Below are 57671 nucleotides of genomic sequence, written 5' to 3'. Positions count from 1 at the left end.
AAATAATCGATAACATTATTTGTAAGATGCTTAAATACATACCAATACTACTGCTCATATTATCCCCTTTCAGTCTATCATACGGGCAAAAGGCTGCTAATTTAATGAAAAACTATGTTCCCTCACCCGAAGCCTACGCTCTCATGCAGTATGAGGCAATTCCCGTATCGAAACACACAGGAGTCCCATCTGTCAATATTCCGATTTATACCATTCAAGTAGGTAATTACTCTCTTCCTATTTCTTTGAATTATCATGCTTCCGGAATCAAGGTAGCACAAGAAGCCAGTTGGGTAGGACTTGGTTGGAGCCTGTCTGCCGGTGGGGCAATATCCCGATCTATTTGTGGAAATGATGACGAGTTTTATTACGCAAATCATGCCAACCCGGTTCCTATAGTAAAGTATTTATCGAATGATCCCGCAGATATAGAAATAGAAGGTGATATTTATGAGGGAAGTAGCATCGCCCAAAACATAGAACCGGATATCTTTCAATATAACTTTGATGGGTATTCCGGGAAATTCTATTTCCGCAGGGGTGCCTTAAAGAACAAGCTGAAAGACAAATTCATCGTGTCGAACCCCGAACAGAACCTCCGCATCGAAATAGGGAATTCATTATCGAACGGATTTACAATAACCACATCCGAAAATATCAAATACATTTTTAGTGCCACAGAATACATAAGAAAATACTCGGAAACTTATTCTGGAAATACAAGTCCCGACCTGGATCCGAACAAAGACAGGACACCCAGCTTCACAGAACCGGGGATTATAAGTTCCTGGTATCTCAGCCGTATTGAATACCCGACCAAAGATACCATCTACCTTGACTATACCATTGAGCAGAATACTTACTTAAGCCCTTTATATCTGACGGAACAACATATTGATATCAAAGATTCCAAGTGTTTTTTTGCAAATAACACCAATGCTTATAATCAATACATGAATGCAATGCCCATTGATAAAAATGTAACCGTCAGTATGCAATATACTGACAGATACCCCCGTATACAAACTATACGTTGGAAGAACGGGTATTTGAAATTCTTGCCGGCTGCCCAAAAGAGACTGGATATCCGTTGCCATCCTTATAAAGGAGGAAATGGAGCATATCCACTCGGCTCAATCGAATTATATCAAAAAGATGCATCCTTACCATTACGTACTTTTTCGTTTAATTATTCCTATTTTCGAGGAAAAGATCTATTCGGCAATGAAATCTCACAACCGGACTTTTTAAGATCACGCCTGAAACTGACCTCATTAGCTCTAAAAGGCACTGGCGAAAAGAAACAAGTATATCAAATGGAATATGATGAACAAGAACCTCTTCCACAGAAGAATTGCTACAGTTGTGATGCCTGGGGATACTTTAACGGCTCATCTCCCTGGATACCCTATAGTCCCGCAGTCATTCCCTTTGATATCTATAAATACAAATACTCTAATACAGGTCCGGTTACCGACGGACTTTTAATAAAAAAAGACGCAACATTCTCCTTATATCCGGATGAAAAGAAACTCCCTACAGAGCATGCCAAAATAGGTGTCCTGACAGCCCTAACATCTCCCACTGGTGGACGTACCGAATTCAAATATGAAAATAATACGATTCTTGACAGGGTAGATTGGATACCCGACATTTCCACTCCCCCTATAGAGGGCTATTACGTAAAAGAAATGGATGAAGTTTCTAAAACAGTTACTATCGATATGCTTTATAGTAATGGTTACATTGCATTTTCCTATATTTACCAAGGCGATACATCATACAATAATATTGACTACAAGGAAGAGGAAAGAGCACACCCATTAATCACATTTTCTCCATCTTATACACTTTGGGGAATTCCTGATGATGCAATAAAAAGTCCGGCATCATCGACCAACCGGTATATGTTTGAATTTAAACTACCATGTAAAAGAGGTACTTACCGATTAAAACTCCAGTCAGAATATCCGGCCAGGCTCACTGTGTCGACTTCCATCTATTATGGTAACTTCAAAGCCATTGAAAAAAAGGTAGGTGGGATACGCATTGCCGAAATAAAATCTCCGGTCAGCACAATAAAATATTCGTATCGGGATTACGGCAACCTGCCGTCCGGCCGACTAAACAGAGAATCCAAATTCAGCATTATCAAACAGAATATGCTATATAGCTATTCAGATTCTTCCCACCCCATCGGCTACTATACCTTCCTGGAATATAATTCAAATTCCCTCATACCTTTGGAAAACCCATACAATAACTATTTCATGGGATACACAGAAGTTACCACAACCGAAGAGTATCAGAATGAAAAAATCGTAGAAACCGATGTCTACTATAACGAAAAGGAGAAAGAGCCTCGTGGGATACAGGATCCCGGATCCATAATGCCCTTGAATGGTCAGCTGTTAGAGCATCGGGTTTACTCTAACGGGACTACTTTGAAGCAAAAAACAGTCACCCAGTATAAGTGTGAACAATTGCCCGATTATCTGTTAGGATTCAAGGTGTCCACAGGCTATCCGCCCTACAATTATCGGATCGATCAGTACCACGTTGCTCCTGCCGTCGTATTCGATACCCTTTATGCCGCAGTCGGCGGCCGGACTATCTGCCACCCCAAAAAGACGGAATATGACTATCATTGGCGTAATTATCAAATTCTACAGACAACGACCACCGAATCGGAAAAAAAACGTTCGCATCATATTTCGTATACGATTGATTATAGTACCTCTTATTATAAGGACGCCGTTGAAAAATACAACTATGTATCCACGCCCGTCGAAGAAAAAATCTGTGTGAATGATGATTATTACGGTACAAAAAAAGTATGCCACATTCACTACCAGAACGAAATGTTAAGTCCGTGGAAAGAATATGAATTTTATGGAGAAAAGATCCGAAAAGACCACCCTACTTTTGACGGAGGGGAAAATCTGAATAAAGAAAAACCGGAGATAACCTATCAGACTTACGACAAATCGGGATGTAACACCTCCCTCTCCACCCGCATGGGGCAGACGGTCGTTTTTGTCCGAGGCTATCACCATCAGTACATTATCGCCCAGATATCCAACGCCACAGTCGCCGAAGTGCAGAAAGCCGGTGTGGACTTTGACGCCATTGCCGACAAAACCAAACCTTCTGACGCCGATTGGGAAATACTACATTCCTTACGGACAAAACTGCCCCGTTCGCCGGTCACGGTAATCCAATATGAGCCTTTGGTAGGAATCGTTTCAGAAACCGATCCCCGCGGCATGGTCACCCGCTATACTTATGACGAATTCGGTCGCCTGGACGAAATCATTGAAAATAAAAACGGAACAGAATATGTCTTACAGAAAAACGAATATAAATATGCAAACGAAAAGTAGTGTCATCCCCTATCGGATTTGCATCTTGCTCTCTTTTCTACTTTGGGCAATGGCTTTACCGGCTCAAGACAACTATATCCGTACCTATGCTCCCGGATGGGAATATTCTCCTGGCACTATTCTGGATACAAACAATTCAATGGTATCCACTTCCTACTATGATGCTGCAGGTCGTCTGGTTCAGACGGTAAAACACTCATTTACCCCGCAGAGAAACGATATGGCAAATTTCATTGACTACGACGGGCTGGGAAGAAAGATACGGGAATGGAGTTACATCCCTTTTAACGAAGCGGACGGAACTTATAAACAAAGAGAAAGGTTCATCGAATCTCCGGATGTAGGAGACCACTATGTGGACTATGAATACGAACCCGATGCATATCACCGCATAACAGGAGAGATAGGCCGGAACACCTCCTACAAGGGAGTCCGTAAGGAATATCTCTTCAATACAAATACCATCGCCGAGTTGTCCGTCTGGTATTTCAGTCCCTATTCCCATTACAGCGACCGATTGGATAGGAAGGGGAAATATCCGGATGGAAGCCTTACATGCGTAAAGACCACAGACGAGGACGGCAATGTAAGCTATGTGTTTTCCGATGAGCAAAACCGCCCCGTGCTCGAACGACGCATGAGCGACGACGGTCCTTGTGACACATATTACGTCTATAACGATTGGGACCAACTGATCGCCGTCCTACCACCGGCACTAATCCACGGACTGTCGAACAGCGAACAGACACAAACATACTATACGGCTCAGACCAATGTTTTTTTAGAGTATGCCTATCTCTACAAATACGACATACAGAACCATCGCGTAGGCGTCAAACTTCCGGGAGTAGACTGGCATTATACGGTATATGATGGAGACCACCGCCCTGTACTCGAGCAAGACGGCCGGCAACGCTTGTCGAACGAATGGACCTTCTACAAATACGACGGACTCGGCAGGGTTATACTCGAAGGAGTATTCAGAGGATCCACACTCGATAACATGATCCTGACATATGCCGACAAGCTCGTGAAAGAGGAGTACACAGGGGATACTTCACCCGCTTCATTCGGCTACTCGGAGAACATCGTATACCCGCATCCGCTTACCATAACCAAAGCCTATTATTACGATACATACGACTTCCTGGCACTTCCCATGTTTGAGTCCGAGCTTGACTATCAAGGATGGGTGACGAAACCGCCACGCAAATGGGAGTATCCCGGTACTTCCCTGCAGACAGGAAGTTACGTCAGTTGTCTGGAAGAACCCGGATATGAATTGTGTACGTTCTATTACGACCATCGGGCGCGCAACACCCGTACGGACAAATACAACAACGTAAGCAGACTGAATACCCGTATTTATCAGAGTTACGGCTTTCTTGACGAAATCAGCCAGACCCATACCTACTGGAAGAGCCAAAACGAGGAATGTTACAGAAGAATCAGTAACCTGTACGATCACTCTAATCGCCTTCGGACATCCTTTTATTATGTCACCCATGAACCGGCTTCCAAATACTTCAAAGCTGTATTGGAAGGAGATATGCTGAACTATGAATACGATGAGTTCGGCAGGGTCCGCAAGAAGATACTGATTGATAAAAAAGATACCATCCGCTATTCGTACGATTCGCGCAGTCGATTGGAACAGATCAAAAACAGGAACTTCTGCGAACGCCTGTATTATGACAAAGTAATGGCCTCCGGCTTTTCCAATTCCGGACCCTTCAACGGGCAAATTACCGGCATACAAGTGAAGCAGGGAGACAATGCATATGCCTATCGGCTACAATATGACAAGTTGAACCGGCTCAAGGAGAGCACTATGCATAATGTCAAGGATACGGTAGTCACTTCCCGTAACTTTTCGTATCAAGAGAGGATGGGTTACGACCGGATGGGAAACATCAACGAATTCTATCAGAAGATCGACGGAAAAGTGGTCAACGACATCGAGATATTCCATAACGGAAACCGGCCGTCAGGCATCTACAAACTGTCGGATTACACCACTCCGGCCGAATACGCCCATCTTGCCTATGGAAGTTGTCAGGGTAAAGACTGCTACACCTACGATGCAAGCGGTAACGAGACAAGTAATCTGCCGGACGGCATCTATTACTCACATTTCAACAGGCTGAATCTGCCGGACAGCGTTCTCTTCGACAAGACCGGAAATACCACCCGGATGAGCTATATGGCAGATGGTAAACGCATCCGGACGGTTCATAAAACGTACAGCACAGGATTGTCTTATCTGCTCGACAATGTCCAAAAGTTCAATGACCCCATTCATACCACGGAGGAGATCAGGGACGGTGACATTTTACTTAAAGACGGGATAATCACCCGGATAGATCTGCCATGCGGATATATAAATGTCCGTGAACCGGAATATGACAAGATGACCGCTTATTACTTCGTGACAGATCACTTAGGGAGCGTACGCACAACGGCGGCGGCCATTTCAGGCAAAGTGGTGCAGCAATTGGAATACACACCGGGCGGGACCATCTGGCGCAGTTTAGACCGGAACGCCCTGCAGCCGAAGCATTTCTGCGGCAAGGAACAGCTGACCGTGCACGGATATAATATGTACGACTCGGGAAAAAGGTTTCATACAAGCAACGGAATGCGGTTTATTTCGATGGATCCGTTGGCGGAGAAGTATTACTCGTGGAGTCCGTATACGTATTGCATGGGGAATCCGGTGAGGTTTATTGATCCGGATGGAAATCAAGCAATCATCCCCCCTACCTTTTTTGGAATGAATACACCTTTATTAGGCTCTAATAATCCGACTTTATTAAGTTCCAATAAACCGGTTAGAATTCAGTTCGAAAAACATCATATCATACCGAAACAGCTGAAAAACGACCCATTAGTAAAACAAGCACAAAAAGGAGGTTTCAAATTTGAAGGAAAAGAGAATAAAATATCTGTTGAGAAATTCAGTAGAGCTACTGGCAAAGGACAACATGGAAATCATCCAAACTATACAAAACAGATTGGGGAAAAAATCAGTAAATTTACAAAAGACAATCCCCACCCTACGCCTGAACAAGCTGCCAACTTTGCAAAAGAAACAACGCAATCAATACGCGAACAGATATCCAATAATCCCAAGATAAAAATCAATAATTTACAATTAAAAGGTGTATCTTTACCCCAAGATAATACATCTTTACCTTTGCCAGTCATAAAGATACAAACTACAAGACATTCTGATTATTTACTTTAATTACACAATTATATGAATAAAAAATATTACATAGTAAGTTCATCTTCAGACCCTAAACTAATAGGTTCTGATTTTCCACAAGCGTATAGTTTCATTAAAGAATATAATCCTAACGCTCCTCATGCCCTATTTGATTTATATGAATACCTATATACAAAGTTTCCGGATTACATTCCAGACTTAAGTGGAATAAGAATGTCTGGAAGAGCAAAACTAACGGATATAGTAAGCAATGGTTTTGGCGGACAATTGGAAATAGTTAGTCCAAGAACCAAAGAAATCTTGGAAACATATAACTTATGTCCGCATCGCTTCTATGAAATGAATTTATATCTGCGAAAAGTGAAATACGATTATTATATGTTTCATACCCAATGCGATTATTCAGATCTTGTAGATTACAAGAAAAGCACCTTTGTGGAATATAATTATTCCACAAAAGGCGCATCTATGTCCATCAATTCCAAGGATGAATTTCTTACTCGAAGAAAAATCATGGGAGAGAAAAATATACTTAACAGTGTAACGGCTGACACTTTATTTATGACATCTAATTTTGGGGACATGAATCTTGATTATTTCTATATTGGTATTGTTGATGGTGAAGATTACATCAGCGAACGTCTAATGAAACATTTATTGGAGTCAAAAATTACCGGATGGGATTTTATTCCTGCCACAAACCTAATAGTCGAGTAAATAAACTACCTATTATAAAAAACATAGTGATATTTGTAAAAATGAACACACAATAGAAGATGCCAAAAATAGATTAATTTAGAAGCACAATTTAGAGAGATGTTTTGGATATGAAAGTACAGCTTCATTTTTTAAAATACATTTGCTTTCATAATCGCTATACCTGATAAAGCTTCATTCCTCCAAAATCCTTATCAGGTCTTAATAAAAAGAACTTCTTTCTTAAAGTATGTTTAATAACATTCTTTTTTACTTGGATAATTTGCAGATTTCGCTAAAGTCCGTATCTTTGCAACGTGTTTTTCATAGTATTAGATTTAAGGTTAACAAAGGTTGGAGCAAGGCGTTGCTCCTTTTTTTATGCCCATACCTCTCAAATACCCCTTCCAACTGCATCAACTCAACACCGATTTTTACGCAACTTTGTGGTTATCTGAAAATAATCCCGTAAATTTTCATCCATATATGATTATCAACCACTTACACTCTTTGTTATTTACTACAGTTCTTCATCAGTCTCAAAAAACTTGTGACAAATATAATTATTTTAATAATACAATTAAATAAGAGCACAATAAAAGTGCATTACTAGAATCCAATGAGTGTATTGAAATGAGTGTTTTCTTTAAAAAGCGTAATGTGCGAACACTCCTGTTCTTATTGTTTTATGAAACGTAACCGTCCTCTTCCTCCCTTGCGTCTGGAACTGAAGGAACTGAAAGTGAACCTGGGTGAAGGCAACTTTATCTTTGTAGGCGGCAGTTACGGATAAGTGGGCTACTAATGTTCCATCAGAATGGATTGAGCAGGTCCTTGACTATTGTGACAATTTTGATAACTGCTATCTCTTCCGGTCAAAACTTCTGCCTGTTTTCTAATGGTGAAATCACCTCTTTTGTTTATTATGTGATTAATGTTAACGTTTCTCCTTTTTATCCTTTATTCCGGTACTCTAACGGAGTCATTCCTGTGTATCGTTTAAAATATCTACTGAAAAAAGAAATATTAGGAAAGTTCAGTGAATCGGAAATCTGTTGTATAGAAAGTTTTGAGAGTTTTAGTTGGGATTTTGCATCCATAATTACCATGTATGAAATGAAGTCTGTGCATGTTTTTCCTGTAACTTGTTTTACTATTGTGCATAAATATACTTGAGTAACTCCCAATTTCTCAGCGTACCAGGCTACTCTTTTATTTTGTATGTAATGGTGAAATACTAGCTGTGCGAAAGTTCGGCATAATTGTTCATTTTTCGAAAGAGAAAAGGTGTCAGCTTCCCTGTGTTTGTATAATATGGATATACCTGTATGTGCATTCAGATAAATATTGTATGTAACCCTTCTTCTGGTTTCTTCATCCATAGATGAATATAGTTGTTGCAAGAAAATGAAATGAGTTTTTATCATTTTTGCTTCTGCCTGTTTTAAAGTCAGTTTGGCTTTTCCTAATGCTGCATATAACGTTTCAGGTATTATATTGTCCGAGTTATGATGTTCCATGTACTGTTGAGAGAATCCCAGAATATGGAATTCCGAATTCGTTTCTATTCTGTGGATTTGCAATACGCTTCCCGGAGTAAGTATTATCAGATCATTAGGCCTTGCTGTTATTAAGTTTGTATTGATTGTGGCCTCTACTTCTCCTCCCATGCATAGAAGTAGTATTTCGCATTTTAAACGTACTGGATACTTTAAATATTTTTTTAATAACTCCTGATTAATGTTGGTGTGTACAATCCAGTCATTAGATAAATCTATTTTTAGAATTTCATTCTTCATGTTTTAGACTTTTGGTACAAATATAAACATTAAAAATAAAAAGTGATATTTAGAGTCATTTTTATATACACTACATCGTGTTTTCTTAGTTCATTTTAGTATATTATAAAATAGAATAAGAAGTATAGATAGATAGCAACTGATGCTTGCTGATGATTTTAAGAATGGTATTGGGGTTGATATTTAAGTAATACGCATAAGTTACTATGATAAATGCGTATGTTTTTTTAATGGTATTTGGCTGTATGATAATTTAATATTATATTTTACACTTAAAATTAAAAATAGGATAAAAAAATAAAAAATAGATATTGATATTAACAATAATCCAAATTAACTTTGCATCAAAATATATAAAAAAACAATATAATATAAAATTATATTATTGGGGAGGCTATATTATAGTTCTTTTATTCTTTTCTTATTCTTGTAAGGATTTTAAGATAATCATTGAAGAATAAGAATGTGATCTAAAATATATTCGGAACAACTATTGAATGTTTTTACCTGTTTCATAGATATTATATATGAAAATATATGAGCTTTTTAATCTTAGAATGGTAATAAAGAATACAAAGTAATGAACATGGTAATGATAATGAATTATATAAAGATATTGGAGAGGACAAATGTAAGCGACATTTGTATTTCTTTTGTTAGAGGTGGTTTTGTAGTTTATGAACATTCTGCTGTCCAGTTAAAAGCGTTGTTTTCTCACTTACTCATGTATATTTTGTGCTCATACAAATTTCCATACAAAATTATTGCGAAATTTTGCATGAAAAATATCGACAATGTAAGGAGTTATCCCCCAAAAATGGGATAATTATTGCATTTGTTTTATGAATTTAATAAAAGTAGTAGTAATATGAAATTTAAATACCATATAGTTTTACTTTTTGCTTTATGTTTCTGCTTGGAAATGAAAAGTCAGACAATTGCTGTTAAAAGTAATTTGTTATATGATTTAACATCAAGTATAAATGCGGGCATAGAGTTGGGGCTGGCCCCCAAGTGGACATTGGATGTTACCGGGCAGTTCAATGCCTGGGATCTGTCGCATAATAGGCGTTGGAAGCACTGGACTGTACAACCCGAAGTGCGCTATTGGCTATGCGACCGTTTTGGTGCGCATTTTTTTGGATTTCACCTGCATGGCGGTCAATACAACATCGGCGGAATAGACGGGAAAGTTAAATTCCTGGGTACTGATGCTCGGAAACTGAAAGATACCCGTTATCAAGGCTGGTTCGTGGGGACCGGCATAGCATATGGCTATGCATGGATTCTCGGTCACCATTGGAACTTGGAGGCGGAAATCGGTTTCGGTTATTCCTATACCCGTTATGATAAGTTCCGATGTTCAGGATGTGGGAAAAAGGTAGAAACAAACAAACCACATCATTACATGGGGCCTACGAAAGCAGCCATTAACTTGGTTTATCTATTTTAAATTGCAACGAACATGAAAAGGACGATATTCATACTGGCAATCCTACTGGGCATAGGAAATATGTTGAAAACTATGGCACAAAGTACTAGAGACATCACACCCGGTGTTTCCATTGAAAATTTCAACATGAATCGTGAGGGAAAATACCTTACCGTGGAGATGAATCTGGATCTAAACAAACTCAATGTGGAGGCAAACCGTGCCGTACTGCTCACGCCGCGTCTGGTCAACGGAACGGATTCGCTCGACCTACCCTCGGTAGGAATTTACGGGCGCAGGCGATATTACTATTATGTGCGAAACGGAATAGGCAGTATCTCGGGGGAAAATGAAACGGTTTATCGCGTATCGGACAAACCAGACAACGTGGCATACAATAATCTCTCTGAGTACGAAGGCTGGATGGACGGGGCAACGCTTAAGTTCCACCGTAGCGATTGGGGCTGTTGCCACGAGATATTAGCGGAATACGAAGGCATAGTAGGCCGCCATCGTGAGGCTTTCTTCCCGGAACTGGTATTTGTGCAGCCCAAAGCGGAAATCATGAAAAGCCGTTCATTGTCCGGCTCTGCATACATCGACTTCCCGGTTGACCAGACGGTGATTTATCCCGATTACCGTCGCAACACGGTTGAACTGGGCAAGATACAGGCGACTATCGACTCCGTACGTAACGACAAGGATGTTACCATCACCTCTGTCTGGCTCAAAGGTTTTGCTTCTCCCGAAAGTCCCTACAAACACAATACGGAGCTTGCCATCGGGCGTACAGCAACACTTAAAAAACACATCGGGCAGCTGTACCACTTTGCAGACAGCATTATCCAAACCGATTACGAACCTGAGGACTGGGAAGGATTACGCCGTTACGTGGAACAATCGAACATCAATCACCGTGAGAAGATTCTGACTATGATAGATAGCGATATGGAACCGGATGCCAAAGAAACAAAAATCAAGCGCACTTATCCGGAAGAATACCGCTTCATGCTGCAGAATTTCTATCCTGCGTTGCGCCATACGGACTACCGCATCGACTACAACATCCGTAAGTTCAGCGAGGCTGAGGAGATAAAGCGCATCATGGCGGAACAGCCGCAGAAGCTGAGTCTCAACGAGTTCTACCTCGTTGCTGGAAAGTATGAACCGGGCACAGTGGAGTTTACTGATGTGTTTGAGACCGCCGTACGTATCTTCCCGAATGACACCATTGCCAACCTCAATGCCGCCAATGCTGCCATACGGCGAGACGATTATGTCCGTGCGGAGCAATACTTAGAGAAGACTGGCGATATCCCCGAAGCCGTATATGCCCGCGCTGCGCTTGCCATCCGTAAAGAGGATTACGAAACGGCGAGGCGATACCTGGAGACGGCGAGGGACATGGGGCTGGAACAGGCAGCCACCACACTGAATGAATTGAATGAAAGACAAAAGAGATAAAAACCTATTAATAACTTTTAATTTTTAACAACATGAGAATTAGAACTCTATTCTTGTCAATGGTCGCCGGACTGGCGTTCGTTGGCTGTTCCAGCGAGGAAGACATCACCTCCGGTACCGACAACGGTAACAATGGGGAGCCGCAGTTCCTAACCGTAAGTGTCAATGCCACAAGCACTTTGACACGCGCTACCGACTTAGAAGGAAATTACGAAGAAGGTAAGGGTAAAGAAAACACAGTGTCAAAAGTGCGCTTCTACTTTTTCGACGCAGACGACAATGCGGCACAAGTAAAAGGGGAAAGCGGCGGCACATACTACGACGTAGAAAATACGACGGATGATGGAAAGAACATGAATAATGTGGAGAAAATCCTCTCGGCTACTCTGGTGATTCAGACTCCGGCGAAAGACAAGGTTCCTACTTCTATCGTGGCTGTAGTCAATCCGAAAGTAGATCTTGGAGCAGTAGAAAGCATCACCAAACTTAACGAGGTAATTGCTGACCACAGCAGCACAACTTCATTTATCATGAGCAGTTCCGTTTATACCAATGGAACCACAAAGATGGAAGCCGTGAATGTAGCCGGACACTTGTACTCCACAGCAGAAGCTGCAAAAGCAGACCCTGTGATCATCCATGTGGAGCGCGTGTTGGCAAAAGCCCGTCTAACTGTCGGTCTTACAGCTAACGCTAACGGTGTTTACAAAACATCTGCCGATGGTTCAGAGAAATTCGACAACGAGGAAATCTACGTTAAATTCTTAGGATGGAACGTAACCGCAACTGCTGGAACTTCACGCCTGATGAAGGAAATCAATCCTCAGTGGACTTCGGCTCTGTTCGGTTCAACACTTCTTTGGAATACGGCAGACTACTACCGCTCTTTCTGGGCAGTGAATCCGGGAACAATGATCTACAACTATGGCCCGTTCAACACCGCAAATAGTACAACCGCAGCCAATGCCATCACGGCTTTCGATGCCGGCACAGAAGGAAGCCCAAAAACAAATTACACATATCTGCAGGAGAACGCTTCCGATGACTATACAAACGGAACAGACCCTACCAAACCCTCACAGGTGATTATCGCCGCCCAGCTTGTTAAAGCAGACGGTACCACCCCGATAGAGTTTGCAGAATATGCAGGTGAAAGAACTACCATTGACGGTTTGATAGCGAAATATGCGGCAGCTTCAGGCCTCTGGAAAGACAATGCAGAAGGAACCGGAAAGATGGGGATTGATGTCACTGACATAGAACTGAAAACAGCTACTACAGCCGGAGAGGCAGATCAGAGCACACCGGGTCGCTACAAGGTATATGCTCAATTGACCGTTGATGCTGCTAAAAAGACATGGTACAGCTCCAGCTCGGCTGATGCAACTGCTGTAGATGCAAACGAAGTATTGGAAAGTCTTGGCGGTGCCAAAGTCTGGAAAGAAGGTTACACCTATTATTACTTTGATATACAGCACCTGAACGGTTCCTCAACAGATGTCAACGTCAAAGGTAAAAAGGGTGTGGTACGTAACCACATTTATGCAGCCAATATCAAAACGCTTACCGGTCTGGGAACTCCGGTTTACGACCCAGGGGAAGTTATCTATCCTGAAGAGCCGGAAGATGACGATACCTTTATCGCTGCCGAGATCCGGATTCTCTCATGGCGTGTTGTAAACCAGGACATCGATTTGGAGTGGTAATACTGAAAATACAATAAATAGAAAAAGGTGGGGAGAGACCCGAGGGGATGATATATCTCCCCACCTTTCAAACCTTTTCCCCCTCAGATGAAAACGGAAGCACCCGCGTATCGGTGCAAAGAGAGATACGCAACCATGGAGTCCCATAAAGAGACACTCCCACTTGTTAAGGAAATTCTTTGCGGGATAAAACCCGCAACCGACATATATAAAACAAATATAGGAATATAAACGGCATGAAAATAAAGACTTATATAAAGAGAAAGGCATTGCGTGTGTTGATGACGGCGATGGCAGTATTGCCGTTTATCGCTTTTGTGTCATGCGACAGTGTCATCTATGATTACGAGGGTGATTGTTCCGTATCATATCGCCTCAAGTTCCGCTATGACAAGAACTTGAAATGGGCAGATGCTTTCGCCAACGAGGTTTCATCCGTTCATCTATATGCTTTTGACCCTTCCGGCGTATTGGTATGGCAACGTGAGGAACAGATTGATCCGGCTATGGCAGAAAACTATTCGATGCTGTTCGATCTGCCTGCTGGTGACTATAAGCTGCTTGCCTGGTGCGGACTTCAAAACGACGGTGAGCATGACGAATCATTCTCTGTACCCAAAGCCCGTGTGGGAGAAACCCGTATGGAGCAGTTGAAGTGTGCGCTTAACCGCCAGCATGATGAGTTGGGCGCATACAGTGAGGAACACTTGTATCGCCTTTTCCACGGTATGCTGGATGTCTCGCTGCCTGTTAACGATGATGGCGGTAGCTATGAATACACCATGCCTTTGATAAAGAACACCAATCACATTCGTGTTATCTTGCACCACCTGTCGGGAGAGGATGTAAACGAGGCTGACTTCATCTTCCGTATCGATGATGAAAATGGTCTTATGGCACACGACAATGAGTTGATGACCGACGAGAATATCAACTACCGCCCTTGGGATATACTAAGTACCGAGGCCGGCATCGACAAGGAAGGTACCCGTGCCATCAGTAATGTGAAAGGACTCGCAGCCGACTTCACTGTTGGCCGTCTGATAGAGACACATCGCGAGAAAATGATACTTGCCATTGACACCAAGGACGGCAAGAAGGTGGCCCGTATCCCGGTGATAGACTACGCTTTAATGGGAAAAGAGTACTACGAGGAGGAATACCGTTATCCGATGGGCGAGAGGGAGTTCCTCGACCGTCTGGACGAGTGCGTGATGACTCTCTTTCTCGATGAGGATAACAACTGGGTAAGCAGCGTTATTCAGATTCTGTCATGGCGTGTGGTATTGAGTAACGTGGATATCGATTGATTATTAAAAAAAGAAGGATTTGACTGATGAAACCGATCATTATACATAGCATTGTAATCTGTCTGGCGGCACTGACACTGCCGCTTATGGTGGCGTGCAGCAGTCAGGAAGAATCCTTGCTTGAGGAGATTTCGGAAGCTACCCTGTATTTGAATATAGAGCCGATCGGACTGACGAGGGCGGGAACAGCAACGTTGCCCGACAATGAGAAGATGCACAACGTGCGTGTCATAGTCCTGCATGAAAACGGAACAGTGGAACACAACCGATACTATGCATTGGAGGGTTCGCAAGTACAGAAATTCATCCTGCTCAAAGTAACTCCCAACGAAAAGAAAAAGATATACCTCTTCGCCAACGAAGAGAGCGTGTCCGCAATGGAGGGCGTAGCAGGTGTAAACAGTACGCTGACCGCTTTCTTCAACAATTATACAGAAGGAATGCCCGGCTTTGAAGCCGCAGTGAGCAACCTATATTTCGCCCCTGACTATTCGGGCGGAAAACCCATCCCAATGTCTTCCATGTACGAGATAGATTTCCCTGAAAAAGGAGTTGTAGAGGAGACATTCTACGTAGTGCGTGTCGCCACCAAGTTCACCGTAAACTTTATGAACTGGCGTGGAGAGGAAGTAACTGTGAACAACTTCTCCATAGAGAGCCATGCAGATAAAAACTTCTTGATGGCGCATGTCAACAACTACCCTTATAACAACGAATACTCCACTTGGATAGATTGGCTGAAGGCGGTTTCCGATGCTTCTAACGAAAATAGCAATGAAGCCACAAACAAGTTTGGTTGGCTGACGGACTACGAATTACCAGAACGAACTGAAACAACCACCTATATCCATGGAAAGGTTACAGTTGGAAAACCGACAGTTGACATAGATTACCCGGATAAGTCAAAACCGGGCACGGCAAGTGATGTTCCCGTTTTCTACCTGCCCGAAAGCAAAAATCTCAAAGTGGGAGCAACAACAGACGGCGAGCAGGAGTACACCCTGAAAATCAATATAGCCGGAAGGGATGAACCTTTCGTTCGCAAACTCGATAACTTGGAGACACTTTTCCGTAACACCCATTTTGTGGTGAACATAACCATGTATAATAGCAACGAAATCGTAGTGGATGTGATTCCATATAGCGAGGTAAACCTTGAGCCGGAATTCGGATTATAAAACAATAAATAAGTGTATATGAAGCATTTTGTACGACATATCATTCTCTTCCTGACGATAGCAACCGTCACAGGTTGCTATGATGAATTTATGAAAGAAGAAATCATAGGTGAAGGCAAGGCAAGTATATCCGCCACTTTGGACTTCAAACCCATGTCCTCGGCACTGAGCCGGACACGGGCTGCTGGAAACGCACTGAAGGATATTTGTAGTTTACATGTTTTGTTGTATGATAAAGACAAGAATTTAAAAAATAAATGGAAGATAGAGGAATATTCCGTGTCCGATGAAAACCGTACGGATAATGATGCGGAAGCAAATCCAAATGGCGAACACCATACAGCGGAAACAACCACCAAACGCGCCACTTTCAAGCTGCCGGAGGAAATCAGCTTCGGCAAATATTATATGTATGCCGTGGCGAATATTCCCGACCTGCTTACGGCTTATTCTGACGCTATAAAAACAGTTGACGGACTCAAGAATATTCCCCTCGTATGGGATTCCGAAAACGTGGCTAACAATGGCCAAATGATAGGCTTCTTCACGAAAAGCTCCGTTCCCGCTCTGTCAGCGGATGACGAGTCTTTTGTAGTAAATGAAAAAAGCGTAAAACTCCACGCGTGGCTACGCCGGGTGGCTTCCAAAGTGACCGTGGCATTCGATGCCTCCAAACTGAATGATGGCATCCGAATACATTTTAAATCGATAACGATAAAGCACATACCTAAGACTTGCTATCTGGGCCGCGACAATACGCCCGGCTATAAACCAGGAACAGCTTGGGAACCGAACGGCAAAACACTTGCAGAAGAACTGCATGAAGACGGAGAAATTTATTATTATAACGGCAGACCAGACGATCCCGACAACGACGAGTTTGAATCTTGGCCGTTCGTTTCACGAGGCAAACCCGTCTATGGCCTTTCAGCACCTGAGCAGACAGTTTCCGAGTCGCCATCGGTAAAAGATTTCCATACGGAAAATACTCCTGCTTTGTATTTTTATGAAAACCTGCAGGGTAATGAAGATACGAAGCCCGGAATTAAGGACAAACGGCAGGATAGTGATAACAATGGAGTGCTCGATGCCCCCGGGCTGCCAAATGATAAGACTTATTGTTCGAAGGACGGAGTGGAGTTCGGAACTTACATAGAGGTGGAGGCATATTACGATGCGCGCTTGAGCGATCGTCCCGGCGAGGGTAAGATTATCTACCGTTTCATGCTCGGGCAGGACATTTATAAAGATTACAATGCCAGACGCAACTGCCACTACAAGTTGACGCTTAACTTCAACCGCTATGCCAACGATGTCGACTGGCACATAGAATTCGTGGAGGACAAGGAACTTATTGTGCCTAATCCGTACTACATTTCCTATCTGTACAATCAGGAAGCAACCATTCCCATTAAACTCAGAGGAAGCAGTTTGGAGAATGTAAAACTTGAGGTGCGTGTAATCGAAAATCACTGGTGGCCTACCTTGGAAGAAGGCGACACTTATCAGTATGCCGATACGTCGAAGGTCTATCCTCAGGGGCACGTGCGTACGGCTGTATGGCACGGTTTCCTGTCGCTTGCGAAGGATAATCGAAAGATAATCGGAGATGATAAGCATTATAAAAACAATAAGGATTGGAATAAAGAAGAATGGAAAAGTAAGCCAGAAAACGAAACACGGACGTTTGATAATCTGACAGTCGGTGATCATGGCAACTATTCCGTCGAACTGGTGGAAGGCAGCAATGGCGGTTTACATCTGAAAATGCCGTTCTATACACGTCCAAAACAGATGATTCCGACAAGTGGCTATACGGGGAACAATGTCTATGTGGCATATCCTCGCGAAGCGAAGTTACAAATGAAGTTGTTGGATAAAACTACCGGGCAGATACTTAAGGACAAGGATGGCAAAAATTTGATAGATACCATTTCAATCATCCAAGTACGTCGGTGTGTAAACCCCAAAGGCGTGTGGCGGAGTTGGGACAATGCTGAAAGTTTTCATGTGGTAATGAAGATTCTCCCTCACGAAGGTGCTGATAAATTTGAGACATACGACTCTAAAGGTCCTTGGCGGGCAAAGGTCGAAATCGATAACAATAACATGATCCGTCTCAAGGGAGCCAGTGGCGATGGATACGTGCACGGGACTATCGATTCGCCGATGGACTTCTATATTGAGTTCAATGGGAAATGTACAAATCCTGAAGAGGTTCGTTCTGCCATTGTATTGGTTGAATATAACAATTACACGTGCCATCACCGCATATTCATTCGTCAGGGCTATGCTCCGATTGCACTGAATGATCAAAACATAAAATGGCACACCTTCAACTTGTATAGCGGCACAGAAGAAACCAAATCGCCATTAGAAGAGGGCTCGCTTTTCAAATACGGAAACTTGACGGATGCCATTCTTGCCGAAAACAATAAGACTTACGGCTTTCAGGTACCGGTGGGCTCTAACACACTTCGTTTGGCCGGAGATGGGGCTAAATCATGGAGCGACATTCTCGCGAACACCGCTACAAATGCTCCAGGTTTTTCAGACAAGAATATACAAGTGGCAGATGTAACCAATCCGAACGGACCTAAAGTTAGCGTTCGTGTGGCAAATGTAGCTGATTATAAAAATTTGCGTGATGGTGCAGACCGGGAATTTGGCTATGGGGTGCTCTATGGCGATGGTGCAACAGAAACATTGGAAAAAGTTGAGGAGGTATACGGCTATTATAGAGGTGAAAACACAAGCTATGGAATGCGCGGATGCTTCGTGTACAATAAAGTCAATGGAAACAATCTGTTCTTTCCGATAGGTGCCTCCGGGTATGGCAGACGTAGAACAGAAAAGTCGTGGTATAGCTCTGGAATTAGTCTTCCTGGTGCATTGCAATACGCATGGCGAAGCAAGAGGTATTCAACGTATAGTGATGCATGGTCGACACTCGCGTACAGACCGATGTTCGAGAACGTGTATATGAGGCCAGGTGCGGTTTACTGGTGTGAAAAGTTAACTAACGATCAATGCTATCTTGATGTTAACTATTTCACCCTCGATTTTAGTTTGGGTGGAAATGAACCATTGCAAGGTGAAAACGGCTCTGCTTGCTTTATCAGGTGCGTAGAAGATGTAACCCAATGAACAAATGTAACCGAATAAGAGAATGCAAAGCGGAGACGGAAGCGAAATACCGTCCGGCTCTGGAACTGTACTCCACCACCAACCTCTCCACTGCCGAGATATGCCGGCAGTGTGGGGTTTCTCTCAACGGATTTTCCCGTTATGTCAATACCTACCATCGTCATTTGATGCTGGAACGCAATGGTATCAAGTGCAGTCCGAAGGAAGCAGGCGATATCAAGATGAACCAGCGGCGCGGGCAGCATCCCGAAACCCATGCCAAATACAAGGAAGCTATCGCGGCGTGTGACAGCATGGACTATATAGAGTACAACGTATCGCAGATAGCCCGTGAATTTGGATTGACTGGTACGAATCTCAGCAGACAGTTACGCACACATTATCCTGAAGTACTGGAATTTCGGGAGCGGGCACGGCAACAGTTGGGGCTGGACGTTGGCCTTCCCCGTGGCACACGTTCGTGGTGTAAGTAACAGTATGCAGAGGCGGTGAAACTTCTACGTGCCGACCATTATATCACGGTACAAGATGCCGCCAATCGTTGCAATGTCTCCTACACCGGATTGGAACAACACCTGATATTCTATCACAAGGAGTTGGTCGGGAATCGCATCAAAATACGCGAACAAGCTATAAGACAGCAATGTAAAAGTAAGATAACGGGACGAGGTACCTTGCATGCTCCGAAGCCAGAAACGGTGGCAATGTATGCGGAGGCCCTGCACTTATACCGCACTACGCCGCTATCCGCCCGGAAAATAGCCAAGCAGACCGGCGTATCGATAAGAGGTTTCTACGACTACCTACAAACCTGGCACAAGGACTTGGTTTGTGAGCGGAAAGGGATCCCTTACGAGGAAGGCAAGCCCGTGGACTGGTCGTCAGTACGGAGATACAACCCGGCCACCACTGCCAAATACGCGGATGCCATCGCCCGGCTGAAAGAAGGCGGACTTACTACAGCAAAGGTTGCGGCTGAGTTTGGCCTGCACCCTGAATGCTTCAGGCAATACCTGAAAGAGCACGAACCGGAATTGCACGCCTGTCTGGGAATGAAAAAAACGGAGAAGGGCAAAATGGTATCGCCTAAAAGCATGGAGAAATACAAGGAAGCCATACACGTATATGAAACGACCTCGGAATCCTTGAAATCCATTGCCCGCCGTTTCGGACTGAACGACTGCTCACTGGGACAATTTATCAAACGCCATTTCCCTGAACTTATAGAACACCGTAAACAGCAGGAACAAGTAAATCAATCCTCTATAATAAACTGAACACATTCAATCTGAATATTCCAATTCTACACGAACGGCACTGAACTGGTGTAACAAATGAAAAAGACAGATTAAAATTATACTATATTATACGAATAGGTTCACGGCACACCCGTAAATCTGTTTCTTTTTTACACCATACCCAACGAGTGGCTAAATGTTGTGTAATCTATATTTTCATCTGCCTATGGTCACCGATTTGAAGAAACACAAGAATCTCTCCCTTTTTTATTTTCGTTGCATGAATTTTCCCTTTTTTATTATTGTATACAATACAAATCAATTCCTTACTTTATTCTTGACAAGTGACGAATAAGTTGCATATAAGATTTATTATTGTTGCTATTCTGTTACTCAATTGTATTCGTATTTATTATGTAAATGAATATCAATGCACTACGATATATATTTATTTTGAAAAGGTACAAGTAGAATCGCACTTCTGAGGTAATTTTGTGTACTAACAGAAATAAAAAGCAGAGAAGACAGCTATCCCTAACTATCTTCTCTCTTTCTTTTAAAACATCAACTTCATAACCATCTTCTCCGGTTGTGCTGTAATCTTAACTCTCTTTACCTGATTCGCCCCAAGCATTACAGCCGAATTTTTATAACACCCTATAAATTCTCTTTTCGGCATGAAAAAAGGATAACCATATGGAAGTCCTCCCCAGTAATCCGGTATCCTGAAACCATTAAAACTATGCCCAGTAATAATGTTGGCATCAATATTATAAATCATCTTCGGATCATAATTCAGCCAGTCTATTTCACCCTCCCTGTACTTACGGAGAAATGTCAGTTCCAATGTTTTCCCTAATACTTCTCTCAATAGGAATCTGACTCCACCAGCATTAAAGACCTTATCCAGATCCGCCTGAACAGCATTTTCGACCTCATTGACTCCCAATGTACTCAAATCATACACCTTGCCCATTGTAAATATTTTCTTTTTCATATTACTCTAGTTTTCTTTCTATTATTATTGATATTTCTCCTTGTCCGTCAGTTTTGAAACTTAGTTTCTCGTAATTAACAAGTTGGCATAACCGATCCTCATATGTATCTGTCAGCCATTCCAGGCTAACCAATGAATGCCCATCTTCATCTTCATATAATTCCCCGTCTTCATCCGCTATATCTGTCATATCAGAGGTAGTCAGACTGAATATATGAGCAGCCAATTCTATATGTACATAATTAGCATCATCAGTCCCATATAACTTAGGGGGATATTTTATCTGGATGAATACCGCATTCTCAAAACAACTGATTCTGTGTCTTACCGGAATATCAGAGAGCCCGTCCATTAGAAGCTCGACTATGGGGTAATCTACTTCCCGTATATCTCCCGTATAATAACGCTTCATCATTTCCACTCTAAAATTGGCTATCAAAGACAAGTCCTGTATTGGCATCTTTGCTAGTCGGGGGTATAAGATACCGTTCTCATCAATATAGCTTTCGGGATCAGTACATTTCAATTCTTCATCTCTTGTTGTTGAAAATCTTTTTACTTTCATACTACTTAGTTTTTTGTGATTTAATGATTAAGGTTGTGTTATGATTCTCTTTCAGATATTCCTGTAGTTTTTCATATCTGTCTGCTCTACATCTTCTACGTGGACATAGAGTAAACATATCTTTAAGGTTTATTTTCAGTATTAGGCTATCGTCCCTACTATCCTTTTTATCCAATAAAGAAGCCAGTTGCGGAAAATATTCTCCCAAAGCCTTTATGTCATCGGAAAATTTATTCGTTTGCTCTTTCGAATCGGAGTATGATTCTACTGGAGTTTTTGGTATGTCGCTACAATCCTTGTTAAGCGAATACCATAATTGGGATGTGTCTGTCATAAATTTAAGTATTTAATTCATAGTTAGGGATTTCAAGGCTCCGTAGTGGAGTTTCGGCATTTTTTAGTAGGGAGAAATAAAAAACGAGATACCAAATTAATGATACCTCGTTTTCCTCATTTCATTAAAAAACTAATTAGAAGGGGATTGTAATATTTGAATATCAACACTTTTATTAGCATAATGGATATATAGATGCCCCGTTCTTGTAAGCCCTTTTTTATCTGCTTCTACTTTAACTACTACAGTCCTGTCTCCAAAGCCACTGATTGGTTCTATAGTAAACCACGAATCACTAGTCGTAATATTCCAATCCGTATTAGATAATATATTAAATGTTTTTCCACCTCCTGATGGGGTGTAAGTTTTCAGTACATTTGTGCCATTTGTTGTTAAATGGATATCAGAATTTAAATTAAAGCTCAATACTTCTCCATAACTTGTACCTTTTGAATTAGTGGCATATGCTTTATAATAATATGTTGTGCCCTCTTTAAGGTTGGTCAATACTAATTTCAAAGTCGATGAATTATTGTCGCCTAAAGTTTTTTTTATTTCAGGATTTATGTTTATTCCATAATAAAAGCCGCATTCTATTATTTTATCACCTCCATTATCTATTATAGTACCGTTTAAGGTTGCGATATCTTTGTCAATGTTTGTAGCCGTTTCCGTTTTAACTGTTGGCTTTTCAATATATGGCATTGTAATATTTCTCTGTTCACTGTATACAGTACCCTTGTCATTAACAGCATAAGCACGTACATAATATGTTTTACCTACATCCAATCCACTAATATTACTCGTAAACTCTCTTATCTCTGTTGAGTTCCCGAAATTATTCTTATTATCATTTTCAATGGTTGGAGCATCATGTTCAGACCAACAATGTCCATATGATGAAATTTCATGTCCTCCGGTTGATAGAATTGTCCCTTTAATGGAGAAAGAAGTTTCAGTAATATCACTAAATGAGCTACCAATTCCAACTTTAGCCACAGTTCTTTCTATCTGCTTAACAATAACCGGAATCTCTTTTCTTCCATCTTTGGTGTTTATAATCAATTTTTCATTGTAATCATTTGTAGCTAACCCGTCTCTATTTACAAGAACCTTTATCTTATCGGTGTTTGTATCAACAGTTCCTTCATTAGAACTCAATATAATCCAATTAACAGATGGTTGAATAGAATAAGCTATACTTCCTATTTCGGTTTCATTAGAAATGAAAAGTTCTTTACTCGTTTCTATTTCCCCAAAATCAAGAGTTGAAGGTGTAACCTTTAAAACAGCTCCTTTAATAGACATATTTACTTTTATTGTGGCAGTTCCCCCATTTGATGTGATATTGATACTACCATTATGATCTCCTTTAGGTAATCCTGTTCTATCTACGGAAATTAATACAGAAGTGATATCTTTTGTTGTAGCTCCGGCAGTCAGATTGATTTTAATCCATTTTGTACCTGTCGATATTTCCCATTTTAAAGTACTTTTTCCATCATTTCTTATTTCAATAGGAAGTTCTGTCTCACTATCACTAAAATCAAGATTTATCTTATTGACTGATAATTTGGGCATCTGCTTTGTTAGTTGCATATCAGCCTTATTGGGTTGACCTGCTACAATTGTAACTTCTTTCTTGGCTGGTTCATAATCATTCTTAGATACATCTATGGAAAATACTCCGGCAGCTAAGTTATCAAAAGAAAAAGAACCGTCATCTCCTGTTGTAATGGATTTGCCTGTTGGCGATATCACGACCAAGCACCCTTTTTAGAGGTTCCCGTTCTCAGAATCCTTAATAGTACCATGTAAACTTCCTGTTGTAGCCTCTTCATCAGCCACACAAGAGGTAAGGCACGAAATTGAAAGCAATAGATATATAAAACAGTTTCTTATCATATCATTCTAAAATTTAAGTGCAAGTGAAATTCCATAATTAGTTTTTTCATCTATGAATGGAGAGAATGCAATAGAACGCTGATTGCTGTATCGTTTAGTACCTTTGGAGGCTAGCACATCTATAATATTATAAATGTAAATAGCTGATGCGGCAACGATAAAGCCGTTTCTCATATTTCCCCATGTGTTACTTTTATTTTGATACGATTGTCTCAGCTTGCTATCCTGCTCCTTCTTGGTCTTATTTTGATAGCTCTTATGCAAGTTCTGTGATATAACAATTCCACTGATTGATGCAATTTCTGTTCCTAAAATTGCTATTCCTTTCGCTTTCTGTCGCTTGTGCATTTGTCCCCACCCGGGTACAATAACAGAACGAAGTAATGCGGATGCTCCATACTTAGTTGTATATGTGACTGTCTCAAATCTTACAAATTTTGGATCATTAGCTACCTCATATAATATATAACAGACATAGTTACCATTTAATAACTCCCAATATTCGTCCGCTACCTGAAAAGATATTTTTTGCTGATCGTATTCTATATTATATGAATAGTCTCTTAAAGTCGTTTCATTATATTCTTTGTTAGAATCGCTTGAAAGAATCTGTTCAAGCTCATTGCCTGATACGGTGAATCCTTTTGCTTTCATCAAATCCCCCAATAGAGCCAATGTTGCATTTTGCCTTGCTTCCGACAATGTTTTTCCTTCGCCGTACATTTGTTTGAACCAGTAGCTGTGATTAGTTTGTATAGGTAGATCACCTCTCATCCATGGTGGACGTTGGCTTTCTGATTTTTGCTGGGCTTGAATCTGTATATAGAAACATAATCCTAATATTAAAATAAGATATTTCATACCTTTACTGATTTAGATTTTCTACTCCTTCATTTACAAATTTAGAAATCTCATTGGCATACTTTTGAGCTAACTGACTCTCTTCTAAAGCACGTTGCATCGCTTTTTTCCTCGCTAGTAAAGCCTTATCCTCGTTTACTAAGAATACTATTTGGTATTCATTAATATCACCTTTTTTTCTTTTGATGCTATAACTTTCTTTGAGTACTCCATTTTTTATTTCACTTCCGATTACTCGCTCATAAGCTGCATAAAACTTATCAAACTCTGCTGTATCATCTTTATCTGACGAATTTAGATTTACATCAGAAGCTGTCCTACCTTTTACGTATGATGCAGCGAGGCTGGCATAAGTTGTAATAGCATTATTATAAGCGACTTGACGACATACATTCACAGAACGACAATTGGATGTTGTACCTACAATCTCTTGATTATTTTCGTCTTTCAGTTTTTCATAATGTTCCAGTAGAACAACCTCTATGGTCTTAGAGCTAGAATCTAGCTTCCATCCTTCTTTTTTGTATTCCTTGATTTTAGCTTTATACATTTTAGAACGCTGTTTTTCCAACTGCTTGTTTTGACAAAAAGCCATATTAGACACTCCCATCAATATGACAAGAAATAAAAATAAATTTTTCATACTTGGATTTATTATTTGACATTTAATATGTTTATAAAACTTTAGACATTACTTTATGATCGTACCTTCAAGAATTTAAAATTTTAGTTTTTTGAACATTAAACTCTTCTTCGGTAAGTATTCCAGCATCATACAGTTTCTTTAATTCAAAAAGTTGGTCTGTTTTTGATTTTTGCGATTCTTTAGGTGCTTGATTTGTATAGTTGGGGGCGTAATTAGTTGAGGGCATATAAGAGGTTCTATAATAACCCTTATTGTATTTCATGTCAAACTCTTCTTGACTTTTACATGCAAGGGAAATACCTTCTATCGTTTCTATAATCCAAAGAATTATAGGAATAGCGAGAGTCCAGCAAAAAAGAACCCAAGGGATTAAATAGCATAATCCTTTTTTAGTATCACCAAGGTAGAAGTGGTGGATTCCTAAACCACCGAGAATAATTGCGAATAACACTGCTGTAGACTTACTTTTCATAGCTTATTCTCCTATACGCCTATAAGTCTCCGAATTCAGCCGTTTAATTGATTAAACGTTAGTATATAAGAAGGGTGAGAGACTTGTCTGCCATGTTCACGAATCTTAGGCATCGCCAAACGCCCTTTAGGAATGAACAAAGAAGAAACAAAATCCCACACCCTGTTCGATATGTAGGGGTATAACATAGGCTATACCGAGACATACAAAAACAAAGTGAGCATTAGTTGTTTCCGTCCTCCTAATATAATTTTGGCGAATTTAAGATTCGGACATCACAAAAATACCTTTCTTGTATCCAATCATTTCTCCGATTGGACGTTACAAAGATAATATTTTTATTTTTTACAACTAATGCTCTATGAGATTTTGTTTCTTCATGTATAAGAGAATAGGAGCTTTCTAGGCGTAAAGATACATGGAAAATGATTTAAAAGCATGGAAAACGTTTTCTTATTTTTTTATAAATTTATTTGATGCGGCTTTAATTACGAGAAAAAAAGACGTATCAGGATTTCATGTCCTGGTACGTCTTTATATTTGTTAACCGTGTTTTTTTTAATACTAATATCCTGGATTCTGTTCCAATACCGGATATTGATCCAATACATTTTGAGGAACGGGAAGCAGGGAATTATAAATCTTGTAGCCGCTGATCTTTCCTAATTCCTGGTCTGCAATCCCCCATCGCCTCCATGTTGAATATTCCAGTCCTTCATTACAGAGTTCTTTCAGGAACAAGTATTTAATATAACCTCTGATTTCCTCTTGAGTAGCTCCCGGAAGTGCTATTATAGGTTGTCCTTTTGCTTCTGTTATCTGGTTAAGGGCCTGTATCGCTTCTATCGTATTTCCTGTCTCATTGGCAGCTTCAGCCATCATCAGCAGTACTTCCACATAACGGACGGGATGGAAGTATTCACCTTTCCTTAAATCGGGAATTGTATCGTCGTATCCACCCCACACTACAGCTTTGTTATTGACAGTAGCGAAAACATCTTCATTCGACAAAGTATAATCTCCACGTTCAATGAGTTCTTTACATTTATAATATGCCTCCTGATATTTTTTATTGTTCAAATACACTCTTGCCACAAGAGCCCGGAGTGCTCCTGTATAATTAGAGGGAAGCTCGTTGGTTACTTTTTCCAAATAATCAAACAGGGCATTGATCTCAGCAGTACCTTCGTCATTATGAGTATTCTTAAATATATACTGTCCATAATAACCAAGAACATCAGAATAAATTAATCCCATATCAACCTTGATATTGCATAAGAGTTCATTCCATAAATCTTTATCATTCATTACTTCCCGGGCTATCTCCTGTAATTGAATTCCCAGGTCTATAGTCTTGTAGGCATTTTTCCAGTAGTTACCAGAAACTGATTCGATATTATTATATGAAAAACCGTGATAACCGTATGACAACTCCTGATTAAGTGTACGGTTCTGATAGTAGAAATTCCGTATTTGCGCCTTCCATTGCTTTTGTGCTTCACTAGCCTGTATAAGCGGACTTGCCTGCCTTTTCATAAAACACTCCCAGATCATTTCATTATTATTTCCATCATAAATCAGAATGTTTTTCCCTTCCGTCAGTTCATCCGTGTTAATTTTCCCATCCCCGTTATAGTCTATACAGGTTTGGTAACCTTCTTTTACTAATTGGTACAAAATTGTATCTGACGCATGTCTGACTAATATATCTCCGGATGTCTCTGTTATATAGTCTCCCAAGAATTCTTTGGAAGTATTGAATACTTTTATTGTGACATCAGCTAACGGTTCCCGATCATCCATATAATCATAGTTCAGCAGGTTCCACACTTTAAAGGTTGTTTCATGTAAGATTGGCTTTTCTTCATGTTCCGGAATGACTTTAGAGACAATGTAGATATAACTATCTCCCGCCGGTATCGCCTCTCCTGTTATCACCACTCCGTTAACTGATACTTCCTCACCAATTCTGGATACTAATAGTTTATCTCCGCCTATGCTGGTAAGTTCCTGACCATCGGTAAGCTCCTCTTTTTTATAGCTGCCGATAGCTACGTGGCGCTTTACAGAAGTAGTATCCAGACCCATACCTGTCCTTGTTGGTGTTTCATTTTTTACGGCAAATACCGTCAATTTTTCGGCTGTAACACCTGTCAGGTCTGTCTGTTTGAGTATTTCAAGAAAATCACTGGCTTGTGGGGCGGCTTCCTTCAAGGTTTCCACTACTTCCTTTATCACTTCCGGTGTTTCTTTAGGTGGTGCCTGTTGCTCTTGTTCGTCGTCAGAACATGCGGATATGAAACAAACTAACAATCCGCATAAAAGCATGAATAATTTATTTTTCATAAATATAAGATGTAAAATATAATATATATGCAAATATATCAATCGTCATATTATTATATAAAAAATCATTGTTAAAAAATGAAATTTGCATACGGCACATTTTTAATTTTAACAAAATAATCAATAAATACGGTTCATCTTTAATTGAAGAGAAAAAAATAGAAAGTACCTTCCGCCGTTGTGTTTTCTTTACTTCTTAATCTATATTAGTTCAAGTAATTGGAAACTTTTGGTTTCAGGTACTCTTCTTGTGTGAGTATTATTTCTTCTTTAATAAGGCTATGGGACGATTGGCAACGGATTATATTTATTCCCTCGTATTTACCTCATCCAGCAATAAGCATTCGCCTTAACCTCCACTTTTGTAAACTTCTCCAGTTCCGCCTTCAACATCTTCACTTCATTCGCAGTCGGTTCGGGAAGGGTAATATCATATCGCGAGCAACAAGATACGAAATTTTGTAATATATTGATATTATAAACTTTACAGATTGAATAAACGGCTAAATTTATATTTTAGTATCATTTTAGTGCCACTATTTAGCCTTTATGAAAGTTATAGCTCAACTTAATATTTTACTACTTTGCCGGACTACGCTATAGCGATGTCTCCGCACTGACATGGAGAAATATAAAACAGGTCAATAGCGGACTGGTCGTTTCAATCCAGACAATGCAAAAGACAAGGAAACAGGTAACGATACCTTTGAACCAATCGGCGTTGAGATGGTTGCCGGATAAAACGGCTGCAAGCCGGGGCAAAAGGTCTTTGACATGACCTTCCTTAGTGCCTGTGACAGATGTCTTAAAAAGATGGCTACTGCCGCAGAGATAGAAAAGAATGTCAGTTCCCACGCCTATAGGCATTCGATGGCTACGCTGTCGTTGGCTGCCGGAGGCGACTTATACACGGTTGACAAACTGTTCGGACATACGAGTATCAACTCCACACAAGTCTATACCGATGTGATTATGGAAACTAAGATTGAAGCGGTAAACTGAAGATCGGATTTCTTTTCAAACAGGCATCATTGATGAAAATTTGTTTTATCACAGTTTTTTCTATTGCTTATTGGGATTGACCAGTGGTAAAGAGTTGTCATTCTGCCTATACAGAATTTTATCACGAAATACTGAGAATTGCACATAGGAAAATAAAGCGCAAATAAGGATTGGAATTATACTTAGTCATTCCGGGAAATACTTATCTCGTTATTACAAAAAAGTTGCAGGTCTTTCACATAATTCGATACGGTAGTAAAAAGAACAGCTTCCATGCCGATGAGTTTTGCACCTTCGACATTGACCATCCTGTCATCGGTAAACAAACACTCCGAAAGGTTTAGGGAATATCTTTCGCATAGGTGGAGATAGATTTCCTTTTCAGGCTTTATGAAATGTTCCTCGCACGATATTACCCATCCGTCAAGCAATTGGAATATATCGTATTTCTCCATGACTTGATAGATTGTATTGCTCCAGTTTGTGAGGCCATAGAGACCGAATCCCGATTGTTTTAGTGTCTTCAGGAGTTCACGCATCCCTTCTACTTCACCGGTAATTTCATCAAGATAGTTGTCTTTAAAAAACAGAAATGCGTCAGAGTATTCCGGATTCTTACGAATTGCCATACTCAACATTTCCTCAAAAGGGATGATACCGCGGTCGCACTGGTCGATGAAATCCCTGTCGGACAAAATGTCATGAAAACGTCTCATTCTCTCGGTATCATTGCCGAAATAGCGTTCCAGCATCGGTTGTAAGTCATGGTTGACGAGAACTTTCCCGAAATCAAAGATAAGATTTTTAATCATGGCTCTGTTCTATTTTTTTTATGACACGACAGGGATTTCCTACAGCTATCGAGTTGTCTGGTATGCCTTTCACTATGACACTTCCTGCACCGATTACGGAATTCTTTCCAACAGTCACTCCCGGCAGAATGATAGAGCCGCCTCCAATCCATACGCCATCTTCAATAGTCACAGCATGAGCGATGGTATCGCAGATGGAAGCTTTGGAATCGGTTCTTTCCGGCATTCTCTCCGAAAAATATATAGAATGTGTGGCAGTATATATTTTTACATCAGGAGCTATCATTACATTATTACCGATAAATATACTATTATTGTCGAGGAACGTACAGTTCATGTTCACAATAACCTTGTTGCCAAAATGGATATTACGCCCATATTCGCAACGGAAATCAATATCGATATACACATCCTTGCCTATGCTTCCGAACATTTGCTGATAGATACGTTGTTTTGCTTCATCATCAGCGTAATCGGTCTCACGGAGTTGTCGCAGGAGTCTTTTGTTGCGTATTGTCATTTCTGTTATCTCCGGCGATGAACCATCGAAAGGTTCACCGGACATACATTTTTCAAATTCTGTTTTCATAAGCTTTGTCTTTTTAATTAAGCAACATCCTATATTGGTTCAGTGTACAGCCTACCTCTTTTTCAAACAATCGGGTGAAATGTTGCGGGTACTGGAAACCGAAATTATAGGCAATTTCATTAACAGTGTAATCCGTAGATACAAGTTCGGTCTTGGCTATTCCAATCGCCTTGTCATGAATGAAGTGTAAGGCAGTTGATTTCAACAAATCGCTGAAATAGTTGGGTGAAAGACAGAGCTTGTCCGCGCAATACCGTACGGTTGGCAAACCTATACGTTTGGCAGTTTTATTTTGGAAATAGTCATCAAGTAACCATTCAAACCCTACGAGAATATCGCGGTTCTGGTTATCGCGTGTGATAAACTGTCGGTCATAAAAGCGTGTACGATAATCAAGAAATGTTTTGATGCTGTCTGTTATGAGGTTCTTGTTGTGACGGTCTATCGGATGGTTCAATTCATATTGAATCTTACGGAAACAGTTCATGATAATCTGACGTTCTTCTGTGCTAAGATGCAATGCTTCGTTAGTTTCGTAAGAAAAAAAAGAATATTCGCGTATCATCCGTCCAAGAGGGGTATTCCGCAACAGGTCGGGATTGAACATCAGCAGGAAGCCGTCAGGTTGGAACTCCATATTATCATCCTCCGTTCCGAACACCTGTCCGGGAGCAATGAATATCAGCGTGCCGTTCTGATAATCATAATAACGGTGGCCATACCGCAGTTCCCCACATTTCTGGTCTTTCAGAAACACTGCATAGAAACCATATATTTTTCGCGCATGGGCGTAGCGGCTTCACGTCGGAGAAGTCGATGAATCCCACCAAAGGATTTTGTGTCTCCACACCCGCCCATTCATTGTACAGGTTTATGTTATCTGCTTTGAATAATTCGCTCATACATTGTTATATATAAATCTTTTGCAAAGGTATTTCTTTTCGTTGAGAAAAAAGAATAATCGGTGAAATTGGTAGAGCAATCGGAGCTTTAGTCACCAAGACTTGGTAAGAACTGCCGTAACTTTGTACCGTGAACAAAAGAAATCAGTAACATTAAAGATTAAGAACAATGAGAGAAGTATCAATTTTTGCGATGGCGATGTGCATGGTGATGTCGCTGCCAGCTTTCTCGCCATTGTCCACCCTGTTTGCCACGATGTGCAGATGCTGGTGTTCCCTGTCGGTATGGCGGCACATGATATATTGGGTGTTCGTTATATCCATGCGCCACATATACTCATGGGCGATTTCGATCATCAAGGCATCCGTCAGCTTGGCCGTGTCCTTGTGGGCGAAATCCAGCGAGATGTGGTACACCGGATTTTTCAGCTTGCATTCCGGTTTGTTATCCGCCTGCCCCTGCATACTTCTTGCGATGGCGGCGTTGTCGTCCAGCCTCACGTCCTTGCTGTCGATGAGCTGTGCCTTCTTCGGGTTGTTCACGTAGTTCATCACCTTGGCGAAGTTCGCCCGTTTCTTCAAGTCACCCATTCATCCGTACTGCTGCCTACAAAGATAAAGTTGCCTTCACCCAGGTTCACTTTCAATTCCTTCAGCTCCAGACGCAAGGGAGGCAGGAGAAGTTTACGTCTCATAAAACAATACGCACAGGAATGTTCACATTCGCCTTTCAACGGGTTATATGTATGTGAAACGAAAGCATACATGTTCCCGGTACTTTTATTCAGTGCCATAATTCTTTTTTTTAAGTTAGTTAAATTTTTTCATTTTCTATTTCTGTACCGCATACGTTCACACCCGAATATATTATGGGTGTAAGCGTACCCGATTATTTCCGTTATATCAAAACCGGGAATAAGTTCCTCTATGAATGCCTTTGCCTTACCCGGCTCAACCCCGGCCTTGCATAAGATACCCGCATAAGCCATGGCCGTATTATTCCTGCCGTTACTCAGCGAGTTCCCGTTCCATGCTTTTCTCAATATCCGGATAATGCTGTCATCGGATATCACCTGCCTGTTCAATCGGTTCAGGAAACCTTCCACCCAGGATTCATCCCGTACCAGAACTGGTTCTCCTTGCACATCCCTGATAACTGTTTCTGTCATCGTATTGGGTATGACAGGTTCCGGTGTTCCTGGTACAAAGTGAAAGGGAACAGGATTTGGATTTTTCCATAAGTCCGGATCATAGGAGAGATAATTCCCTCTGGCCAGGTCGGTGGTGCTCTTGTCTATCCAGGGACAATCAAACAGCTTTACTAATTGCCCGTACAGGTCATAGTGATAAAGCGGTTCACAGTTATCATGCAGGATGATCGCTTTATACCCTGTTCCACCTGGAGTGACAAAACAGGCATAGACACATGGAAATCCCTGCAACCACCCGGCAAATGCCGGCATATCCTTTGGTTCAATATGGTCAAAATCAAGGGCTGTATAGGAAGAATAGACTGTGCACTCATTCTTATGTCTGGACCTGAAGGTTCCATTCCATGTAACTACGGGGAGAAGGGCTTTCTTCTTATTTTTCTCATCTTTACTTCCGGTACTCCTGACGGCTTCTACTTTAGGTTTCAGATGATAGTAGGTGTCATCCCGGATAATTTCCAGTAGCTTGTCTACGTCATATTCCTGCGGTTGGTTTACATCGGTGATTCTAGGAAACAGGGAGACTTTTTCCCGTGCATGTGAGATAATTCTGAATATTGCTGTTTTTTTACCGTTTATCCTAATAGTCTTCTCTTCACAAGTCAGGTAACCGGTAATATCGGATGCGCTCGGTTTACCCTGTATTCCCAGGTCATGATAGATTCCCCGAAGGATTTCCTTTACTTCCGATCTTGTATATTCACCGCCTACTTTCAGTACATTCATCAGTCGACCGGCGATTTCATTCCTGGGTAATAACTTCATGGGAACCGGGGCAAGAGCTTGTTTTATATAGTCCTCCCGCCAGTATGAGCTCTCAAAGCCCTCCCTTCCCAGAGCATCATAGTAATCCTTGTATTTCCTTTCGATAAAGTTGCATTCCTCCAGGAGCAGTGGGGCATTTTCATGCAGGTCACAATACATCCTGGCCTTTCTGTCGAACCGGTTGTCCGTGTTCCATTCGGTGAAGAGACTTTGTATCTCCGGATTATTGCTGTCGGCAGCCTTTGTCACGTTCACCCCGGCCTTCAATGCACGGTACATGGAGAAGTCGTTATTATAGATTCGGTCGGATACTTCCCAGGCCCTCCTGTCTGCTATCTCCAGAATTTCATTCTTAACGACATGCACATGATTATCCGCATCTCTGACTATACAGCAATAATGCTTCTTGTGACCTTCCGTTCTTATGTTATCCTCCATCAGCCGCAATTGTTCGTCTTTGTTGGGTACGGCATTGTAGTTTTCTATCTGACGCAGAGTTCCCTCATTCTTCTCCTGGACGGAATTCTCCAGTTCATCCCTTGTCGCTTTGGCTTCTTTGGTGTTGAAATAAAGAGTTGCTGAATTCCGGAAAGGATTCTCCTCAAGTCTCTGGCGGCCTACTATTTGCTGGAGGTCCACCGAAACATCCACTGCCATGCAACTGACTTGCGGATTGGCAAAAATGTATGAATAGGCGTTGGTCGAATAGAAATCGGCACCTATATATACAGTTGAGGTACAGAAAGTGAACATTTTATGTGATTCTCCTCTTTGTGGGATATCACCGATTTTGAATTTCATGCCCGTTTCTCTGGAAAGATTATCCAGTTTCCGAAGATTCTCAGTCTTGGCTGAACAGATAATGGCAGTTTCTTCCGGTGTAAGCCCGTTTTTTTTGATAATCTTCTTGATTTCAGAAACGCTGTTGATATAAAACACGGCCTCCCTGGCGGTAAAACCTTCTCCATTCACAACGGTTGACTTGCCGTTGCCTTCCCGGTATTTCCCGATCAGGTCAGAAGACAGTTCCAGGACGGGTTTCTTAGATTTCACAACTTCGACATTGGGAGTTTGTGTCATCTCCTCCGGCCAGAGAAGTTCATAAATGATCATATTCCTAAATTGTTCCGTCATATCCAAATAGGATTCCAGATAGGGCGTAGCCGACAAATAGATGACAGTGGAGAATTTCCGGAGTACCTGGCATAGCTCATATTCCGTAGTGGCCTTGTACTGGCAATCGTAAAATATCGCCTGAAACTCGTCTGTCACTACCAGCCATTCAGATATCTCCTCCCCTGAACTGATCAGGACTTCCATGATTTTCCTAAGTGAATCGTAGGTAGTCAGTATCTTGTTCCCTCCGGATCTGATATATCCGGTCAGGTTTTCATTGAAAACAAGCGTGTCAGTCGGGGAAATAAGTCTGCTTTCAAAATACCTCTTCTTATCCCCTTGGTAACGGTACAAGTGCAGGTTGTCGGAAAGATGCTGGGAATACTTGTTATAGAGCAGATGCTTTCTGGGACTGGCTAATATGACTTTCCTGCCTGATCTGAGATAGGCTTCAGTAGCTCCGCATCCGCATATACGTTTGTTTAGAATGTAATGTTGTCCTTCCGGTAGCAGGGTATTCCATAAGTCGTGCCAGTCTGAAAGGTATCTGATCCCCTCAGGGACATTTAATGTAATTTTATGCATGTTTTTGTTTTAAGATTAATAGGGTAAGTCGGAGACAGAGGGTATACGATAGTAGAGAGTATGTAATACATAACCGAAGGGTGGAATATTTTATTCTTCAAAACACACTCTTCTTTATACATTTTACCTCTATTTGCAAACTTTTTTATTCCACCTTTATCTCCCTTCGGGGAGTTATGTATGTCACTTCACTACGTTCCTTTACTCTTTGCCTCCAGCTAACCCCGGTTATACAAAATTTATGGTTCATCTGTATTTTTATCGAAATCCCCCTTAGTCTTTTGTGAGTGGATATTCAGGGTTACTCCGAAAGTACGTAGCAGGAAATTCTTTAGCCCTTGGTATGCTTCAATCTTTGGATAATCCCTCTCACATATGCCTCGGAATTCTTTGAGAGACACATTAATGACCAGCCCTTCATGCAGATCGTATCTCTCCTGTAATCTCTTGATATCTTCCCGATATCTTCTGGGTATTCTCTGTGGAACTGTTTTTTCGTTAACATCAGGACAATCCCTTACCTGGCGGTCCAGTATAGAACTATCGTTCTTACCTGACAATATTATATTTGCTTTCATACATATATCAAGCTTTCGAGGGATTTGAACGGCGAAACAGACTTTTTTTAGAAGAAAGGAGGGTAAAAGAGTAAACAGCCTGACTTATTCTTGGGAGAGATATCAAAATCTCTTTTTATCCGGTTGTCCCGGGAAGGTGTCCCAGAGAATATGTACATTTTGGAGCCTTACCCATGTGATGTAAATAATATGAAATGGATGATCGTATGTAATATGTTGATAATATTTAAAATTTCACAAATACTTGCTATTTCATGTCTGTAATTATGCTTGTTTGCGAATGATAAAAAACATAATTTTGGAGGGTATTTTATATAAATTTCATGCCTAAAATGCTGAAAAATGTGATATCCGGGACAGTGGGATCGTCAGTTCCGGGACAAAGGGACAGTGGATAACTCAAGGGGGCTTAAGAAGCTTCAGATAAACAAAAAGACTGAAACTCATTATTGAATTCCAGTCTTCATTGTATGATTACGTAAAAGTCTTACAGGATATGGTCTTTTTATCAGGCTGCGTTGTCGGGGAATTGTGCATCCTTAATAGCATCCGCGCTGGATTCTTCACTGTCCTTATGCTTTTGAACCACACGGTCAACAGCAGATTTTGACAGTTTCATATGATCTGCTATTTTCCTGACGGAGTATCCTTTTCCACGCAGGGTGAGAATCTCCTGTTCCACCTCTGGTGTAAGCTTGCTTTTACCCTGTGCCAGCAGGTCTTCTTCCTCACATTCCCGAATGAATTCCAAATGGAGATAGCAGTCGCTGCGAATCTCAAAATGCCGTACTTTGTCAGGAATGGCATTGCTGCGTGACTTGAGAACTTTGACATACACCTCAGTAGCATTACATTTGGCTATTGCAAGCACATTATCCGCCAAGTCAGTCAGTTTGGCGGAACCGGCCAGGTCCTGCATCTCAATAGGTTTGGATTTGTCCCGCTTTCTTGTATGCATCAGCGTTATCACTGTTACGTTATAGTGTCCACAGATTAATTTCAGCCTTTTCATCAGATCCTTTGCAACTCTGGCCGTGACACTTCCTGTTGCCGCCACTGTGATACTGTCCAATATGAACAGCACCTTTTTTTTATTCCATGTTTTTGCAATGGTTTCTATTTCGGAAAGAATCCTTTCAAGGTCCCAGGCAGTAGCGTCGATGTATTTCATGCGGTCACTGATCGTTATGCCTCCGAAACGCTGCCCCAACTGGGTATCGCTAAGTTCCGTGTCAATGTACACTACTTCGTCCACCACGGGCTCGGCAGGAGCTGGAAAACCGAGGGTATTCTTACCTGAAGCCGCATCCAAACCCATCTGGTAGGTAACTGAGGATTTACCGGCATTCGTATCACCGGCAATCACCGTAACCTCCCCTTCCACGACCCAGGTACCATACAGGTTGTTTACTTTCCCTTTCTTGGCCCCTTCTTCCACAACCTTGCTAAGGGGAATGACATGGGAGAGGGCTTCAGCTCCGGTGTCTGCTGTTGTCGTTTTCTTTGTCGTACTACGTTCTTTCTTCATTTCTTTATCCTTTTTCTGTTGCATATTCATTTTTTCCAGTTCTTCATCAGTATTCTCCAGGGTTGTTTTTATAACTTGGGGATACTGGCGATAGGAAACGCCTTTCACCAGGTACCCATGTTGTGCTTTGCTTTTTACCACTCCGTCCACATTGTTTCCGAGCTGCTTTACATATATGGCGGGAGGTATCGGTGCGGATTCGGCCTGTTCTATGATAGACTGTATCCATTCCGTCCTTACCATGCGCGCATTATCCATGGGACGGGTTGCTTCACCTTCGATGAGTACCCAGACAAACCTGTCGAAATTAATATTCTTCATCCCACCCAAAAGCGGGGCAAAAGAAACCACCAGGTTGTCTGAAGCGATCTTGCGGAGTGTGTCCATGCGTGACAGGTACGCTTCTGACTCCACACTCACTCCCAGGAGGCAATTGGAAGGGACTGGAATATTCTCGAACAACCGCACAAGGGTTTCCGGACGTTTGGTCAGGATAAGAAATACCTTTGTCTCATCCGCCTGGATGACTTCGACGACTGCCCTGCGCTGTTCATCCGTAATATCGGCATGTCCAAAATCCCCGAGCGGACTGACAAATACAATGCCTTTCCTGGTATCATGAAGGGGAGTATACAGTAATCCTTCATTAAAACCAGGTTTGAAACCATCCTTGAAACGCCTGGTATCCGAACGTTTGGACTGGTTCTCGGCTATGACTTCCGCATAACAGTGTCTGCACCCGGGCGACAGTTTGAGGCAGCCTTGTGTCACGCTCCAGTTGTAAGTGGCATAATCAATATCCGTATAGGGAAGCCGGCGTAGCGAGAGTATGTCCTTATGCTCTCTGCGAAGAAGCTCTTCAACTGTCGGGAAGCGGTATTCTTCCTCCCCCTTTTCCACATGGCTATTTCCGGGAGTCAGAACCTGTGTTTCAGCCGTCTGTCCGTTTTTATCATTGCCGTTTTTATCCGGCTGCATGTCTTCCGTTCTCATTTCTGTTTTTTCTATATTGTTATCTACCTGATTCATCACTCTCGTGGAATCGTTAACATTCTCGTTGATAGCACTGTTTATAGTCCCGCCATCCAAAGACTTCAAATTATTTGTTTTCATATGTAATTTCTCCTTATATTTGTAAATATTTTTACAAATATAAGGCATTTTTTTTACATTTAGGTAGACGGGAATAGAAGGAGGGGAGGTCAAAATAAAGAATAAAAAATATCGTTATAACACACTATACTACAGGATATTATAACGACATAAACAGAGTAGGCGGGAATAGGCGGAAAAAGAGGCGGACGGCTTCTCTATAATTTTAAAACTGACCGTAGTTGTGAAAGGAAATCCTGGAGAGATTGGCTGCCCTTGCTAACCTTGCTGGCTTTGTCTTCCAGAGAGACGTTTTTGCCGTCCTTTCCGATAAAAAGTGATTCATAGTATCGTCTGTGCTCCTGGTCCAGCAATTTTTTCTTTGTTTTTTCACCAAGCACGAAAAATAGAGTACGGAGCGTTATGTTGGAAGTCATCTGGCTTTTCTCTGTCGTCTTTATCCAACGGATAGGATTGGCATTACGTTTGAATACGCTGTTATTGAACAGCAGCTTGAAGTCTCTTTCCGTATCGTCATCCTTTTGCAGGCACTTTTCATCTACCAGAAAAGCATATAGATCCTCCACCAGCGACTGTTCCAGAATAATGTTGTATGAATTCTCCGGTATGAAGCAGAAGTCAAGTTTTAATCCCAGACGGCTTTCTGAAAGAAGGTAATTCAGCTTTTCATTCAATTTTTGCAGATAGGTGTGGTAGAATTGTTTATGCGGATGTGAACCGAACCTTTTATAATGCCTCAGATAAGGGGTATCCAGATGTATCGGTCGGTCATGGGTATCATAGTCCTTCAGAGCGGTTGAAAATAGTTCAAAACTTTCAAGGATGGAATCCTGGAAGGGACGGGGCATTGCCCTGTCGAAATAATACTCGGGAGTAACTGTTCTGTAGCATTCGTGAAGACTGTAAAGGCAATGTAGAAGACCGGACAAGACATTCCTGTCGTCTCCGGCATAGTCTATGAGAAGCTTAAAATGCCTTTCAAAAGAAAGGTGCAACGGCACGTTCACGGATTCCGTCTGTACAGCCGTTCTGAAATAAAAGCATAATTCATCAATGGATATGACAGCCGAGGTTGTTATGAGTTGCTTCATCATTTCCATCTGTTCCGATAACTTTATTTCCATATTTTCCAGAGTTCTGGCCTGGCGTTTTTCTTCCCGGATTTTCGTTGCGTCATTTTTATTAGGGTCCATGATATAGGGATTTATTTACCGCAAAGATAATGAAATAGATGATACATGGCATATCCTAAAAACGGAAAGGCCTCCGATGAAGAAAAAAAGTAAGAGAAACTATTCTGCATAGTCTCCCTTATTTTAATCAAGTAATTCCGATTGATTTATGTTTTCTGTGGCAATTCAAGTCCTGCCCTGACGATCAGCCTTTTTACCTGGGTTATCCGGAATTTGCAACCTTTGGAGGTAACAAAGCCTTGCCGGTTTAAAATTCCGGTCATTTCGGACAAGGACTTCCCCTGCATGAGCAATGAATGCAACATGGCAATGGCTCTCATATTATTCGGGTTATTGTCCGCCTTAGTCTTGTTGGTCTTTACACTTTCCCCGATAGCCCGTTCAAGGTTATTCGTCAGGTTCTCGGATTTACCAAGCCGGCATCCTCTCGCTTTCTTGGCCTGTAGCGATTGCCTGGTTCTCTGACTGATCAGTCCGGCTTCATACTCTGCTATACTGCTGATGATATGCAGTACGAGTTTATTTGCTTCCGGAAAATCACAAAATACAATCTCCACATCACTTTCCAGCAATTTACTGGTGAAAGCTACATTCCGGCTTAATCGGTCCAGTTTGGCTACAATTAAGGTAGATCCTGTTTTTCTGCATTCTCCCAAAGCCTCTATAAGTTTGGGTCTGTTGGATTTACGTCCACTCTCTGTTTCAATATACTCAGCAATCGGCTTTTTATCCTTCAAGTGATTCTGTATAATTTCTCTTTGAGCCTCCACTCCCAATCCGGAGATTTCCTGTTTTATCGTGGACTGTCGGAGGTAGGCAATATAAGTTTTTGCTTTCATTTTTACATATTTTAATAGTCGGTTACAAATACCAAACGAACGTTCAATATCTGTCACCTGAAGTTTATGAAAAAGAAATCCTGTGAGATTTTGAGGTTTCATAGATTCCAACTTCTCATAGGATTCCTATTATTTCAGATTCGGTTATTTTTGAAAAATACTATTCTCTTATAGTTCCATACTCTTCAGAAATCCTTTTTTCATAATTATCCGTTTTCTCCACATTCTCGTCTATCACAGAAACGAGCATATCAAAGTAAACGTCTTCTATTACATTCTTTTCTCCTTCAGAATCAGGAATAAGATGTACTTCAAAGAGATCCTTTCCTTCATCGAGAACGATTTGTACCATTCCCGTATGCTTGAATCCCTGCACATGAAATTCCAGTCCGCCTTTGACCGGCTTTATCGTATCCATATCTACTCCCCATGACATTACTATAACGGGTTGTGTCTTTAGGATTGACCATATATATCCTGCTAGTTTCAGATCACAATTTTTGTTCTCCATATTCGATTGTATTTAAGTTATAGTATTCAGTGTAAATTCTCCGGTAATCCTCCATATCCAGTTCAGGGAAAACGGAGTGGTATATATAATAGAGGTCTTCTGCGCTCCATAATTCCCCCTGATCGAGCAGGGCAAATATTTCATCCGTCGCTTCATCGAATTCATCATAACTCCTCCATCGCCTTGCTGGTATCTTAGGTTGGTGAGGATAAGGTTCAGTACAATTCTCAATGATATGCTCTACCAGTGACAGACAGTTTATGAGGTCTTTCTTTATTGTAAACTCATGGTCCGTATGTGGTTCGTAATATCCACAGCTAAGATTGACGCAACTGACCAGAAGCCCTCGTTCCTTTAGTTCCTGCACATCCGTCATCATTCCATGTGTTTCCCTGTATCCGAACTTTTTATATCCGGCAGCTTGAAGGAATCCGGGAGAACATAGTGAGGTCCAGCCGATTTCTGTAACAATGTCCTGATAACCCCGTCTGTCAGGCTGTATAACAAAGCGGCAGTCATTGAAAAAATCCATCACCGCTTTTCCAGAACCTACACATCCCACCTCTTCACTGACAAAGAACGCCAGTTTTAGAGTGTCATACTTTTTCAGACATTTGAGTGCTATCCATATTCCATTTTTGTCATCGGCTCCGAGTCCTTCCTGTCTTTTATTCCGGGAGCTGTAACCGAATATGATTTCTCCCGTTTCGACAGTCGTGAAATCTTTTGAATGTAACCTCTGTACCTGGTCAAGATGTGCTACGATACAGGGATATGATTCCGCTTCCCCTTTTGTTATATACAAGTTCCCGGCTGCGTCCATTTCAACTTTGGTACCAGTAATTCTCTTGGTATAATTCCATATAAACTTGATCATCGCCCGTTCTTTTCCGCTTGGGCTATAAACCTTGTATAATTTCTTAAGCAATTCCATCATTCTTATTTTTTGTGGGTTAAACATTTATTTCATTCATCTCGTATGCATATGGCAGTCCTGTTTCCTCATCTATCCTGTCATAAAGCATGTCATTCAATTTATGAAGTTCTCCCGCTTCCAGCAGTCTTTGTGCCGACTCTACGGATATTATCTTTCTTTCATATTCACAGAGGATATTGTTCCATACCCGGTATATGGTTATGTCTTCTGCATACTCATAGTAATCCTCATCATAATCGGAATAATGCCAGTTTTCCTTTTTGTATGTCTGTTCCGCTTTCTTCCGGCATTCTTCACAGCAATAGTACTCTTCCGTTATGTTCGAATAGAAATTATCCTCTTCCAGAAAATGCCCGCTACATTCCGGACATTCCGTAACATCCGACTCATGATGGTATTCCTCGAGATTTTCTATCCATATGAATTCGTCCAGATTCTCCACGTCACAGTAATACTCGTGTCCGTGATAATATACGAGGCTGGTTTCATTGCAATGGTATTCGTGGAAATCATCGTATTCCTCCTCACCATTCAGAGAACCGTCAGTAATATCAAGTGCGATGTCACCACTTCCGTAATTATCTGCTGTCCTCTCGGATTGATTGTACCACTTGAATGAATCCTGGTAGCTTAGCGTGTCATCCCAGTCCAGGTCACATTCTATCCTGAATTTCCTGTCTGACAATGAATTCTCTTCCAGGTCAACAAAAGCCCTTGCATCACCACATCCGGCACCGACTTTCTTATAACCGTCAATGTGTCCTCCCTTTATCAGAACATCTATTAAAGCACGTTTGAGGGTGTTGTTCTCATCGGTAGCGTATTGTCTTTCCGCCAGTCTCCATATCTTTCCGTCCTGGTCTGTAACCTTGTTGTAGATGACACACCTTGCTGTCACCTTTCCTTCTTCATTAATCAGGTATGCCGCGCTTGCATCGACTGAATTCGTATAGAAATAATGCAGTTTCCTGTCTACCATGCAGGAATGAAAATCTCCCATACAAGAGGAGGATGAGTATATCTTCTCGAAATTCTTGTCTATGCATAACCTGTTTTTAGGGAGCCGCCCCGTTGTATAAGTCTGCCAGTCCGCCGAGAATTCCTCACATAGGTAAGTCACTACCTGTTCCGGAAGGGTTTTACCAAATTCTGTTTCCAGTATGAGCGAGCGGTAGAGTTTCCCCGCTTTCATTTTAAACACCTTTTCTCCGTTCTCATGGTTAATGTAGCGGATTGACCTGGTATCCCCGTCCTCACATAGCCCTTTCAGTTCGTCCGTTTCAAAGTTCCTGGAGTAAAAGAGTTCTCCGTCCAGCTCCAGAACATAACGTAATGACATATCTGAGTGTCCGCTTATAATTATTGTCCGGGTAATGGTTTTCTTCAGTTCCGCCATTGAGGAAATATGAAGCAGCGTATAGTTGTTTGTCTCTATTGCTTCATGTAGTAATCTCTTGTTCCTGATATATGCCAGCAGTATCTTGTTTTTTCTGCTGCATACCCCGTTTCCATGCTTGATAATCCCAAACATGTCCTTGAATTCTTCATAATTTTTAAATTTGTAGTATAACATAATCTTTCTTGTTTTAAAATGTTGGTAAATAAAAAAAGGAGGACACCACGTTGATTGTGATATCCTCCTCAGATACAATTCCGGTATGTTTCAACCGTCTCTCAAATGAATGGAATATGTAGTTCTTCCAGCACTTCCATTAACTTTTTTGCACCTTTTTTAGATGCTTCATTTCTTAGGTCCGTCCTTCTTTGAGGATCTGCATACACTTTCAATATCTCTACAATAGTCCTGAATAATGTCTGTTGTAGGGTTTGGTGAAATGTTGTCGTTGCAAGTGCGAATCTTTTTTCATTCCACCCGTAATCATTCAAGGCCCTTGCCAATTCCTGTGCCGCCTTGAACTCTCTGCTGTTTTCAATTTCAAATCTTTCCATTTTTCTTTCTGATTCGTTTTTAGTTAAAATATAGTTGCATTGACCGGCCATTTTTCTACGTCAGTATCAATGAGCTGGTGTACATATTTATCTGACGGATATGCCTTTTCGACTTTTAAAGTGGCTGCAATATAATTTATTGCTTGTACCGTCAGCGAGGGCATCATTTCTATGAAGTCCTTGTACGTTTCCCCCTCTTCGGTAGTTAAGGTATATTTGATTATATCGAAGGTGTAATGTGCCATACTTTATTCCTTTCCATTTTATTCAGAACCATTCCCGTTTTACTCACCGGTGTACTCTGTCCGTTCATTTTCTTTTCTTAGCAACTGAAGTTCCACCTTCTCCGCATCAAATTCATAATTCATGCACTTTTTAAAGTTTCCTATTAAAAGAAGCAGGGGAAATAACATCCCGTGCCTGCAATTCCTTCCGTGCTCGTCTAGTGCTGATTTACAGGTGTCACAATGGTATATGTCCTGTATACATGTTACGCTCATATATTTTTCTCCTTTCTGATTTTAATTCAACAAAAGAAGGGAGAAAGACCTTGTTTGTTATTTTTAGATCTTTCTCCCTTCATAGGATTTTGATGTTTCCCTGTCTATCCCAGGAACCATCCGTAATTTTCAGTGTCTTCTCCTCTCAAGGCTTTCTGAATGCCCACTGCAAAATCTGTGGCGTTCTGATTTCTTTCGAGGAATTTGTCAATATAGGACTGTTTGGCCGCCTCGTTAAGAAGCTGCATCAAGTCCCAGCATGAAATTTTTGCTCTTCCGCGTAAGCCGAAGTTAGGGTTGTCAATATAGCCTTTAGTAGCTGCATTGATGTTTGAATCACCCAGGATAACTTTCGGCAATTCTTTCATCTGTGATACCGGTAAAACCTGGTAAAGCCGTAAACGTCCGATTATCTGGCAGAATTGTTCCTGTGAAATCATCGTTCTTCCCAGGTCTTCAAGAAGTCTCAAATTTTGTTCGGGATTGAATGTCTGAAACAGTTTTAGGGCGGCTATATAGATATCCGTATCGCCCATCACTTCCAGACGTCCTGTCAAACCGTCACATGTCAGCATAAGATTGCTGCATACCCTGACTCTCCATCCGATAAAGATTTTAAATTTTTCAGGGGATTTTTTTCCGTACAGGTTCTCTTCGTTCAGGCTTCTTACGCCGCCGATACAAAGATGTACTTCCTCACCGTTCATTTCCCGACATATGGTTCGGATATGAAAACAAAATGCCATTCTCTGATAATAGATGGTTTCGTCTTCAGGTTTGAGTTCTTCCTTCCTTTTTGTCAGTGCGGAAGGATGTCTGCCTAAAATCTTATGTGAGACTCTGATTTCCGTATTACCGAAAGTTTCTCCTGCAAAAAACATGCTTGCCGCCTCCTCAATACGGTGTATAAAAGTCTGGTGGCTGATTGTAAGCTGATTGTCTCCAAAGCTGGGTACAATACAGTTCGTTTCCAGTTCTTCAAGTGTAATGCCTGAAGTGTTTGATTCAATAAAATTGGGATGTTCCTTCTCCTGTTCCTTTTCCGATACGATTACTGCATCTTCGATAAAGGTTGGGTTGATCATATCCATTCTTGTCATCATTGTGGATGGTAATAATAAATTGGTTGTTTCCATATTTTTATAGTTTTTAATTAGTTAATAAAATCCGATAAAAGAAAAAGCCAAGAGGGTTATTTCTTTGCTTTTACAAATATTCCTCTTAGCTTCTTGATTCCCTTGAGTATGGATGTGGTTACCTCAAGGATGGTTATAATTACGTCCTGTGCCTTATCATAATCCATTCACTAGACGTTTCTATGGGTTTTCAGTTGCTACACCTGTATCAACTTTACTTGCAGCATCCTTTTTCTTCCTTTTGTTGCTGTATTTCTCTACAAGTTCCACAATAGTTGAACCTGCCACAATGATCTCAGCAATGTATGCTGCGATCCTGATTCCTTTCATTAAATGTTTCATTTTTCTTTTGTTTTTTGTTGTTGGTTAATAATATGTTCTTGTTCTCTTGTCTCTTGTTTTTATTCTTGTCATATATAAGGGTTTAAGGTGAAGAGGGAAGGAGAAGAAAGGGAAGTGAGAAGAGTGATAAGGAAAAGAAGAAGAAAAAAAATAAAGAGCCGTTATCAAGACTCTTCGTCCTGACTTGGCTCTTTGATAGGCTGTCATACTTTCATTACCCAGACTGTAGCTGTGATAATTACCGATACCGCTGCTATCCTTCGAATTGAATCTCCCAATGATCTTCTAAGTATTGGGGTCAACCCGGAAATTGTTTAATCTTGTTTGAAGCTATGTGCACCATTTAGTACCGGTGCAATCTCTGTGCTTCAATTTATTCTCATCTATAAGAATTTCGGGTGATGGGAGGGGGAGAAAATTTAAACTTTATCGCCAGTTGTTGCGTAATAGTTTTCCTATTAGCTAATGAAATGCGCTATTTCTTACATATAATATTGCAATAAGTGAGATAAACTCGCTTTTCAAGGAAGATGTCGTTAGGAAACACACCCTTATTGTTTGCTAATTGATTACAAAAGATCGATACTTTTACATTAACAGGCCCTGTAAGAATCCTTAATTCACACAGGGTCTGTTTTATGAAAGGAAGTTATTTATAGTAGTTTGTTGGAACCAAGTATAATTAATATGGTATACCCAAGTATTAGTCCAATTATTCCCATGATTATACCTACTTTTTCCATATCTTTTTGTTGAATCATTCCTGTGGCATGTGCTAGGGCATTAGGTGGTGTACTAATTGGTAATATCATTGCTAGTGACGATCCGATTGCCACTCCAATTAATAAAGTCTCTACGCCTCCTAATGATGACAGGTTTTCACGCATGCTGATTCCGGCAATAGCGAGAATAGGAACAAGTAGAGCTGCAGTAGCAGTGTGGGAAATAAAATTTGCCATAGCGTAGCAGATCAGTCCAGAACCGACAATCATTAGTACAGGAGGCCATGTACTGAATGGGATGGCTTCAATCATATGCTTAGCCAGTCCAGTCTCTTGTAAGGCTACGCCCAATGCAAAGCCACCGGCTACCATCCAAAGTACGCTCCAACTGATCTCCTCCAAATCGCGTTTGGTAATAACACCTGTTATACAAAATACAGCTACCGGAATCATCGCCACTACATTGGAGTTTACTCCTGTAAATTTATCAAACATCCACAATAAAACTGTTATAGCAAAGGTGATATAAACAATAATGGAACGCCAGTCTTTCTTTGCCTCGCCTTCGATTTGCAGCTCAATACTCTTTTGTTTGAATGGGAACAGTCGTAAGAGTATAAACCAAGCGATAAATAATACTATTATGGTATAAGGCAACATAAAACTCATCCATTCTCCAAAACCGATATTCAAGTTCAATCCTTCCGGATCATTCAAGTATTTTAAAGCAATGGCATTAGGTGGTGTACCGATAGGAGTTCCCATACCACCTATATTAGCAGCCACAGGAATGGCCATAGCTAATCCTATTTTTCCTTTTCCATCTGCCGGAAGTGCTTTTAATACGGGGGTCAGAAAAGTAAGCATCATGGCAGCTGTAGCTGTATTGCTAAGAAACATTGAGAATACGGCTGTAACGAGTATAAATCCTAATAGTACATATCGTGATTGTGTTCCGAAAGGTTTTAGCATGACTCGTGCTAACAATACGTCCAATCCACTTTTGGTTGCTGCGATAGCAAGAATGAATCCACCTATAAACAGCATGATGATAGGATCGGCAAAACAGTGCATAATAGACTTATATTTGACAGTTTGTCCTAATTCTTCTGCAGGAATGCTCTGAGTTAAGAACCATAAACTACTATCGGAAACAGTAAGCAATAGTAATACAACGATTAGAACGGAAGTAGTCCATGCTGGGATAGCTTCGAATACCCACATGAGAGTGGCAAAAATAAAAATAGAAATAAGTCTTTGTTCTATAACAGTTAAACCTTCTACCCCAAATGTATTAATGGGGAGGAACCACAAAATAAGGGAAAGGGTAATAGCTATGGTTAACTTTATACATCGGCCCACTGTCTGATTTTTTGCTAACCGTTTAGCTTTCTTTAGGTCCTGATAAGCTTCAACTAAATGGAAGCCATGAAAAATCTTGTACATAATATTAGAACGAAATGAAATAAAAAAACGTTTGCAAAAATAATTTTTAATTTAATATATAGCTAATCTAATGCTGAACTTTTTTCTTGGTTCTTTCTTCTTGTAGTTTTTTAGTAGAAATACAATTTCCCTATATTGATTTTAGAACACGATAAACTGAATTCTCATAAATATCAAGGTAAGGATTATTAGTTCTCTGTTATTTATTTTATATTATCTGGATCTTCCAGTTCTGCAGCTATACTCTTTAATTCATCCAATACCTGTTCATTCATATTTTGCATTGGAAAGTACTGTCCGCCTGTCATTGTGACGCTTACTGACCCTATGATACCTGATGCCTCTAACATATTGATGATCGTTTGAGCGGGAGTATTATCTTTTTCTAAAGAAACCACCATAGCAATGAGTCTACGAGCATTGACAGGCCGTATGCTTCTTTTATTAATGGTTATATACTGTATGACTTCTTTTATATCAGACAGTTCTTTTTTTAACGGTTTTATGCCTTCTTCGATTCCTTCCTTTATTATCTTTAGTGTCTGATTACTATTCATTGGGACATTACTTTCTTGAGAAAGCTCTTTGGGAAGTTCATGTTTCACTCGATCTGCTTCCGTTTTAAGGATCAGTGATGCAACATCCCCCGAACTGACCTTAACGTATCTCTTGAACGCTTCTTCAGTAGTATGTCCAGTGATTTTCATCAACAGGTGACTATCATAACCACGTTTGAGCATATTGCTTATGTAAGACCGCCGTGCGGTATGAGTACCTATTAGTTCCCAACGTTGTTTGACTGAATTAGTGACTTTCCCTCCTCTGTCTTCTGTCACAATGTGTTCTTCTGTAAGGCCAGCTTTTAAACCGATTTTTTTCAAATACCTCAACATAGTATTTTTAGAAATCTCGGGCAAATTAAAACCATATTTTTTCAGTATTTCTAGAGCTACAGGAAAGAGTGGAATTACTACCCTATGGGTTCTTTTTGTTTGAACAATTTCCAATATTTGCCCTTCATTAGTATTTTTTACGAGCCCTTGATTTAATGATGTCATATCACTGAAACGTTGCCCCGTCCAACATTGTAGAATAAAAATATCTCTAACAACTTCTTCTCTATCAGAAAGTTTAAGGGAATGTATTTTATTGATATCTTCTTCTGATAAAGATATTTCATTCTCATCTCCCTGTCTACTTTTGGGCTTAGTGTATTTATCCAATTTAGTTTCATGTATATCTATTAAATTATAAGGCTCTGCTCTTTTAATTATACTAATAAGTTGCACACACTTATTGCCTACAGTACTTGTTGCGGTAGTTCGTTCTCCCTTAACTTTTTTATTAAATAAGTATGTTTCATACTCTTTAATTAATGCCAGATTTATATCGTCAAAACTGATAGTATCTTGACCTTTTTCTTTTAGAAAAGTTTGGAAATCTTTTAATACAATTAAATACGTTTCCATTGTCGATGCTCCTTTACGTTCACCTGAAGTTTTGATTGTTTTATCATTAGCAATAGCATTTCTTAACCAGTGCATTGCATTTATTTTTTTACTTCTTCGCATATCAGAATCTTTGTATATGTATTTCCTTAATAATTCCCAGCAATTTTCTAACGTACTCGGATTATCGCAAAGATAACGTTTAAATTCTTCAAATTGATTTTTTAGTTCTAATAACTTTTTATTGGCAATAGTATTATTTATATTATCAGATTCTGTCAGACGACAGCTTATATACGCTTCTTGTTTCTTGATATTCCAATGTTCGGGATATACTTTTACTCCAGTCGGCAATTTAGCCTGTTTCCGATTTATACGTACTATCAAATAAATGTTAGTTGGCCTCTTACTTTTAGGTTGGCGTAGATTAAAACTAGCTTTTACAATTTCATTAATAAATACCTGTCCTGTCATAGCCTTGTTCTTTGAATCGGTTCTTTAATTTGGTTCTTAAACTCCGTTCTTTGAGGACTGAATATGAGACGATATATGCTCTATAAACAAACTGACAAGCCTCTTAGGAATACCCAAACAAATATTAGGTAGTTTGAGACAAATCCCGTAAATTTGTTCCCAATTAATGAAATAACATAATAAATCACTATAAACAAAAGGATTATCGCTATGGAATATAATTTCAGGGATATTGAAAAGAAGTGGCAAAAACGGTGGGTAGAAAGTAAAACCTACCAGGTGAAGGAAGATGAATCGAAACAAAAATTCTATGTGCTGAATATGTTTCCTTATCCGTCGGGAGCAGGACTACATGTAGGACATCCGCTGGGATATATTGCTTCGGACATTTACGCCCGCTACAAACGCCTGCAAGGTTTCAATGTACTGAATCCTATGGGATATGACGCATATGGCCTGCCTGCCGAACAGTATGCTATCCAGACAGGGCAACACCCTGCTATTACAACCATAAAGAATATCGACCGCTATCGGGAGCAATTGGATAAAATAGGGTTCTCTTTTGACTGGAATCGCGAAATACGTACGTGTGATCCGGAATATTATCATTGGACACAATGGGCGTTTGTGAAAATGTTCAATAGCTATTATTGTAACGATGAACAGCAGGCACGCCCTATCGAAGAGCTTATCCAGGCTTTCGGAATCTACGGAACAGAAGGTATGAACGTTGCTTGTAGTGAGGAACTCAGCTTTACTGCCGACGAGTGGAAAGCAAAAAGTGAAAAAGAGCAGCAGGAAATCCTGATGAATTATCGTATCGCTTACCTGGGCAACACCATGGTGAACTGGTGCCCGGATTTGGGAACAGTACTTGCCAACGATGAAGTTGTAGACGGTGTTTCCGAACGCGGTGGTTTTCCGGTTATCCAAAAGGTAATGCGCCAGTGGTGTCTCCGTGTATCTGCTTATGCCCAACGTCTGCTCGATGGTCTGGACACTGTAGAATGGACAGATTCTCTGAAAGAAACTCAGCGCAATTGGATTGGCCGTTCAGAAGGTGCCGAAATGCAGTTTAAAGTGAAAGACTCTGATATTGAATTCACCATTTTTACCACTCGTGCCGATACAGTATTCGGTGTAACCTTCATGGTACTTGCCCCCGAAAGTGAACTTGTGGCACAGCTCACTACTCCCGGACAACAAGCAGAAGTAGATGCTTACCTTGAACGCACCAAAAAGCGTACGGAACGCGAACGTATTGCCGACCGCAGTGTAAGCGGTGTATTCTCCGGAAGTTATGCCATCAATCCGCTGACAAACGAAGCTATCCCTGTATGGATCAGTGATTATGTATTGGCAGGTTATGGCACGGGAGCTATCATGGCCGTATCTGCACATGACAGTCGTGACTATGCGTTTGCCAAACACTTCGGTCTTGAAATCCGTCCGCTGATCGAAGGTTGTGATGTCAGTGAAGAAAGCTTCGATGCCAAAGAAGGTATCATGATGAACTCTCCACGTCCGGGTACCCCCGAAGGTGGACTGGTATTGAATGGTCTGACTGTAAAAGAAGCCATTGCCAAAACAAAAGAATATATCCAAACTTCCGGACTGGGACGGGTAAAAGTTAACTTCCGCTTACGCGATGCCATCTTCTCGCGCCAACGTTATTGGGGTGAACCCTTCCCGGTTTACTACAAAGACGGTATGCCCTATATGATTGACGAAGCCTGTCTGCCGCTCGAATTGCCGGAAGTTGACAAATTCCTGCCTACCGAAACCGGTGAACCTCCATTGGGACATGCTACCAAATGGGCATGGGACACTGTAAACAAGTGCATAACCGAAAACGACAAGATAGATAATATATCGATCTTCCCGCTCGAACTCAACACAATGCCGGGCTTTGCAGGTTCTTCCGCATACTACCTTCGTTATATGGACCCGCGCAATACCCAGGCACTTGTTGATCCCGCTATCTGCCAGTACTGGAAGAACGTTGATCTCTATGTAGGCGGTACGGAACATGCAACCGGACACCTGATTTACTCTCGTTTCTGGAATAAATTCCTGTATGACCTCAATGTTTCTGTAATGGAAGAACCGTTCCAGAAACTCGTAAACCAGGGAATGATACAAGGACGCAGTAACTTTGTATACCGCATCAAGAATACCAATACGTTCGTTTCTCTGAACCTGAAAGATCAGTACGATGTCACTCCTATCCATGTAGATGTAAATATCGTATCCAATGATATTCTCGATCTGGAGGCTTTCAAAGCATGGCGTCCTGAATTTGAAACGGCAGAATTCATTCTTGAAGATGGCAAATATATCTGTGGTTGGGCAGTTGAAAAGATGAGTAAATCAATGTTCAACGTTGTGAACCCGGATATGATTGTAGAGAAATACGGTGCCGATACACTCCGCATGTACGAAATGTTCCTCGGCCCGGTAGAACAAGCCAAACCGTGGGATACAAACGGTATTGACGGTGTGCACCGCTTTATCCGTAAATTCTGGGCACTGTTCTATAACCGTAATGACGAGTATATCGTAACAGACGAACCGGCTACCAAAGAAGAGTTGAAGTCATTGCACAAACTGATTAAGAAAGTGACGAGTGACATTGAGCAATTCTCTTACAATACTTCAGTAAGCGCATTCATGATCTGTGTAAATGAACTCAGTACACTGAAATGCAGCAAGAAAGAGATACTGGAAAAACTGGTAATCGTCCTTGCTCCCTTCGCTCCGCACGTATGCGAAGAGCTATGGGATACATTGGGAAATACAACCTCTGTCTGCGATGCCCAATGGCCGGCTTTCAACGAAGAATACCTGAAGGAAGACGTAGTAAACTACACCATCTCTTTCAACGGTAAAGCCCGTTTTACTATGGAGTTTCCGGCAGATGCTGCCAGTGATGCTATCCAGGCGGAAGTATTGGCGGACGAACGTTCTCAGAAGTGGACGGAAGGTAAAACTCCGAAAAAGGTAATTGTAGTGCCGAAGAAGATTGTAAACGTTGTGATTTAAAATAAAATCTATATGTATAAACCTACAAAAGCTGAAGTGATGCGGGAAGCCAGAGATTACATCTTCATCACACTCGGATTGTTCAGTTATGCCCTCGGATGGGCTGCTTTTCTGATCCCGTATCAGATTACCACCGGGGGTACAACAGGTATTGGTGCCATCATCTATTATGCCACGGGATTTCCCATCCAATGGTCGTATTTCATCATCAATGCCGTACTGATGACCTTTGCTATCAAGATACTCGGTCCGAAGTTCAGCATCAAAACCACGTATGCCATCTTTATGCTTACGTTTTTGCTATGGTTTCTGCAATTAGTGGTAAACGGGGCGGACGGCGTTCCTCCTAAAGTATTAGGTGAAGGACAAGACTTCATGGCCTGCCTGATCGGAGCAGCGATGTGTGGTATAGGTTTAGGCGTAGTATTCAACTGCAACGGAAGCACCGGCGGTACGGATATCATTGCCGCTATCGTCAACAAATACAAAGATGTCACCTTAGGACGCATGATCATGATTTGTGACGTTGTCATCATCAGTTCTTGTTATTTCATTTTCAACGACTGGCGAAGAGTAATATTCGGCTTCGTAACGTTGCTTATCATCGGTTTCGTTCTGGACTATATTGTAAATAGCGCCCGTCAATCCGTACAGTTCTTTATTTTCTCTAAAGACTACGAAAAGATTGCCGACCGTATAACCAAAGAGACCCACCGCGGAGTGACCGTACTCGATGGTATAGGATGGTATAGCAAGCACAATGTAAAAGTGCTTGTAGTACTTGCCTACAAACGTCAGTCGGTTGAGATATTCCGGTTGGTAAAGGATATAGATCCGAATGCGTTTATCTCTCAAAGTTCCGTCATTGGAGTATATGGAGAGGGATTTGACAGGCTGAAGGTAAAATAGAAGCAACTTGTATCTTCAACCATTAAAACACAGATTAACGCTAATTATCGCAGATTTAATTCAATCTTTGCATAAATTCGCGTTAATCTGTGTTTTTTATAATAGCTAATTTTACATTTAACGCATTCTGTTTATAGATATTACACGCTCATTTAAGGTATATCGATAGCTCCGTAAGGCAAATCCATTGCCGCTCCCTCTTCTATCTCAAGACAGGCATTGTCACGTAACTTAATCACACCGTTGTTCTTTACTACAATCGTTCCCCCCTTCTGTACTACAACTCTTGCATTCAAGATATTGCCTCCATCCACTTCAAGCGTAGTCCCCGAACGAACTATCACCGATGAAGTATTATTCAAGGTCATCGTTTTCCCATTGGGAATTACCAGCCGTCCCGATTGTAATACCACATTTCCACACGGAGATTCCCCGTCCCATGTTTCATTGGCATTTATCAGCATTGGTTTACAAACTGTCGGAAAATACTCTCCCGTATTCTGTGGATTACCACGCTTAACACCCCATTCTATAGCTGTAGGAATACCTTCGGTCTTCCACACATACAAATCTTTCTCACTACCGGCTATTATCTCATTTCTTCCATCGTTATCGATATCTGCAACACAAGGAGTATCCAGAAAATTCTCATCCGCTGACACAATCGGAAATCCCAAAATATCACTCCCGTCATTGTGCAAAGCATAAATAAATTTGTTGTTACAACAAAATACGATATCGGGTATGGCGTCTCCGTCTACATCAGCCAAAATAGGAGTATTTATATTGGCTGCATAGGCTATTTGTGGTAGCAATCCATCAATCGACCTGCTAAAAATAGAATCGCCTGTATGTTTCCATGCTTTTACCACTCCACGACCTAATATGACAACTTCCAAATGACCGTCATTGTCTATATCACCCACAGACAAAGTGTGATCTAAAGAAGCACCATTGTCCGTGTAAGGAATCGTCTGGCTTCCATTCCAACCGGCAACCGTCTTATCTCCTTCCAAACTAATAGCATAGACATGGCTGATTGCTACATCATGTTGTGAAAAGACCAATTCCTTTTTTCCGTCTCCATTCAGATCACATACCACAGGAGCAGAGGCTAAATTGGCATCTCCCGCTCTCCAGAACGGATTCGTTGTAAAAGCTGTACCATCCTGCCGCCAGATATAAATACCCAATGAATCATACGAAGCTATAATCTCCATCTGCCCGTCACCATCAAGGTCGGCAACAGCCAAGGCAGAACTATTATAATCTTTTTTACTGGTAATATTAACATTGGGGTTCAACCGTCTCAGTTCATTTCCGTTATGATCCAAAATAAAGATATCAGAAGTCTGATGTGATTTAATAAGAACTTCCATCGTACCATCCGAACTTCCATCCAAATTGGCTATTACCGGACTCTGAAACATCGAATAAGGAATCTTCTTTTCCCACAATAAATCCGGCTTATGATCTCCATCCTTATCAAATGGAGAATAACAGTAAACGGCATTTTTATCTCTGTGGTCATCCTCCCAGGATGATACCACTATATTCTGCTCACCATTGCCTGATAAATCTCCGAAAGCAGCCTGTCCTTTCAACATTACCGGTGTTTTAGCAAATCCACTGACTGTAGTTACATTTCCATCGATATCAAACAGTTCTTCTCCTGTAGGACGGAATCCTACCAAATAACCAATACGAGCACCATATCGATCTTCATAAACCCAGAATAACTCTTGTTTACCGTCATTATCCACATCAGCAATATTCGGACAAGATTTAGAGGAATAATTACCTGTAGTAATTCGCCGTGGGAACGGACTAATCACGGGATACGAAGTCCATGTCTGATAAGCTGTACTCCACTCACTTTCATTCCCATTATCCAAAACCGTAGCTACCTTATAATGATATCTTGTCAATTTGGCAAGATTCTCATCCAAATAATATGTAGCAGTCAGTGGAAACTTATTCAACTTCCTGTACGTTCCATTTTCTCCATTATCACTACGATATATATTGTAGCTTATCGACTTTCCCATAGAGGACCAATACACATTAATTGAAGTACTGTCAGCCTGAGATTTAACAGTCGATATGTCTATCATAGCAGGTCTTAATAATGGATTTACCGGAAAGTTCCAAGTCTTTCCATATTTATTGCTAACCTGCAATGTAAAATTCAATGTCCCTGTATAGCTACTTGATGTCTGAAATTGAAAAGCAATCGTATTTGTCTTTGTCTCAGTAAAAGGAATAGATGGATAAGTTACTTGTGTAGACGGACACGATGCCTGTACATTGTTTGAGATAAGTACGGCTTTCAATCCCGTAGCTTCAGCCCTTCCAATATTCATTAAGTCAATATTCATCTTCACCGTTTCACCTGCTTCCACTATAGTATTCCCATTGCTTGTCCAGATAATTTTTTGATTACCGATTTCAATTTCAGGAGCATAAATATTATCTATCTTAAGCAGTTGAGTTTTAGTTTCACCATTTACTGATATTTGTAGATTCAAATTTATTCCACTGGAATTATTTCTCAGATGTTCCCCGCTGTTTTTATTTATTTTGAAAACGAACGGAGTAACAGATCCCACAACAGTATTACCGGCAATATTCCCAAATGTAGCATTAGCATTTACGATCTCTATATCACCGGATGTACTTACTAAAGATGCTGTTACTCCATTTAATGCGCTGTTTCCCGTATTTCTCAGTTTTACAGTCAATTCAATCGTTTCTCCGGCATCCAACTGCCCGTCACCATTTCCAATACTCGCATCAGTCCCTTTGTCATTGTAAATTAGATCTTCAACAGCTATAGCAGGCTCACTACCATTTTGCAAAACTTGAATATCTCTTTCAACCGGCCTGAAATTATGGGCAGTGACTGTTACATTCACAACTCCTAATGTCTGTACAGGTACATTAATAGTATGACTTCCATTAGTTAGTTGATCCACAATATACAGTTCGTCCTTTTTCTGAATGCAGATTCTTGCATCATCATTTTGTGGTAAACCATTTATAACTACTGTTATAGTATTATTTCCGGTTTGTAGAGATTCTGGTGTTATTGAAACATTCAATGTGTTGGGAATATCGGTCCAGACTTGCATTTCGGGATCACCAAAAAGGTGGAACGCACAATTATTATGAAAATTGTCTGTCAGATATCCGCTAAACTTATCCATAATCTTTTGATATAAAGATGCTAAATCATATCTTCTATGTTGTATTCCTAATAATTGAATACTTTTTTATTTGTTATTAACTTTATAAATCAATTAGTTATCTCTTT

General features: G+C 40.9%; 43 protein-coding genes and 1 pseudogene (1 of these 44 running past the window's edge). 16 read left to right on the top strand and 28 right to left on the bottom strand.

Annotated elements, in window-relative coordinates; all coding sequences use genetic code 11:
* The 4 genes from HCG69_RS08195 to HCG69_RS08180 all read left to right on the top strand — a co-directional run.
* Positions 1 to 13, top strand: the end of a protein-coding gene (locus HCG69_RS08195) for a T9SS C-terminal target domain-containing protein (protein ID WP_221649653.1). 1145 nt of this gene lie to the left of the window's left edge; only the last 13 of its 1158 coding nucleotides appear in the window; the start codon falls outside the window, past its left edge; its stop codon occupies positions 11 to 13.
* A gap of 91 nt (positions 14 to 104) precedes the next feature.
* Complete coding sequence (locus HCG69_RS08190) at positions 105 to 3383, top strand: RHS repeat domain-containing protein (RefSeq protein WP_221649652.1); 3279 nt, start codon at positions 105 to 107, stop codon at positions 3381 to 3383.
* Positions 3367 to 6630, top strand: a complete 3264-nt coding sequence (locus tag HCG69_RS08185; protein WP_221649651.1) for an RHS repeat-associated core domain-containing protein — start codon at positions 3367 to 3369, stop codon at positions 6628 to 6630. Before HCG69_RS08190 ends, HCG69_RS08185 begins: the two co-directional genes overlap by 17 nt.
* 12 nt (positions 6631 to 6642) lie before the next feature.
* Entirely contained in the window at positions 6643 to 7329 is a 687-nt protein-coding gene (locus HCG69_RS08180; protein ID WP_221649650.1) for a hypothetical protein, read from the top strand.
* A 932-nt stretch (positions 7330 to 8261) separates the two neighbouring features.
* Here the strand turns inward: HCG69_RS08180 and HCG69_RS08175 are convergent.
* A complete protein-coding gene (locus tag HCG69_RS08175) occupies positions 8262 to 9107 on the bottom strand; it encodes a helix-turn-helix domain-containing protein (protein WP_221649649.1) in 846 nt (281 codons plus the stop codon).
* Between the two features lie 868 nt (positions 9108 to 9975).
* On the opposite strand from HCG69_RS08175, the gene HCG69_RS08170 reads away from it, so the two are divergent.
* From HCG69_RS08170 to HCG69_RS20660, 8 genes are all read left to right on the top strand, one after another.
* Positions 9976 to 10560, top strand: coding sequence for a DUF3575 domain-containing protein (locus HCG69_RS08170; protein ID WP_221649648.1), 585 nt, complete (start codon positions 9976 to 9978; stop codon positions 10558 to 10560).
* Between the two features lie 12 nt (positions 10561 to 10572).
* Positions 10573 to 12003: a DUF3868 domain-containing protein gene (locus tag HCG69_RS08165; protein WP_221649647.1), complete on the top strand. Its 1431-nt coding sequence runs from the start codon at positions 10573 to 10575 to the stop codon at positions 12001 to 12003.
* Positions 12004 to 12035: 32 nt separating this feature from the next.
* Entirely contained in the window at positions 12036 to 13709 is a 1674-nt protein-coding gene (locus tag HCG69_RS08160) for an Mfa1 family fimbria major subunit (protein WP_221649646.1), read from the top strand.
* A gap of 236 nt (positions 13710 to 13945) precedes the next feature.
* Entirely contained in the window at positions 13946 to 15019 is a 1074-nt protein-coding gene (locus HCG69_RS08155; protein WP_221649645.1) for a FimB/Mfa2 family fimbrial subunit, read from the top strand.
* Between the two features lie 26 nt (positions 15020 to 15045).
* Positions 15046 to 16197, top strand: coding sequence for a hypothetical protein (locus HCG69_RS08150; protein ID WP_221649644.1), 1152 nt, complete (start codon positions 15046 to 15048; stop codon positions 16195 to 16197).
* A gap of 18 nt (positions 16198 to 16215) precedes the next feature.
* Positions 16216 to 19344 carry a hypothetical protein gene (locus HCG69_RS08145; protein ID WP_221649643.1) on the top strand — a complete coding sequence of 1043 codons (3129 nt, stop codon included), beginning with the start codon at positions 16216 to 16218 and terminating at the stop codon, positions 19342 to 19344.
* The gene (locus HCG69_RS08140; protein ID WP_221649642.1) at positions 19341 to 19817 is read left to right on the top strand and encodes a hypothetical protein; all 477 of its coding nucleotides are present in this window, start codon (positions 19341 to 19343) and stop codon (positions 19815 to 19817) included. Before HCG69_RS08145 ends, HCG69_RS08140 begins: the two co-directional genes overlap by 4 nt.
* Before the next feature lie 396 nt (positions 19818 to 20213).
* Positions 20214 to 20621 carry a hypothetical protein gene (locus HCG69_RS20660; RefSeq protein WP_255585576.1) on the top strand — a complete coding sequence of 136 codons (408 nt, stop codon included), beginning with the start codon at positions 20214 to 20216 and terminating at the stop codon, positions 20619 to 20621.
* A 517-nt stretch (positions 20622 to 21138) separates the two neighbouring features.
* Here the strand turns inward: HCG69_RS20660 and HCG69_RS08130 are convergent.
* The 7 genes from HCG69_RS08130 to HCG69_RS08100 form a co-directional block, all read right to left on the bottom strand.
* A complete protein-coding gene (locus tag HCG69_RS08130; protein ID WP_221649641.1) occupies positions 21139 to 21579 on the bottom strand; it encodes a hypothetical protein in 441 nt (146 codons plus the stop codon).
* Between the two features lies 1 nt (position 21580).
* Positions 21581 to 22144, bottom strand: a complete 564-nt coding sequence (locus HCG69_RS08125) for a hypothetical protein (protein ID WP_221649640.1) — start codon at positions 22142 to 22144, stop codon at positions 21581 to 21583.
* Positions 22145 to 22610: 466 nt separating this feature from the next.
* A complete protein-coding gene (locus HCG69_RS08120) occupies positions 22611 to 24239 on the bottom strand; it encodes a carboxypeptidase regulatory-like domain-containing protein (protein ID WP_221649639.1) in 1629 nt (542 codons plus the stop codon).
* Positions 24240 to 24389: 150 nt separating this feature from the next.
* Entirely contained in the window at positions 24390 to 25244 is an 855-nt protein-coding gene (locus HCG69_RS08115) for a DUF5683 domain-containing protein (protein ID WP_221649638.1), read from the bottom strand.
* A gap of 4 nt (positions 25245 to 25248) precedes the next feature.
* Entirely contained in the window at positions 25249 to 25887 is a 639-nt protein-coding gene (locus HCG69_RS08110; protein WP_221649637.1) for a hypothetical protein, read from the bottom strand.
* Positions 25888 to 25954: 67 nt separating this feature from the next.
* Complete coding sequence (locus tag HCG69_RS08105) at positions 25955 to 26362, bottom strand: NINE protein (protein ID WP_195351094.1); 408 nt, start codon at positions 26360 to 26362, stop codon at positions 25955 to 25957.
* Between the two features lie 564 nt (positions 26363 to 26926).
* A complete protein-coding gene (locus HCG69_RS08100; RefSeq protein WP_221649636.1) occupies positions 26927 to 28708 on the bottom strand; it encodes a RagB/SusD family nutrient uptake outer membrane protein in 1782 nt (593 codons plus the stop codon).
* Positions 28709 to 29279: 571 nt separating this feature from the next.
* Between HCG69_RS08100 and HCG69_RS20835 the strand changes: the two genes are divergently transcribed.
* Positions 29280 to 29486 carry a tyrosine-type recombinase/integrase gene (locus HCG69_RS20835; protein WP_354003830.1) on the top strand — a complete coding sequence of 69 codons (207 nt, stop codon included), beginning with the start codon at positions 29280 to 29282 and terminating at the stop codon, positions 29484 to 29486.
* Positions 29483 to 29710, top strand: coding sequence for a tyrosine-type recombinase/integrase (locus HCG69_RS20655; RefSeq protein ID WP_255585573.1), 228 nt, complete (start codon positions 29483 to 29485; stop codon positions 29708 to 29710). The genes HCG69_RS20835 and HCG69_RS20655 overlap by 4 nt, the downstream gene beginning before the upstream one ends.
* Positions 29711 to 29892: 182 nt before the next feature.
* On the opposite strand, the gene HCG69_RS08090 is transcribed toward HCG69_RS20655, so the two are convergent.
* The 19 genes and pseudogenes from HCG69_RS08090 to HCG69_RS08000 form a co-directional block, all read right to left on the bottom strand.
* Positions 29893 to 30522 (bottom strand): HAD family phosphatase, encoded by a 630-nt coding sequence (locus HCG69_RS08090; RefSeq protein ID WP_221649635.1) that lies wholly within the window; start codon positions 30520 to 30522, stop codon positions 29893 to 29895.
* Entirely contained in the window at positions 30515 to 31111 is a 597-nt protein-coding gene (locus tag HCG69_RS08085) for a sugar O-acetyltransferase (protein WP_221649634.1), read from the bottom strand. The genes HCG69_RS08090 and HCG69_RS08085 overlap by 8 nt, the downstream gene beginning before the upstream one ends.
* Positions 31112 to 31124: 13 nt before the next feature.
* Positions 31125 to 31868: a helix-turn-helix domain-containing protein gene (locus HCG69_RS08080; protein WP_370634138.1), complete on the bottom strand. Its 744-nt coding sequence runs from the start codon at positions 31866 to 31868 to the stop codon at positions 31125 to 31127.
* A 316-nt stretch (positions 31869 to 32184) separates the two neighbouring features.
* Positions 32185 to 32604, bottom strand: a pseudogene (locus HCG69_RS08075) (relaxase/mobilization nuclease domain-containing protein); the annotation flags it as partial.
* The gene (locus HCG69_RS08070) at positions 32592 to 32807 is read right to left on the bottom strand and encodes a hypothetical protein (RefSeq protein WP_221649633.1); all 216 of its coding nucleotides are present in this window, start codon (positions 32805 to 32807) and stop codon (positions 32592 to 32594) included. The gene HCG69_RS08070 and the pseudogene HCG69_RS08075, both read right to left, overlap by 13 nt.
* Before the next feature lie 30 nt (positions 32808 to 32837).
* Positions 32838 to 35690: a BT4734/BF3469 family protein gene (locus HCG69_RS08065; protein WP_221649632.1), complete on the bottom strand. Its 2853-nt coding sequence runs from the start codon at positions 35688 to 35690 to the stop codon at positions 32838 to 32840.
* Positions 35691 to 35929: 239 nt separating this feature from the next.
* Entirely contained in the window at positions 35930 to 36268 is a 339-nt protein-coding gene (locus HCG69_RS08060) for a hypothetical protein (protein WP_221649631.1), read from the bottom strand.
* A 508-nt stretch (positions 36269 to 36776) separates the two neighbouring features.
* Positions 36777 to 38909: a DUF5131 family protein gene (locus tag HCG69_RS08055; protein ID WP_221649630.1), complete on the bottom strand. Its 2133-nt coding sequence runs from the start codon at positions 38907 to 38909 to the stop codon at positions 36777 to 36779.
* A gap of 197 nt (positions 38910 to 39106) precedes the next feature.
* Positions 39107 to 40102, bottom strand: coding sequence for a hypothetical protein (locus HCG69_RS08050; protein ID WP_221649629.1), 996 nt, complete (start codon positions 40100 to 40102; stop codon positions 39107 to 39109).
* A gap of 146 nt (positions 40103 to 40248) precedes the next feature.
* Positions 40249 to 40941 carry a recombinase family protein gene (locus HCG69_RS08045; RefSeq protein WP_221649714.1) on the bottom strand — a complete coding sequence of 231 codons (693 nt, stop codon included), beginning with the start codon at positions 40939 to 40941 and terminating at the stop codon, positions 40249 to 40251.
* A 160-nt stretch (positions 40942 to 41101) separates the two neighbouring features.
* The gene (locus HCG69_RS08040; protein ID WP_211462248.1) at positions 41102 to 41452 is read right to left on the bottom strand and encodes a hypothetical protein; all 351 of its coding nucleotides are present in this window, start codon (positions 41450 to 41452) and stop codon (positions 41102 to 41104) included.
* Positions 41433 to 42386 carry a hypothetical protein gene (locus HCG69_RS08035; protein ID WP_370634141.1) on the bottom strand — a complete coding sequence of 318 codons (954 nt, stop codon included), beginning with the start codon at positions 42384 to 42386 and terminating at the stop codon, positions 41433 to 41435. The genes HCG69_RS08040 and HCG69_RS08035 overlap by 20 nt, the downstream gene beginning before the upstream one ends.
* Before the next feature lie 19 nt (positions 42387 to 42405).
* Complete coding sequence (locus HCG69_RS08030) at positions 42406 to 43962, bottom strand: hypothetical protein (protein ID WP_221649627.1); 1557 nt, start codon at positions 43960 to 43962, stop codon at positions 42406 to 42408.
* 101 nt (positions 43963 to 44063) lie between these two features.
* On the bottom strand, positions 44064 to 44339 hold the full coding sequence (locus HCG69_RS08025; RefSeq protein WP_070613051.1) for a hypothetical protein: 276 nt from the start codon (positions 44337 to 44339) through the stop codon (positions 44064 to 44066).
* A gap of 23 nt (positions 44340 to 44362) precedes the next feature.
* Positions 44363 to 44584, bottom strand: a complete 222-nt coding sequence (locus tag HCG69_RS08020) for a sulfate transporter (RefSeq protein ID WP_221649626.1) — start codon at positions 44582 to 44584, stop codon at positions 44363 to 44365.
* 359 nt (positions 44585 to 44943) lie between these two features.
* Complete coding sequence (locus tag HCG69_RS08015; RefSeq protein ID WP_221649625.1) at positions 44944 to 45975, bottom strand: DUF3871 family protein; 1032 nt, start codon at positions 45973 to 45975, stop codon at positions 44944 to 44946.
* Positions 45976 to 46155: 180 nt separating this feature from the next.
* Positions 46156 to 46317, bottom strand: a complete 162-nt coding sequence (locus HCG69_RS08010) for a hypothetical protein (protein WP_221649624.1) — start codon at positions 46315 to 46317, stop codon at positions 46156 to 46158.
* A 653-nt stretch (positions 46318 to 46970) separates the two neighbouring features.
* Positions 46971 to 48485 (bottom strand): SLC13 family permease, encoded by a 1515-nt coding sequence (locus HCG69_RS08005; RefSeq protein ID WP_221649623.1) that lies wholly within the window; start codon positions 48483 to 48485, stop codon positions 46971 to 46973.
* Positions 48486 to 48688: 203 nt separating this feature from the next.
* Positions 48689 to 50407: a site-specific integrase gene (locus HCG69_RS08000; RefSeq protein ID WP_221649622.1), complete on the bottom strand. Its 1719-nt coding sequence runs from the start codon at positions 50405 to 50407 to the stop codon at positions 48689 to 48691.
* 210 nt (positions 50408 to 50617) lie between these two features.
* On the opposite strand from HCG69_RS08000, the gene leuS reads away from it, so the two are divergent.
* On the top strand, positions 50618 to 53449 hold the full coding sequence (gene leuS, locus HCG69_RS07995) for a leucine--tRNA ligase (RefSeq protein ID WP_221649621.1): 2832 nt from the start codon (positions 50618 to 50620) through the stop codon (positions 53447 to 53449).
* A 12-nt stretch (positions 53450 to 53461) separates the two neighbouring features.
* Positions 53462 to 54358 (top strand): YitT family protein, encoded by an 897-nt coding sequence (locus HCG69_RS07990; protein ID WP_007483037.1) that lies wholly within the window; start codon positions 53462 to 53464, stop codon positions 54356 to 54358.
* Positions 54359 to 54510: 152 nt separating this feature from the next.
* On the opposite strand, the gene HCG69_RS07985 is transcribed toward HCG69_RS07990, so the two are convergent.
* Positions 54511 to 57564, bottom strand: coding sequence for an FG-GAP-like repeat-containing protein (locus tag HCG69_RS07985; protein ID WP_255585566.1), 3054 nt, complete (start codon positions 57562 to 57564; stop codon positions 54511 to 54513).
* Positions 57565 to 57671: the final 107 nt, after the last annotated feature.

The sequence above is a fragment of the Bacteroides sp. K03 genome (assembly GCF_019734355.1).
Classification (GTDB): domain Bacteria; phylum Bacteroidota; class Bacteroidia; order Bacteroidales; family Bacteroidaceae; genus Bacteroides; species Bacteroides nordii.
This window is presented reverse-complemented; position numbering and strand designations above follow the sequence as displayed.

What these genes read in the sequence shown, in the direction of transcription:
- HCG69_RS08190 (WP_221649652.1), top strand. Translation starts at nt 105, where the DNA reads ATGAAAAACTATGTTCCCTCACCCGAAGCCTACGCTCTCATGCAGTAT.
- HCG69_RS08185 (WP_221649651.1), top strand. Translation starts at nt 3,367, where the DNA reads ATGCAAACGAAAAGTAGTGTCATCCCCTATCGGATTTGCATCTTGCTC.
- HCG69_RS08180 (WP_221649650.1), top strand. Translation starts at nt 6,643, where the DNA reads ATGAATAAAAAATATTACATAGTAAGTTCATCTTCAGACCCTAAACTA.
- HCG69_RS08175 (WP_221649649.1), bottom strand. Translation starts at nt 9,107, where the DNA reads ATGAAGAATGAAATTCTAAAAATAGATTTATCTAATGACTGGATTGTA.
- HCG69_RS08170 (WP_221649648.1), top strand. Translation starts at nt 9,976, where the DNA reads ATGAAATTTAAATACCATATAGTTTTACTTTTTGCTTTATGTTTCTGC.
- HCG69_RS08165 (WP_221649647.1), top strand. Translation starts at nt 10,573, where the DNA reads ATGAAAAGGACGATATTCATACTGGCAATCCTACTGGGCATAGGAAAT.
- HCG69_RS08160 (WP_221649646.1), top strand. Translation starts at nt 12,036, where the DNA reads ATGAGAATTAGAACTCTATTCTTGTCAATGGTCGCCGGACTGGCGTTC.
- HCG69_RS08155 (WP_221649645.1), top strand. Translation starts at nt 13,946, where the DNA reads ATGAAAATAAAGACTTATATAAAGAGAAAGGCATTGCGTGTGTTGATG.
- HCG69_RS08150 (WP_221649644.1), top strand. Translation starts at nt 15,046, where the DNA reads ATGAAACCGATCATTATACATAGCATTGTAATCTGTCTGGCGGCACTG.
- HCG69_RS08145 (WP_221649643.1), top strand. Translation starts at nt 16,216, where the DNA reads ATGAAGCATTTTGTACGACATATCATTCTCTTCCTGACGATAGCAACC.
- HCG69_RS08140 (WP_221649642.1), top strand. Translation starts at nt 19,341, where the DNA reads ATGAACAAATGTAACCGAATAAGAGAATGCAAAGCGGAGACGGAAGCG.
- HCG69_RS08130 (WP_221649641.1), bottom strand. Translation starts at nt 21,579, where the DNA reads ATGAAAAAGAAAATATTTACAATGGGCAAGGTGTATGATTTGAGTACA.
- HCG69_RS08125 (WP_221649640.1), bottom strand. Translation starts at nt 22,144, where the DNA reads ATGAAAGTAAAAAGATTTTCAACAACAAGAGATGAAGAATTGAAATGT.
- HCG69_RS08115 (WP_221649638.1), bottom strand. Translation starts at nt 25,244, where the DNA reads ATGAAATATCTTATTTTAATATTAGGATTATGTTTCTATATACAGATT.
- HCG69_RS08110 (WP_221649637.1), bottom strand. Translation starts at nt 25,887, where the DNA reads ATGAAAAATTTATTTTTATTTCTTGTCATATTGATGGGAGTGTCTAAT.
- HCG69_RS08105 (WP_195351094.1), bottom strand. Translation starts at nt 26,362, where the DNA reads ATGAAAAGTAAGTCTACAGCAGTGTTATTCGCAATTATTCTCGGTGGT.
- HCG69_RS08100 (WP_221649636.1), bottom strand. Translation starts at nt 28,708, where the DNA reads ATGAAAAATAAATTATTCATGCTTTTATGCGGATTGTTAGTTTGTTTC.
- HCG69_RS20655 (WP_255585573.1), top strand. Translation starts at nt 29,483, where the DNA reads ATGACCTTCCTTAGTGCCTGTGACAGATGTCTTAAAAAGATGGCTACT.
- HCG69_RS08090 (WP_221649635.1), bottom strand. Translation starts at nt 30,522, where the DNA reads ATGATTAAAAATCTTATCTTTGATTTCGGGAAAGTTCTCGTCAACCAT.
- HCG69_RS08085 (WP_221649634.1), bottom strand. Translation starts at nt 31,111, where the DNA reads ATGAAAACAGAATTTGAAAAATGTATGTCCGGTGAACCTTTCGATGGT.
- HCG69_RS08070 (WP_221649633.1), bottom strand. Translation starts at nt 32,807, where the DNA reads ATGGCACTGAATAAAAGTACCGGGAACATGTATGCTTTCGTTTCACAT.
- HCG69_RS08065 (WP_221649632.1), bottom strand. Translation starts at nt 35,690, where the DNA reads ATGCATAAAATTACATTAAATGTCCCTGAGGGGATCAGATACCTTTCA.
- HCG69_RS08060 (WP_221649631.1), bottom strand. Translation starts at nt 36,268, where the DNA reads ATGAAAGCAAATATAATATTGTCAGGTAAGAACGATAGTTCTATACTG.
- HCG69_RS08055 (WP_221649630.1), bottom strand. Translation starts at nt 38,909, where the DNA reads ATGAAAACAAATAATTTGAAGTCTTTGGATGGCGGGACTATAAACAGT.
- HCG69_RS08050 (WP_221649629.1), bottom strand. Translation starts at nt 40,102, where the DNA reads ATGGACCCTAATAAAAATGACGCAACGAAAATCCGGGAAGAAAAACGC.
- HCG69_RS08045 (WP_221649714.1), bottom strand. Translation starts at nt 40,941, where the DNA reads ATGAAAGCAAAAACTTATATTGCCTACCTCCGACAGTCCACGATAAAA.
- HCG69_RS08040 (WP_211462248.1), bottom strand. Translation starts at nt 41,452, where the DNA reads ATGGAGAACAAAAATTGTGATCTGAAACTAGCAGGATATATATGGTCA.
- HCG69_RS08035 (WP_370634141.1), bottom strand. Translation starts at nt 42,386, where the DNA reads ATGGAATTGCTTAAGAAATTATACAAGGTTTATAGCCCAAGCGGAAAA.
- HCG69_RS08030 (WP_221649627.1), bottom strand. Translation starts at nt 43,962, where the DNA reads ATGTTATACTACAAATTTAAAAATTATGAAGAATTCAAGGACATGTTT.
- HCG69_RS08025 (WP_070613051.1), bottom strand. Translation starts at nt 44,339, where the DNA reads ATGGAAAGATTTGAAATTGAAAACAGCAGAGAGTTCAAGGCGGCACAG.
- HCG69_RS08020 (WP_221649626.1), bottom strand. Translation starts at nt 44,584, where the DNA reads ATGGCACATTACACCTTCGATATAATCAAATATACCTTAACTACCGAA.
- HCG69_RS08015 (WP_221649625.1), bottom strand. Translation starts at nt 45,975, where the DNA reads ATGGAAACAACCAATTTATTATTACCATCCACAATGATGACAAGAATG.
- HCG69_RS08010 (WP_221649624.1), bottom strand. Translation starts at nt 46,317, where the DNA reads ATGAAACATTTAATGAAAGGAATCAGGATCGCAGCATACATTGCTGAG.
- HCG69_RS08005 (WP_221649623.1), bottom strand. Translation starts at nt 48,485, where the DNA reads ATGTACAAGATTTTTCATGGCTTCCATTTAGTTGAAGCTTATCAGGAC.
- HCG69_RS08000 (WP_221649622.1), bottom strand. Translation starts at nt 50,407, where the DNA reads ATGACAGGACAGGTATTTATTAATGAAATTGTAAAAGCTAGTTTTAAT.
- leuS (WP_221649621.1), top strand. Translation starts at nt 50,618, where the DNA reads ATGGAATATAATTTCAGGGATATTGAAAAGAAGTGGCAAAAACGGTGG.
- HCG69_RS07990 (WP_007483037.1), top strand. Translation starts at nt 53,462, where the DNA reads ATGTATAAACCTACAAAAGCTGAAGTGATGCGGGAAGCCAGAGATTAC.
- HCG69_RS07985 (WP_255585566.1), bottom strand. Translation starts at nt 57,564, where the DNA reads ATGGATAAGTTTAGCGGATATCTGACAGACAATTTTCATAATAATTGT.